Consider the following 57,671-nt stretch of genomic DNA (forward strand, 5'->3'; position numbering starts at 1 on the left):
CGTCGGATGTGTGCATACGAAAAAACAGGGACGGCGCAATAAGCACGAGTCCCTGTTTTTTCGCTATCGTCCGACGATGTTTGCCGTCAGCGGACAGCGGCTGCCCGTCTTGATGAAACTTATTGTCCCGGGCATTCGACACATTCGCCGGCCAGGTCTTTGGTCAGGCGCAGCTTGGCGCTGAGATCACGCAAGGCGGTGCGCACGCCTTCTTCAATAACCGGATGATAGAACGGCATGTCAAGCATCTGCGTAATCGTCATTTTCTGCTGATGGGCCCAGGCTAGCAGATGAGCCAGATGTTCGGCTGCGGGTCCGACCATTTCAGCGCCCAGCAAGCGTCCGCTGCCATGTTCCGCATAAATGCGCAGATGGCCTTTGTTGACGCCCATCACACGGCTGCGTCCCTGATTTGAGAAAGACACCTCGCCAACAGCGTAGCAACCACAACTGTCATACTTATCGGTTATCTCTTTGTACCGCATGCCGATGCTGGCAATTTGCGGATCACTGAAGACCACGCTGATTTGAGAGCGGCGCAGGCCTTCGGTCACGGTGGGGAACGTACCGGCATTCACGCCTGCGATGAATCCCTGGTCAGCGGCTTCATGCAACAGGGGCAGTTGATTGGAGGCATCTCCCGCAATAAAAATATGTGCCACGCTGGTTTGCATCGTGTAGGGATCGGCCTTGGGTACGCCGCGTTGGTCCAGGTCGATATTCACATTTTCCAGGCCAAGATCTTCTACGTTGGGCTTGCGGCCGGTGGCAGCCAGCAGGTAATCCACGGTCACCGTGCCGCTAGTGCCGTTTTCTGAGTAGTCTACTTTCACGCCCTTGCCGCTTGGCAACAGACTGACCTGCGTGTCTGCATCCAGGTGCAGGTCCATTTCCTGGCCAAAAATGTCCAGCGCTTTTTCCAGTACAACGGGATCGGTAATGCCACCGAGCGCATTGTCCTTGCCAAATACATGCACTTTGACGCCAAGCCGGTGTAGCGCCTGTCCGATTTCCAGGCCGATGACGCCAGCGCCAAACACGGCAACGCTGGCCGGGAGGGTTTCCCAGTCGAAGACATTATCGTTGACAATCAGGCGTTCCCCCAGCGACTGCCAGGCAGGTACGACAAATGGACGAGATCCGGTCGCAATCACAATGCGTTTTGCTGTGATTTCCGTATGATCGTCTACTATGACGACGTGTTCGTTTTTAAAGCGGGCCCTGCCCAGAATGCGATGGTCGGCGGGAAAGGCTTGTACATCTTCAAGCACGAAACCGACGAATCGGTCGCGTTCGGAGCGCACACGCGTCATGACCTGGTGACCGTCGATGCGCAGGGCGCCATCCGGATGCACGCCGAACTGCTCGGCTTGGCGCACATGATGCGCGGCTTCGGCGGCGGCGATAAGCAATTTTGAAGGCATGCAACCGACGCGCGCGCAGGTAGTACCAAACTGGTGGTCTTCTACCAGGTATACACTGTCTGTGGATTTGCGGGCGGCGCGAAACGCGCTCATGCCGGCAGTGCCTCCGCCCAGAATGACAGCATCGGCGTTGATTGATTTCATATTCGGTCCCTGATATTGGAGTTTTTGACGCAACCAGATTGGATTCTACCGGTTTGCGGGCGAAAAAAAAGCAGCGGCATCACGAATGTGTGCCCGCTGCCGATACATCGGCTTTGTATTGTCACGCACGCGTGTCAATAACATCGCGCAACGCAATTTCAGTCATGGTCTGCCGCAAATGACCCGGGACAGATAAGACTGCATCGCGAGTCAGGCCGCTGGCCTGACTGTGCGAACTGTCGCCATGACATGGTCAACAGGCTTACTTGCCTGCGAAATGCGCTGTCAGTTCGTCGCTGCCGCCGATATATTCACCACCAATGAAGATTTGTGGTGTGCTGGTTTTGCCGGTAATGGCGCGAATGGCGACCGTGCTGGCATCTTTGCCCAGTACGACTTCTTCGAATGGCAAGTCTTTTTCTTTCAGCAGAGCTTTGGCTTTAGCACAATAGCCGCAACCAGGCTTGCTGAACATGACGATAGATGGCTTATCCTGGTAGTCTTTGTCGATATAGCGAATCATGGTGTCGGCATCAGACACTTCAAACGGATCGCCTTCTTTTTCCGGTTCGATGAACATTTTTTCAACCACGCCGTCCTTGACGAGCATGGAATAGCGCCAAGAGCGTTTGCCAAAGCCCAGGTCGTTTTTGTCGACCAGCATACCCATGCCTTCGGTGAACTCGCAGTTGCCGTCAGGAATAACAGTAATGTTTTCAGCTTCTTGCTGCGATTTCCATTCGTTCATGACGAAGGTGTCGTTCACAGATACGCAGATGATATCGTCGACGCCGCGTTCCTTGAATGATTTGGCCAGTTCATTGTAGCGAGGCAGGTGCGTTGATGAGCATGTCGGCGTAAATGCGCCAGGCAATGAGAACACGACAACCGTTTTGCCTTTGAAAATATCATCAGTAGATACCTTTTTCCATGCATCGCCGGCGCGAACCGGGAATGTTACGGATGGGACGCGTTGACCTTCTTTATTCTGCAACATATTGGATTCCTTATGTTAGTGAAACAAACAGTGAGATGAGCAAGCCGCTGCCGGTTCGGACACCGCTAGGTAATACAGCGTTGTTTCATCAGATGTATCCATTGTACGCAATGGATTGTGATTAGTAAAATTTATTATATTTATATTGGTGATAGTTAAAAACAAATATCGCGAAAAGAGCTCAATAGTAAACGCCTATTGCCTGGCGGGCATCCATTCATTGAAATGGCTCTTCGGGTTCGGTTGCACGCGCCGTCGGGAAGACGTGGACGTTTGGTGCGCGGGTATTATGACGATCTGTCATTCTGGATATAGCGCTGTCTCGTGCCCGAAATTTCCCGCGCAGGCATATACGAGCGATTATGTGAAGGTTGGCTGCGTTCCGGCGCTCTTTAGTATGAGCGGGGCGCCACACCTGACAACAGTGGTGTAAAGAACAACAGCCAGTGGTGATACCAAAAGCTAAACAGTAAAAACTCAAGAACAATCGCTTATAGGCAAGAACCTGTAGAGCGGCTCAGTTCACGCGCATCGGATTGGACCTTGAGCGTAAAAGCATTGTGAAGGGCGTAGGGAGCAATAACGGAATGCAATAGCAGAATGTGACAACCGAATGCGGTTTTCAATCCCATTGCAAACAGGATTTCCAATGCGAACACAGACGCAATTTCTAAAGTCATGACAAGTAAAATGCGTGAAATGCTCTCCATGCACTTTCGAATGCCATTACAAATGTCATTACAGATCTCGTTCGCAGCTGTAATTCGCAAATGTAATAACTAATGCCTTAGTTAAGGCAATAACCAAAGTTTTTCCCCCAACGCCGCTACAAAGGGAACTGCGAAATGTCATTACAAATGAAATCCAGAAATGCGATTACAAATGCAATAAACACGCGCCAAACGCAAAATTATTCAAAACAGCATTTTAATAAATACTGAAAAATGCCGAATAATAACGTAAACTAAGCGAACTTAGCCTATATTTCGCAACAATTATACCATATTTAGTCAAATAAGGAAAGCACGTAGCTCAGTAGGAAAGGGGCGATTAGGCTGAGTACGACGCCGGAAAATATTGCGGTCATCAGAAACGGATTGCCGGCGGTTTTTCGAACAATAGGCAGCGTGGTGTCCATCGCGGTCGCCCCGGCAGCGCCGATACCGGTCATTGGGTAACGAGCCCCGGCAAAAAACAGCACCACGATGGCAAGCAGCTCCCGGAATAAGTCCGTGAGCAGCGCTGTGGCGCCGTAAAACTCCCCGAGTTTTGCCGTAACCATCACGCCCGACAGCGAAAACCAGCCAAAACCGCTGCCAAGCAGCAGCCCATGGCGGATATCGGTGTCGGTAGCCCAGGCGATGAAGGCGCCCGAGAGTAAAGAAACAACCAACACGATCAGGGGTAGCGTAAACATCGCCGCACGGATCGCACTGCGTTGCAAAGGCGTATGCGCCAGATCGGCGCCAATCAGAAAGAGCAGGAGGTATAGAAAAAATTCCGAACTTGGGATGGGCAGCGCGATGGCCCAGCGAGTCATAAGCACCGCCAGGCCAAGGCCGGCCAACAGAAAGCCCAGGGCTATGCCGCATTCGCGGATGACGTGCATGATTCCCAGGTCATGGCCGGTCGCCTGCGAGCGCCTGTTACTGCGAAATAGCGCCAGTAATGCCAGCGCGCAAAATAAGGTAATGCCTACAGAATACAGCGCTGCGGTTTGAAGAATAAGTAGCAATTGGTGCATGACTGACAATTGCTGCCCGAAACGATAACCGATGGCAAACAGCATGATCCAGACGAACGGCGTGATGGCGCGCGACAGGAAGGTGACCGTACGAGAAGGTAGCAGATAGCCAATCGCATAGCCGGCCAGCAGCCAGGCGGCAATCGGAAACAGGGATGTCAGTACAGAGGTCATGAAAACAGCAAGAAAAGACAAGGGAGCGGCACGGTAAGTGCCGCCGGCAGGAGCGGAGGAACTACCTGGGCAGCTTTTCCTTCAGCTTCTGTTTGATTGTCGGCCATTCAGCCTGCGTTACGCTATACATGTGCGTGTCACGAACCGTGCCATCGCGACGCAGGGCATGGCCACGCAGCACACCATCTTTTTTAGCGCCCAGGCGCTCGATGGCGCTCTGCGAGCGCTGATTCAGATTGTCGGTACGCCAGCCGACCACATTGGCCTTGAGTGATTCGAACGCATAAAAAAGCATCAGGTATTTGCAGACCGTATTGACATGGGTGCGCTGCCACGACTGGGCATACCAGGTGTAGCCGATTTCAAGCCGGGCGATATCAGGGACAATGTCGTGATATCGGGTGGTTCCGATAATTTTGCGGGTTTTGGCATCAAGCACCACGAAAGGCAACATGTGTCCTTCCTGCTGGCCCTTGAGCGCCGCTTCTATATACGCGGTTTCCTCGCCGGGTTCAGGCACCGAGGTGAAGGTCAGATTCCATAGTTCGCCGTCTGCCGCTGCGTTACGCAGCCCTTCTGCATGGGCCAGACGCATGGGTTGAAGCACAATGCCGTGCCCTTCGAGCTGAATCGGCGCAAGGGGCTTGGGAAAGGGAGTGATCATGGGAAAATCCAGCAAAGACAGAAGGTCGAAAGATGCCATTATAAAGAATAACCGGCAGTTGTGAATGGTCGTGCCGCGACTGCCCTGGGCAATACCGATCAGACAAAATTCGCGCTAGAGGTGATCCCTAGTGGTCAGACGGTCGACAAATCAGTACTATTTCGGATTCAGGAAGCGTGGGTGCAGGCTGGTCGACACAGACGATCACCCCCGAACGCCTCTCTTGGTAGAAAAATTCAGGAAGTGAAATCATGATGAATATGAAAAATTGGCTGCTCGCCGTCGCGGTAGGCCTGTCTGCTGGCTTTGGCGCAACGGCGCTGGCCAGTGAGTGGAAAGAACTTAAAATTGGCATCGAACCGGGTTACGCGCCGTTCGAATATAAAAACGCCGAAGGCGAAATTGTGGGTTTTGACCCAGACGTCATGGCCCGGGTTTGCGAAAAATTGCAGGCCAAGTGCGTGTGGGTCGAACAGTCTTTCGATAGCCTGATCCCGGCCCTGACCGCACGCAAGATCACGCTGATTCACTCCAGCATGCAGATTACGCCGCAGCGCGAAAAAGTGCTTGCCTTCAGTCGCCCCATTTATGGGATTCCTACCCAGTTGATGGCGCGCAAAGATAGCGGGCTGCTGCCTACTGTCGAATCCCTGAAGGGCAAACGGGTGGGCGCCCTGCAGGGCAGCACCCAGGAAACCTATGCCAAGAAGCAGTGGGGCAGCAATGGCGTGACCATTATCTCGTATCAGGATCAGAACCAGACCTTTGCTGATCTGACGGCAGGGCGCATTGATGCAGCCATTATTGAAAAACCCAACGGGCAGAGCGGATTCCTGAACCGGCCCGAGGGCAGTGATTTTGCGTTCCTGGGCGAACCCATTACAGACGATGCGGCGTTGACGGGTGAAATTGCCATCGGCTTGCGCAAATCCGACAGCAAACTCAAGCAAGCCATTGATGCTGCGTTAAGTGAGTTGCAACAGGACGGCAGTATGGCCAATATTGCCGAAAAATACTTCAAGCCGGGCGAAGTCGACCTGAAAAATGTGAAGCAATAGCATGTTTTTGTATGGATATGGCGCACAGATTCTGCATGGAACCTGGGAGACCATCAAACTGGCACTATTGTCACTGCTGGTCGCGTTCGTGCTGGGCCTGATCGGGGCCAGCGCAAAGCTATTTGGCAATGGTCTGGTGCGTGGCTTGGCCAAGGTCTACACCACGCTGATACGCAGCGTGCCCGATCTGGTGCTGATGCTGCTTATCTTTTTCAGCATCCAGATGGGGCTCAATGAAATTACCGATATGCTGGGCATGGAAGTGATTGAAATTGAGCCCTTCTACGCCGGCGTACTTACCATCGGCTTCATTTATGGCGCTTACTTTGCTGAAACCTTTCGCGGCGCATTCATTGCCGTGCCGCGAGGTCAGTTGGAGGCGGCACGAGCTTACGGCATGCGCAGTACCCAGGTATTTTGGCGTGTGCTGTTTCCGCAAATGATGCGCTTTGCCTTGCCGGGCATAGGTAACAACTGGCAGGTCGTGCTTAAGGCGACGGCCCTGGTGTCTATTATCGGGCTTACCGACCTGGTTCAGGTGACTCAGGGCGCAGGTCGCGCCACCTCGTCTATGTTCCTGTTCATTTGCGTGGCGGGATTCATCTATCTTGTGCTGACCACGGTTTCGAATGTCGCATTATGGCTGCTTGAGCGTAAGTACGCTGTGGGCGTACGGGAGGCGCAGCTGTGATCGAGTCCCTCAATAATTTCCTGGTCATTTTGAATGATTACTGGAAACCGCTGCTATTCTGGGACGGTACGGTGTTTTCCGGGTTGGCCGTCACCCTGTGGGTGCTGGTGCTGGCCCTGGTGTTGGGGCTGGTGCTTGCCATTCCCATGTCGGTTGGCCGGGTTTCGAAAAATCGCTGGATCGCCTGGCCGATCTGGTTTTTCAGTTATGTTTTCCGTGGCACGCCGCTGTATGTGCAGATATTGCTTATCTATAGTGGTGTCATCGGCCTGCAGGTGGTGCGCGAGACGCCGCTGCTGCAATCCTTTTTCATGAGCGGCTACAACTGCCTGGTGCTGGCCCTCGTACTCAACACGCTTGCCTATACCACCGAGATTTTTGCCGGCTACATCAAAAACAGCGCGCACGGCGAACTGGATGCGGCGCGAGCTTTCGGCATGTCCCGGTATAAAATGTACACGCGCGTTATTCTGCCTTCGGCGCTGCGCCGGGCGCTGCCGGCCTATAGCAACGAAGTCATTCTCATGCTGCATGCCACTTCACTGGCGTTTACAGCCACCGTTCCGGATATCCTGAAGGTGGCGCGCGATGCCAACGCCGCCACCTATCTGACGTTTGCCGCTTACGGGACGGCTGCCATTTTGTATATGTGTGTCTCGTTCGTTCTCGTGGCACTGTTCCGCAGGCTGGAAAAAAGAACGCTGGGCTTTCTGGGCCACAGCCAACACTAGGATCGTTATGTATAAACTCGATGTTCAGAACATCTACAAGTCTTACGGACAAAACGAAGTATTGAAAGGCGTATCGCTGCAGGCCAAAGCGGGGGACGTGATCGCCATGATCGGTTCCAGTGGCTCCGGAAAAAGTACCTTCCTGCGCTGCATCAACTTCCTGGAACAACCCAATAGCGGTACGGTATCGCTCAATGGTGAAACGCTCACCGTCAGCAAAGACGCCAAGGGACGCTTGCGTGTGTCGGACGAAAAGCGCTTGCAGCTCTTTCGCACCAAGCTGGCCATGGTGTTTCAGCATTTTAATCTGTGGGCGCATATGACCGCGCTTGAAAACATTATTGAAGCGCCCATGCATGTGCTGGGAGTATCCAAGGCTGACGCCGTTGAGCGCGCGCGTCAGTATCTGAACAAGGTGGGATTGCCCCCGGCCGTGGAAAATCAGTATCCGGCACAGATGTCTGGCGGTCAGCAGCAGCGCGTGGCAATTGCCCGCGCCCTGGCGATGGAGCCCGAAGTCATGCTGTTTGACGAACCCACATCAGCACTGGACCCTGAACTGGTCGGTGAAGTGTTGCGCGTCATGCAAAAGCTGGCCGAAGAAGGACGAACCATGATTGTGGTCACCCATGAAATGGGCTTCGCCCGCAACCTGGCCAGTCATGTCATGTTCCTGCATCAGGGCACGGTCGAAGAAGAAGGGTCTCCTGATGACGTTTTTGGCAATACACGAAGCCCGCGCTTGCAGCAGTTCCTGTCGGGGAATTTGAAATAATGCGAGGGTATCGCACGGCTCGCCGGCGTGGGTTTACGCGTGCGTTGTTGCAGCCGGGACGGTGCGAGCCGGAGAGCCGTCGATGACCGTCCTGACCATTATTGCCCTACTGGCGCTGGGCGCCTTTGGCGGCTTCATGGCTGGCCTGCTTGGCGTGGGCGGCGGTATGGTGTTGGTGCCGTTTCTGACTTTGCTGTTCGGCGCCTCACTGATGTCGCCTGACCTTGCCGTGCACTCAGCCATTGCGACCAGCATGGCCATGATTCTGTTTACCTCAATTTCCAGTATGCGAGCCCACCACCGGCAAGGCGCTGTGCTCTGGTCTGTCGTATTTACGCTGGCGCCGGGCATTGTGCTGGGCGGCCTGCTGGCCGGCGGGGCGGTGTTTGCCTATTTGCATGGCGCGGCGCTGTCTTTGTTCTTTGCCCTGTTCGTGGGCTACTCAGGCATGAACATGTTGCGTAATAAGAAGCCCAAGCCGTCCCGGCAATTGCCTGGCATGGCGGGGCGCACGGCCGCCGGCACGGGGATCGGCTTTATCTCGGGACTGGTGGGTGCCGGCGGCGGATTCCTGTCGGTTCCTTTCATGGTCTGGTGCAATGTGCCTTTGCGTAATGCGGTCGCGACATCCGCCGCGCTGGGCTTTCCCATCGCACTGTCCAATAGCGTCGGGTATATTCTGTCGGGAATCAGGGAAGTTGGCATCGGCGACGGCATGCTGGGCTATGTTTACTGGCCCGGCCTGGTGCTGCTGGTCATCATGAGCGTATTGATGGCCCCCGTAGGAGCGCGCCAGGCACATACCCTGCCTGTGGACAAATTGCGTAAGGTTTTTGCCTGCCTGTTGTTTGCGCTAGCTGCGTACATGCTGTTCAAGGCCATGCAGCAGTTTGGTATTTTTGCACAGTAACAACGTTAATCGCCGGCGGCCTGGCCTTAACGGCGCGGCGGCCGAAAGACCTGCCTGTCTTCATAAAAAGCCGGATCTTCACTGGCGGCATCCCAGCCCGGGATGCCCATGACCGGCAAGGGGCAATGAGGTTTGACCAGCAGGGGTTCCTGCCTCAGGATTTTATCCAGCGCGTTCGCCATGACTTCGTCAATATCACAGGCGTTGACGCCAGCCGGGATGCGTATCACATTGGCTGTGATCGCCTTGTAGGGGGTGACGCATTTTTCCAGCAGGGCGTGGCCGATAATGGCCACTTGCGTTTGCTGCCACAAGTCGCGCTGTTGCACGAAAGCGCGATGCCAGTCACGTTGCTCAATAGACTCCCACAAGGCTTGAGGCGCCTGCAGAAAAACGCCGCCTTCGTCCAGCAACGTGATCGTATCGCGGATCACGCCGCGCCGCTGACCTACGCCCTGGTGAAGAATTTGCTGGCACTGGATCCTGTTGAACAGGGTTTTCACTTTAGGGAATCTGAACCAGCAAAGGCCATTGAAAAAATCATGCAGATTGTCGCGCGTCGGGCAAAGGCCGTTTTGTCCGATAAATGACTCATAGGCCACTCCTGCCGGCAACGAGCACTGATCGGTGAAGCGCACGGGGCATGCCGCCGGCGCCAATGCATTGAGCAACTGCGCCACCGGTATGGACGCGGTGGGGCTTGGCTGCGCGCCAGGCGCATCCGGCAAAGCCGTTTTGGCAAGCGGCCCCAGTTGCGCTTGCCAGCGCGTGCCGCCCGGCAGCCATGCGCGCAACGGCGTCCACCATGGACGCGTGGTATCCAGGCTGCCGAGTACATCGACAATCATGCCAGGCGGCCTTGCATGCTATGACCTGTCATACCGGTTCACTTGAATGTGATGGCCGGCTCGACCTCGCGCCAGGGCATCAACGGGACCACGGATATGCTGTTGAAGGGCGAGCCGTCAATCAGCTTTTCACTCACAACCAGGTAGATCAGGGACTGGTTCTCGACGTCGACCAGGCGCGAGACGTTCAGTCCCTTGAACAGAAAACTCATGCGCTGGGTAAATACGTCTTGCTGTACCTTGCGCACGGGCTGCGTTGCTTTGAGCGGGCCGGTCTGACGGCACGACAAAGAGAACCGGGACGGATTTTCAGCAAAACCCAGCGCACCGGTCACTCCGCCCGTTTTTGCGTAGGACAAGTGACAAGTTACGCCGTCGATTTGTGGATCTTTGAAAGACTGCACGCAGACCTTGTCATTGTTCAGGATGCGCCAGGTGGTGCTGACACAGCCGATATCAACGGCACGGGCATTGGCGGGACCGGCCGTGCAGAGCATTGCGGCGCCGACAAAAAGCGCTCGTAAAAATAGTTTCATGATTTCCAGGGGCAAAGGAGTCTGATCTCGGCAAAGAGTTTACACCCAATCGGAGCCACGCAACAGTTGGATGACCCGGGCTGGCATGGACGCGAAAATCGCCACCGCGCCTGCTGCCAAATGCGACTACAATAGATTCGCAGCTTGCTGCGTCCGAAAGCAACACGAGACAACAGCGCATCGTCTGTCAGGTCCCTCTGTCGACAACCGCTTACGAATCAACCTATGGAAAAACTACGTATTGATAAATGGCTCTGGGCAGCACGTTTTTACAAGACGCGCTCGCTGGCCGCCACCGAAATCGGCAAGGGCCGGGTGCTGGTCAATGACCAGCCGGTCAAGCCTGCTCGCGAAGTGAATATAGGCGATCTGATCGCGGTCAGGCGCGACCAGACCACGACCACGGTCCAGGTGCTGGCGTTGTCTGCGGTCCGGGGCCCCGCGCCAGTTGCCCGAACGCTTTATGAAGAGACCGAAGCGAGCCGGCTGGCCCGCGAAGCTGCGCAGGAGCAGCGGCGTCTGGCAGGCGAACCGGCTCTCAGTATTATGCAAGGCCGTCCTACCAAGCGGGATCGTCGCCAGCTGGAGCAGGTGAAAAAGGGCGGCGAGTGGTGAAACGGCCCCCTTTTGCATGAGAATAAAAACAGATTGTAAGAAGGGTTAAACAGCGGTATCCACATCTATCAATTTATGGTGGATGATTTTACAATCTTGTTCAATCATTTGACACACACGCGCGCCAGCACAGCGCCAGGTCGTACCGCTAGTGCAGGATACGTATCTAAAAAACCGAGGAGTACAGACATGTTGTTCAATAAAACAATAAGCCGGCTTTCGCTGTCGGCAATCTGCATGAGTGTCGCATTGGCGCTGAGTGTTGGCCCTGTCGCGGCGCAACAGCAGCCCGCCAGCACCGTCAACCTGCCCGCGCCGCCTACCATCAAGTATGACTATGACATGGATATCTTCCATCCAGTCAGCGCCAGAAACGGCATGGTGGCATCCGAACAGCGTCTGGCTTCGGAAATCGGCCTGGAAATCCTCAAAAAGGGCGGCAATGCTATTGATGCCGCCGTGGCGGTCGGCTTTGCCCTGGCAGTCGCGCTGCCCAACGCCGGAAACTTGGGCGGAGGCGGCTTTATGTTGGTCAATGACGCCAAGTCGGGCAAAACCATTGCGCTCGATTTTCGGGAAATGGCCCCGGCCAAGGCAGGTCGCGACATGTATCTGGACGACAAAGGCCAGGTCATCAACAATAAATCCCTGTATACCCACTTTGCCGTTGGCGTGCCCGGCACGGTCAAGGGAATGGAACATGCCCTGAAAAAATGGGGCACCATGTCGCTTGCCGATGTGATTCAGCCGGCCATCGCGCTTGCTGAAAACGGCTATGCGGTCAGCCCGACACTGGCAGAAGCCCTGGAGGTGGAAAAAGACAACCTGGGCAAATGGGATTCGACCAAGGCCATTTTCTTCAAGGACGGCGAACCGCTCAAGGCGGGTGATAAACTGGTCATGAAAGACTTGGCTGCCTCCATGAAAATGCTCGCCGAGCAGGGCAGCGACGCCTTTTACAAGGGTGCCATTGCCGATCAGATCGTGCAGGAAATGAGCAAGCACAAGGGCCTGATCAGCAAAGAAGACCTGGCCAATTACAAAGTGATGGAACGCGAGCCGGTTACCGGCGAATACCGGGGCTATAAGATCGTCTCCATGCCGCCTCCCAGTTCTGGCGGCATCCATATCATCCAGATGCTAAACGTGCTGGAACATTTCCCGCTGAATGAGTCGGGCCCCAATAGCGCCAAAACCATTCGCCTGATGGCCGAAACCATGAAGCGCGCTTATGCTGACCGCTCCGAACATCTGGGCGACACCGATTTTGTGAAAGTGCCGCAAAAAGGGCTGACCGCCAAATCCTATGCCGATGAGTTGGCCAAGCTGGTTGCCGAAGAGAAAGTGACGCCAGCCAAGGAGATCAAGCCCGGTGAGCCACAGAAGTACGAAAGCGATCAGACCACGCACTACTCGGTCGTAGACAAGGACGGCAATGCGGTTGCAGTGACTTATACCCTGAACCTGAATTTTGGCAGCGGTATTGTTGCGGGCAATACAGGTATCTTGCTGAACAACGAAATGGATGACTTTTCTTCCAAACCCGGCGTGCCCAACGCTTTTGGTCTGATTGGGGGTGAGGCCAACGCGATCGAGCCCGGCAAGCGGCCGCTGTCGTCCATGACGCCAACCATGGTGCTCAAGGACAACAAGCCATGGTTGGTGACCGGCAGTCCCGGCGGCGCCCGTATTATCACAACCGTATTGCAGACGCTCACCAACAGTATTGATTTCGGCATGAATCCTGCTGTTGCCGCAGCGCTGCCACGTTTTCACCATCAATGGTTGCCAGACGAGCTGCGACTGGAACCGGGATTCAGCCGGGACACCACCGAACTACTTAAAAAACAAGGCTACAAGGTTGTGGTCAAGCCCACAATGGGCCGTACGCAAACCATACAGATTCGCGACAATATGATGTACGGTTACTCAGATCCGCGCAATCCGGATGGGGTGACGCTAGGGTATTGAATGGCGGGTCTTTCCTTCAGCGTACCTGCGCCGGGGCGACATCGCCAGGCACCCACACTTGCCCTGTCATCAGTCGGCGGGCACTGCGACTCATGCTGACACAGTCCAGCTGCCAGCCGTCTGCGGTTTTACGGGTGCTGGCGCCAACCCGCAAGGATCCCGAAGGATGGCCAAACGTGAGCGACTGAACCGGGCCTCCCAGAATGCGCGAAACCACGGTGTCCGCAATCGCGGCTGCGACTGCAATGCCGATGGCGCCGGTGCCTGTCATGGCATGATGCAGCTTGCCCATGGACAAAATGCGAGCGCAAATATCCACGCTGCTTGCCAACACGTGCGCGCCATCTGATGCCGTATAGGATTGAGGCGCAGCAAAAAAGGCGATCTTGGGCGTGGATGGCATGTGCGCGCTGGCTTGTTCGGTCGTTTCTACCATTCCCATGGCCACGGCCGCCTGCGCGCGGATTTGCTCCAGCTTGGCAAGCAGTTGCGTGTTGCTGTTCACGTCTTTCTGCAATTCGGTCGCGTGCAGGCCCAGTACCGAGGCATCAATAAATACCGCCGGGTTGCCGGCGGTAAGCAGCGTGGCCTCGATCAGGCCAACGCCTGGCACGTCCAGGTTATCCAGTACCCTGCCGGTCGGGAAGAGCGAGCCTGTGCCGGCGCCGCCGATAAAGTCCAGCTCTATTTCAGCTGCCGCAAAAGTGACGCCGTCCAGGTGAAAATCACCGGTCTCCTGCACCTGTCCGCTGACCAGAGGCACACGGGATACGATGACCTGCTCGATATTGCGCTGCCAAATCCGGATGGTGGCGTGGCTGCCGCTGCCAGGCGGCACCAGACCCGAGAAAATGGCAAACGGGCCTACCGCCGCACTCAGGTTACCGCAATTGCCGCTCCAGTCAATGAGCGGCTTGTCGACGGCAACCTGGCCGAACAGATAATCGACATCGCAACCGGGACGGGTCGATTTGCGCAGAATTACCACTTTGCTGGTGCTTGAGCTGCCTCCTCCCATACCGTCGATCTGCTGGCTATAGCGATCCGGACTACCCAGGACTCTTAATAGCAGTGCATCGCGCAGTTGTGGTTCCCGCGGAAGATCATCCTCAAGAAAAAATACGCCTTTACTGGTGCCACCGCGCATATAGGTGGCATTGATCGCAATTTGGGGAGCTATGGACATGATACGACGGGCTTCCTGTCAATCTGATAATACGTTTAGTGTGGCCACTGACACGGCAATTGTAAGACGGAACGCCCAAAACCACGACGCGAGGTATGGCAAGGACAAATTTCACCTGTCGATTTGGTATGATGAGCCGGCAAACCTGATGTCGGATATCGTGGAGCACGGCGGGCCCAGTCCCTTATGGCTTTGTCCCGGCAAGGGCAACGCCGTCACGCAAAAGGGAAACGTCATGAGCAAGTCGCTGATCCAGTTATTGAATACCACATATCCATTGATTCAGGCTCCTATGGCCGGCGTCTCTACGCCTGCGCTGGCTGCTGCGGTTTCAGAAGCCGGCGCTCTCGGCTCACTGGGGCTGGCGTCAGCCTCGCTCGATCAGGCGGCAAGCATGATCCGCGAAGTGCAGAGCCTGACGCGCAAACCGGTCAACGTCAATTTCTTCTGTCATCAGCCCACCGTGGCGGATCCTGTCGCCAACCAGGCGTGGCTGGATCATCTGCGCCCGATGTTTGACGAGTTTGGCGCAACGCCGCCATCAGAGCTCAGGGATATTTACCGGCCATTTCCGGGCTACGCACAGATGCTGGAACTGGTGCTGGAAACTCGTCCCGCCGTGGTGAGTTTTCATTTTGGGCTGCCCTCCCAAGAGTATATTGATGCGCTGAAAAATGCGGGTATTGTGTTGATGGCCACCGCGACCACGCCGGCCGAGGCCCGGCAGATTGAGACCGCCGGTATTGATGTGCTGGTTGCCCAGGGTTATGAAGCCGGTGGACATCGTGGCGTATTCGATCCGGAAAACGGTGATGCCCAGTTTGGGACGTTTGCGCTGGTGCATATGCTGGCTAAACAGTCCTCATTGCCCGTAGTGGCTGCCGGTGGCATTATGGACGGCGATGCGATTAAGGCCGCGCTGGCCCTGGGAGCGTCTGGGGTGCAATGCGGTACGGCGTTTGTGTTATGCCCTGAGTCGGCCGCCAATGACGCTTACCGGCAGGCCTTGCAAAGCGAACGCGCTTATGACACCCGTGTTACGATCACGCTCTCGGGCCGCGCAGCGCGGGGCCTGCGCAATCGACTGTATATTGACGAGCCATCCGCTGCGCGTCCGGCAACGCCGGGTTATTCCATGACTTATGACGCGGCCAAGGCGCTCAATGCCGTCGCCAGCGCCAGGGGCAATTATGACTTTGCTGCGCAATGGGCCGGTCAGGCGGCGGCACTGGCCCGGCCGATGTCGGCAGCGCAAATGGTGCAGACGCTGGCCGATGAAGCCGGCTGGTAAGCAATTTATTGGCTAGGCACGTTGCTGGTCTTTGCGCAAAATGATGCCTCGCATCAGAAAAATCACCAGGCCGATCAGAGTCATCAACAGGCCCGCCCACACCGGTGATACCAGCCCAAGGCCCGCAGTGATGGTCAGGCCGCCCAGCCAGGCGCCCAGGGCATTGGCGGCATTGAAAGCGGCATGCGTTAATGCACCCATCAATGTCGGCGCCTGTGGGGCACTGAGCATGATCTGAACCTGCATGGAAGGCACTACCAGCATGGAGCTGAAGGCGATGCCGAACATGCAGATCAGTAGCATCCATGACGAACTGGCGGTCAGGCCCAGCGTCGCCAGCACAATCAACACGCAACAGAAGCCGATAATGATTCCCCGCTGTGGATATTTGTCGGCCAGATGTCCGCCCAGCAGATTGCCGCTGGTCATGCCTGCGCCAAAAGTCATTAATGCCACAGGTATCATTGCTGCAGGCAAACGGGCGACATCGGTCACCATGGGGCCGATATAGGTATAGACGGCAAAAACGCTGCTGGTGCCAATGGCAATGATCAGCAGCAGAAACCAGGCTTTGGGGGTTTTCAGACCGTGCAGTTCCTGGCTGACCGGATTGCCTTTGAGTGCAGCAGATTTGGGCAGCCAGCGCCACAGGCAACCGAATGCCAGCAGGCCGAAGAGGGCGACCAGAAAATAGGTATTGCGCCAACCGAGCGCCTGCCCGGCAAAAGTGGCGGCAGGCGCGCCGATGATATTGGCTACGGTCAGCCCCAGCAAAATCAGCGATACGGCTCTGCCGGTTTTACTTTTGCCAACCAGATGGGCGCCGGCCACCACGCCCGCGCCAAAATAGCAGCCATGGGGCAGCCCCGTCAGAAACCGTGCCACAATGAGCCATTCGATGGATGGCGCCAGTGCAGAGAGTACATTGCCCACGATGAACATGAAAAACAGTAAAAGCAGAAATGGTCGTCTGTGCAGGCGGGCGCCTGCCATGGTTAGTAATGGGGCGCCGGCCACCACGCCGACGGCGTAGGCGGAAATGGCATGGCCTGCTGAAGGTATGCTTACCTGCAGATCGGTGACAATGAGCGGCAATATGCCCATGCTGGCAAATTCGGTGGTGCCGATACAAAAGCTGCCGAAGGACAAGGCGAGCAGGGCCAGAGCCACGTTATGTGGCGTTGCGCCGGAGGTGGGTTGTTGCATGAAATATAGAGTCGTGAGGTGGAATAGGCACGAGGCCGCAATGGCGTTCTAGTCCGTCCGCCAGGACGGATCATCGCTGCCCCAAAGACCGCCGGCTTGAGAAAAGCTCGCATGGCTGTCTACAGTGAAGGCAGGACGCGATTGTATAACGATTCCCGAGGGGCTGGGCTGGCTGAACTGCCACGGCGACACATCGGTAAGAGGCTGGCCTATATCCCTGGCCGGCCCACGGGCCAGCAGCCAGTGAGCGGTGGCCAGCAGATGCGCCTGTACGCGCCAAGTGCCGCCTTGTTCATTGCGCCACTTAAGGGCGCGCAGGATTCCCGCTGCCAGCAGATAACCGGTGGCATGATCCAGCGCCTGCGCCGGTAACGCGCCCGGTACGATGCCATCGTTCGATTCCAGCATACCGATACCGGTAGCGGCCTGCACAATACTGTCGAATCCGCGCCGATCGCCCCACGGGCCCTCGAACGTCCATGCCGAAAGCGTCGCATGGATCAGGTGAGGATAGGTATGGGCCAGCGTGGCGCTGTCCACCCCGAAAGCGCGCAGGGCCTGCGGGCGGTAACCGGTAACAAGGACATCAGCGCTGGCCAGCAGTTCATGCAGTATGTGAAGGGCGCCAGGATCGCGCAGGTCCAGTAGCGCCGAGCGTTTGTCTGCCCCCGTATCCACGTGCTGAACCGGTAACTCAGGCATGGATGGATTGTCAATACGGAGCACATCGCAGCCCAGATAGGCCAGCGTACGCGTAGCAACCGGCCCGGCAATCACGCGGGTCAGGTCCAGAATGCGGGGTCGTCCGTGAGGTGCGTTCGGCGGGATTGGCGCAACTGCTGCGATATTATCAATGGATAGCAGCGGCACCGAGGCGGCTGCTTTGGCCTGTGATGAGCGCTGCCACTGCCGCGCATTGCGAACTTTGACGGCAATCCCCTGGGCTGCGGTCACCGTGTCTTCCACATCAATGGCTCGCCATTGCCTGAGCGTGTCGGCCAGTTGCTCGCGAGGACATTTATCGGGCAAGCCCAGCGCCTCCAGAAGGCGCTGACGGTGGTGCGGATAGTTGCCATGCAGCCTGACCCAGCCGTCCTTTGTTTGAAAAAAGCCCGAATGGTCCTTGAAGACGGCAGCTCGCTCGCCGTCGATGGTTTGCAACTGGTCATTGCGAAAGGCAACCGAGACCTGAGCCGGCTCCACCTTCGCGGTCTGGGCCTGGCGCCACTGAGCTGCGGACAATGCGGCAGCAGCGACTGCGCCGCAAGCCAGTTCATTGACCTGCAGACGCGAGGGCAAATAATTACCCGTCGCCAGTTCGAGATGCGCCTGCACATACTGGGGGGACAGTTGCAAAACGGGCAACAGCGTCCGAAGTACACTATTGGCCAGCGCGGATTCAGTCGGGTGCGTGGCTTCGGTCATGATGACGAGTTTTCCTGTGCATCGGCGTGAAACACCGCAAATTCGTCAACCTCAATCCGGCTGGTGCGAAACTGGTTGGCGGGGTGGCCGGTATCTTCATAGCCAAGTGAAATACCGCAAGCAATGATCTGGTCGTCCGGGATATGCAGGTGACTGCGGATGATCTGTGGATAGTTACTCAGGGCAGCCTGAGGACAGGTGTGCAGTCCGAGTGATCTGGCTGCGATCAAGATGTTCTGGATGAACATGCCGGTGTCCATCCAACTGCCGGTCTCCAAGTCGTTATCCAGCGTAATGAACAAAACAACAGGGGCGTCGAAAAATACGAAATTGCGTCCGTGTTGGCGTTTCATGCCGGCCTTGTCTTCACGCGTAATGCCTAGCGTGTTGTATAGTGACCAGCCTGTTTCACGTCGGCGGGCCAGGTAAGGTTCGCGCCATTTTACCGGGTAGTACTGGTATTCGCGTTGCTCCGGCACACCACTATCGTGGGCATGAAGCAAGTCCTGCGATAACGCGTCGCGGGCGGCGCCCGAGACCACATGGATTTTCCATGGCTGAATATTGCTGCCGCTGGGGGCCCGTGCTGCTGCATGCAGTATGGTACGGATTGCTTCCTTGGAAATAGGATCCGGCAAAAATCCACGTACGCTTTTGCGGGTCAGTATCGCCTGCAAAGTTTCATTTTCGAAAAGGGGGTCTCGGCTGTTCATGGAAACTGGTCTGGTCCTTGGCATGGATTTCAGTTGAAATAAGCAGCCATCGATACTGAAGACGGCAGCTTCACTTTACCATTTTTTTCATCGTTCGCCGTACAAGCTTGTGACATATTGGCCTGGAGCGTAGTCGCTTGGCATATTGGCCTGCGCTATTTCGTCGGTGTGCCCTCTGTCATATTGTCATGGAGCATAATGCAGGGCACCGGCGCGCGCGTGGCGCCTCGTTCGCCAATGCCCAGTCCAAAATCTGACAAGATATTCACGGTTACGCAGGAAGGTCAAAGACCAGCACTTCTGCAGCGCTGCCATTTTCCAGAATCACGGATTTTTCATCTGTGATTTTCAACGCATCACCTGCCTGCAACGGCTGACCATTGACAGTCACGCTGCCTTTGGCCACATGAACATAGCCGGCACGCCCGTCTGCAAGTTCATGGGTCAAGGTCGGATCTGTATCCAGGATGCTAGCGTAGATTCTTGCGTTCTGATGAATCAGTACTGAGCCGTGTTCCGCATCGGGTGAAGCGATCAGCCGCAGACGGCCTTTTTTCTCGGCAGCAGTGAAATGTTTTTCTTCATAGCCTGGTGCGATACCGATTCTGTCCGGTGTGATCCATATTTGCAAAAAATGGACAGGTTCATCGGCAGATTGGTTATATTCGCTATGCATGATGCCGGTGCCTGCGCTCATGCGCTGCACGTCGCCATAGCCGATGGCCGATCCATTGCCCATACTGTCCGAATGGGCGAGTTTGCCCTCCAGTACATAAGAAATAATTTCCATGTCGCGATGGCCGTGCTTGCCGAATCCGCGCCCGGGCTGCACTCGGTCTTCGTTGATGACAAGCAGCGGGCCAAAGCCAGTATGGGCCGGATCATGATAGCCGCCGAACGAGAACGAATGGCGCGAGCTTAGCCATCCATGTTCGGCAATGCCGCGATCTTCACTTTTTCTGAGTGTTAACATTTTATTGATTCCTTCAATATAATCGGAACGCCTTTTGAAGCACATGGGCAATACCGTTACGATGGACTTTCGCTGAATGCTCCACAGCTTCTGTTGCATGACTGATACTTTTATTGTATGGGGTATATTACAGATTCTGTAGACCGAAATTCGGAACGCTTTTTCCTTTACCTGGAACAATCCAATTTCTGTACTGAAATATCCAATTTCCTCAACTTGCAACAATCACTTTTATCGACTTGGAACGATCAAAACTGCCATGGCAATTAACGCAAACGACCTGATTCTTTTTGCCCAGGTCATGGATTCGGGCAGTTTTTCTGCCGCCGCGGAGCGACTTGACCTGCCCAAATCCACTCTGTCGCGCCGCATAAGCGGCCTGGAGACCGAACTGGGCGAGCGGTTGATCACGCGCAGCACGCGCAAGCTCATGATCACTGAGTTTGGCAGCGAAGTGCTAGAGCACGCCAAGCGACTCGTCGATGAAACAGAATGCACAATGGCATTTGCCCGGAACCGCCAGGCGACGCCCCAGGGTACATTGCGTGTGTCATTTCCTCCCGATTTTTTCGAACATGCGCTTGCGGAGTTTCTGCCCCTTTTTTCGGAAAAGCATCCCAATGTACGGCTGGAGCTGGATTTGTCGGCCAGGCGGGTGGATTTGCTGACCGAGCGCTTCGACGCGGCTATCCGGGTGGCTTCGTCTTTACCGGATGACAATACCTTGGTCGCACGTCGTCTGGCCACACTCGTGACATCGCTGCATGCCAGTCCATCCTATATGCAAAAATACGGCGCGCCCACAGAGCCGGCAGATTTGAAAACGCACCGAGGCCTGATGTTGATGAATAGCATGGGCGAAATCCGACGCTGGCGCCTGAGTCGCGGTTCTGACTTCTGGGAGGGCTCGCCTGCGTGCATGTTCAGCTCGAACTCATTGGGCTTACAGCGCACCATGGCGCTCAATGGTATGGGGATCGGCGGCTTGCCGGAACCGATGGCAAGGCCGTTCGTGCAAAATGGCACGCTGGTGCCTGTTCTGCCCGGCTGGAATTTGCCTGAAGCGATTGTGTGGTGCGTTACACCGGGGCGCCGGCTGCTGTCACCCGCTACCCGGGCGTTTATTGAGGTGTTTAGCCAGGTGATGAAGGGAAATGCCGCATATCGGATTGCAGACATTAACGCGGTGCTGGCTGCTCAACCGTAAAATAAACCGCAAAACGTCAACAAAAAAGGCCATATCCACATGGGACCATGGCCTTTTGTCACGCTATGCCAAGTGTGGAGAACTTGGCGTTCCGGACTTAATCACCCAGGTATTCGTCGGCAGGATGTTCTGCCCGATAAGCAGCCAGATCGCGTTGCACATTAGCACGACTGTCAGTGCTTCGTACAAGAATGGCAGGATATGACGTGTCGTTGGTATCGCTCTGCTCAACGATCAGATTTTGCTGCACGGGGCTGACTGCATTTTCAGGGAAGTGATACTGGCTTTCGGAAAAGCCGGAAGCGTGGGCAGCGCCGCCAATGAAAGCAGCACCAAGAACAAGGGAAGCAAATACGTTTTTCATGTTGTTAACTCCATAAATAATTGGGTGAAATCTGCGGGTTGTGTCCATTTTTGACACACTGCGGGTTTCAGTGATTTCATTATGGGCTTATCGAATTGATAGAAAAATACGTATTTCAGAATTATTAATTCCAATAATGGAACAATAGTCAGATTAAATGGTTAATAAATTTTATCTAATTCCATTTTTGGCAAAAACTATCGTTTACCCTTGTGCTGGCAATCTGGCGCTCATAAACGGGCATTTTATAGAATGCTGCGATGCGCTATTGTTTCGTCTTGCGCCGATTTGTCAGTATTTATCGTCCGGCCCTAAGATGCGCACCCCCTGAGCATTTTATGGCGCCTTGATTCTTGCATTGGGGCGGGTTACCTATATTCCCGCCTTTTCGTTATGGTTGCCGGATCTGCTGCTCAAGTAGTGAAGCTGGAACGAAGTACGGGCCTCGTTGAAGCGAGGCCCGTATTTTTTAATGCCAGTTGTGGTTGCTTATGAGCGGCCTGACCTGGCCCGACTGACCGAGAGCATCAATCAGCCCGAAGTGTCCAGACTCAGCGCTTGGGCGCTGGCGAGGCACCAAGAGCAAAGGCGGGCGTTGGCGTGGCCTTGAACTGAAAGTCCACCGGTTTGGGTGCCGCGTCATTCACGGTCCGGTTCGGATCGATCATCAGCGCGGCAATGGCGCCAACCAGAAGCAAACCGCCGGAAATTAGAAACGGCAGGGTATAGTTTCCCGTCGTCTGGATTAGAAAACCGAAAACCACCGGTGAGATGGCCCCAGCGAGCCCAAATCCGGAATTCATCATTCCGCCCGCAGTACCTGCATACTTGCCGGCAATGTCCATAGGCAGGCTCCACAGCACAGGATTGGTCAACTCCAAAAAGAAAAAGCAGGCAGAGATAAGGACAATGGCAATCAGCGGGTCGCTGATAAATATCATCGGCATGATACACACGAAGGCCAGAAACAGGCCCATCGAAAGAACCGATACTCGTGCAAAACGCAGTCGTTTAGTGCGGATAAACAGTTTGTCGGAAATGACGCCGCCAAGCGTATCGCCAATGACACCAGCCAGAAGCGGCAGCGTCGTGAATAGCGCCATCGATTTGAGATCGAATCCTCTGTCGTCCTTCAGGTAAGAAGGTAGCCAGGTCAGAAACACCCACAGCGACCAGCCGTAGCAAAAGTCCACAAAAGTGACCAGCCACATTTTGCTGATCATGTCTTTCCATGGGGTTTTGCCTACAGCCTTGTTTTTGCGGGCCGGCTCGCCTATCTCTTCAAGTTCTGCCGGCGTAATGGTTTTGTGTTGATGAGGTGTATCCGTAAACAACAGCAGGTAGGCCAGAGTCCATAAAAGACTGATGGCGCCAAGTACGATAAACGCCTCGCGCCAACCCGCATAGTAGACGATGGCCAGCACCATCGGCGGCGTAATAGCCCCACCCAGTCGCGAAAAGCTATGAGTAATACCTTGGGCAAAACCACGCGACGATTTGGGCATCCATGATGTCATTGCGCGTGTTGCTGTTGGAAAGGCGCCTCCTTCGCCGACCCCCAGCAGCACCCGCATGAGCACAAGTGATATAAGTCCGCCGATAAAGCCGGTCAGCAATGTGGCCAGGCCCCAGATCAGCGACAGAATGAGCAGGATTTTTTTAGGCCCGAAGCGGTCGGCCAGCCAGCCGCCCAGTATCTGCATGACCAGATACGGATAGGCAAAGGCGGAAAAAATGAAACCGAGCTCGGTGGGCGACAGATTGAATTCTTCCGCGATAAACGGTGCTGCCACGGCAATGTTGACGCGGTCTACGTAAGCAATGAAATACATTGCACAAAGCAGGCCCAGTATCATATGTCTGGTTTTTATATTCCTGATCATGTTGTCTCCTTGATGATTGAATCATGGTTTGGATTTCGGCAATATCTACAGCTCCAGCAATTTCAGGCGTTGCACTTTCCCTGAGGGACCTCTTGGCAACTCGGTAACAAAACGAAACGCGGCAGGCGATTTGTAGCTGCCCAGTTCCTTAAGACAAAATTGATTGATGTCCTGGATCAGCTCATCATCGTTGCGCGCAGGCATGCGCTTGACAATATAAGCGGCAATGTTCTGACCGTAATGCTTGTCGTCTATACCGACGACGGCCGCATCCAGCACGTCAGGATGGGCCAGCAAAATTTCATCGATTTCGCGCGGTGCAATGTTTTCTCCCCCCTTGATAATCAGCTCCTTGACGCGTCCGGTAATAAAATAGAAACCGTCGGCATCCCGATATCCCAGATCTCCGGTGCGCAGCCACCCATCCTCGGTGAAGGCCTTTTGCGTCTGCTCGGTCGATTTGTAATAGCCCAGCATGACGTTATCGCCCTTGACCAGAATTTCTCCTTTCTCTCCTGGCCCGAGATCGTTACCCTGTTTGTCGATGACCCGTGCCTGCACGCCAGACGGACGGCCAATGCTGCCGATCTTGCGCTGTGCCGGATCATAGGGGTTGCTGAATATGGGCGCTGCCGTCTCTGTCATTCCCATGGTCTCGATGATGCCGATGCCGAATCTTTCTTCAAAAGCCTTATGGTGAAAAGGCGCAAGGGCTGCTGAAGCAGAGCGGCAGAAGCGGATCTGGCTGCCATTGACAGTGGAGGGCTTCTCATCGTTGATCAGGTAGCTGATGATGGTGGGAACGGCATTGATCCAGGTGCAGCCGAATTTTTCAACCCGGGGCCAGAACTGGCTGGCCGAAAACTTGCAATCGATAATCACGGCTGCGCCCGAAAGCAGCGGCGTCAATATATTTACCACCAGTGCATTAATGTGATAGAGCGGCAAAACGCAAAGGCAGCGATCCGATTTTTGCAACAGGTGCTCTGCTGCAATGGCACGCGCGCTGGCCAGCAGATTTGCGTGCGTGAGCACCACACCTTTGGGCACGCCTGTCGTGCCCGACGTGTACATGAGCAGGGCGGGCATGCTTGCCAGTACAGGCTCGTTGGTACTGGACGGTACAGGCGACAGCGTCAAGGAGGGCAGGGAGGGCGCCTCGGGCGACGTGGCAATGACTGTCGCCTGTGCGCCACTGGCTGCCATCGCGGCGTTGACCACGGGTGCCAGTTCCGCTGTCGTAAAGACGATTCTTGCATCAGAATGGCCAAGGATGTACGCCAGTTGCTTTTCCTGGCACAGCAGGTTGATCGGATTGACGACATAACCCGCATACATGGTGGCAATAATGATTTTTGCGGTGTTCACGCCATTGGGCATGAATACGGAAACCGTATCGCCACGCTGGATGCCAAGCGCGGCCAGTTGTCTGGCGAAGACTCGGCACTCGGTGGTGATATCGCCATAGGCCATTGCCTGTTCGTTGATGGCATCAATCAGGTATGGGTCGGTGCTGCAGTTTGCTGCATTGTGGTCGAGCAGTTCGGTAATGGTCGTTGTATCAGACATGATGGAATTTCTCCAGATAGTGGGAAAACATCGTCTCAGCCTGTGGTTCTTGAGCGGTTATCGTCTGAACCACGCGTGTGATATTCATATAGTGGCGATAATTCATGTTGTCGGAAAAGCTGTTGCCGCCCCATGTACCGCAACCCATCGACAGCGAAAAAGGCAGGCCGTTGTCAAAATTGCCGCCGGTGGCAAAGCAATGGGCCTGGTTCACGATCACGCGGGATACTGGCAGCGTCAGGCCCAGGTCCTGCGCGCGCTCGGGCCGGGACGTATGCAGCCCGATTGAATGGCCGGCTCCCATGTAGCCGTAAATAGCCTCGGCGATACGCTTTGCGTGCTCAAAGTCATCCGCCTTGTAAACGGTCAGCACGGGCGCCAGCTTCTCGCCGGAAAACGGATGCCCCTGTCCAAAGCCTTCTTCCTGCACCATAAGAAAGCGCGGTTCGGTCCCGTTTTGCGTGTTATCGATATTGGCCGTTTGCATGATCTGCGCGGCATCTTTTCCAGAGAACGTTGCGCTTAGTTTGCCGTCCTTCCACATCAGATCCTGGAGTCGGCACTTACTGTTCGCATCAAGCATGACGCCGCCTTCATCGCTGAGTGCGGCCAGCATGGCGTCGTATACCGACGCTTCGATAATGACGCTGTTCTCTGAAGAGCAGCTTGTGGCGTTATCAAACGTCTTTGATTGGCGGATCAGGCTGGCCGCCGTCTGCAAGTCGGCTGACTCGTCCACGACCACGGTGACATTGCCTGCGCCGACGCCAAACGCCGGTGTGCCGCTAGTATGCGCCATCCGTACGTTGGCCTGCGAGCCGGTTGCCACGACCAGATCTGCCTCCTGCATCAGCGCCGCGGTCGCCGCCTTGCTGATGGGCTCGGGTAGCATCTGCACCAAATCCCGAGGCACGTCGATCAAGTCGAATTCTGCGTGAATGAACTCAAGCAACAGCCTGCTGGTGCCTGCACCCTTGGGTGACGGGGCCACGATAATGGCGTTGCCGCATTTGATTGCATTGATGATTTTGTTGGCGGGCGTAGCACCCGGATTGGTCGAGGGCGTGATAGCGGCAACCACGCCCGCCGGGCGGGCGATTTCGGTAATGCCCTTGTTCGTGTCGCGATGAATAACGCCAATCGACTTGGCGCCTTCCAGATCACGCAGCAATCCTAATGTCTTGCGATGGTTCTTGCGGATTTTATCGGGCACGTTACCCAGCCCGGTGTCGCTGACCGCCTGTTCGGCCAGGCGCCGGTTTCGTTCGGGCTCCATGATCGCCCAGCCCACCGCCAGCACCGCCTCGTCAATGCGCTGCTGGTCGAACGTGGAAAATCGGCGCTGGGCGGTGCGTGCCCGCTCTACCAGTTGCCTGATCGCTTGCGTAACATGTTCCGGACTACTGCTGTGAATGGTATCCATTGTTGCTCCCTGCACTGATGAAATCGAATTTGTAATATTTCAATGAATATAGGTTATGCTCAATGCTCAAAAGTCCCGAAAATTGACATTTCGCATTTGCCGCAGGGCACAATAAATGCTTTTTGTTGATTTTCGGGACAAAAAATTTATAGTGAAGAGGAAAAAGAAGAGGCTGCAGGCCCGGCAACAAGGAGGAAACAAGCAAATGAGCGCAACGGAAAACGCGGCCGCCATCAGGTCGTTTCGTGTGCTGGAAATTTTGGCCATGGCTGGCCGACCCATGCAATTGAGCGAAATCGTGGAGCAGATCAATCTGCCCAAACAGACAGTGCATCGTATTGCCAAGCAGCTTGAAGCGGCCTGGCTGATTGTGCAGGTCTCGGACAGCAAGAAGTATGAGTGTTCCGCAAGGATTCGCAATTTTTCGGTAAAGGTGCTCATGAGCGCGGGCAGCCTGGCTGTTGCCCGACATGCGCTATTGAGCGAGCTGGTCGAGCGGGTGCAACTCAATTGCAATCTGACGGCGATTAGCGGTCATGAAATTATTTACCTGGACCGCGCGCAGCACCCGGCAGCCATCCGGCTGGGCCTCAAGCCCGGCTCTCACGTGCCCATGCATTGCTCGGCCAGCGGGAAACTGTTGCTTAGCCTGCTGCCCAAGCAAAGACGTGATCGGTTGCTGCACACCCTGCCATTGCGTGCTCGAACGGCGCACAGCATTACCGAGCCAGAGCAGCTGCAGGCCGAGCTTACGCGCACCCGCAGGCGACGCTACGGTATTAGTCGCCACGAGCATGTGGAGGGCATGAATGCAATTGCCGTTCCTGTCTCGCTGGGAAAAAACCGGGTTTGCGCAGCCGTTGCGGTGCAGGCATTTGAAGAGGAAAAAACGTTTGAGCAGCTAATGGAATTGATGCCGAATTTGGAGCGTACCGCCGATGAAATTGCGCAGACATTCCTGTAGGGCACGGCATCGTGCGCCGACGCGCGGATTCAAAGGCCACGCAACGGTCCCCAGAACCCACGGCCGCTTGCAACGCAAGCCGTTGTTATAGGATCGCATCATGGAGAACGCCTGCTCCGTCGTCGTCAGAACCTCTGAAGATGGCTTGGAGGTTCTCGCGTTTCGTCATCCCTCTGCCGGGAAACAATTTGTGAAGGGTACGATAGAAGAGGGCGAGACACCGCAAGAGGCCAAGGGTTCAACGTCCGATGGTTGCTTTGGGAACGTATGCAATCGGAGCAGAAGGTATACCGTGGCACTTTTTCGGTTATCACAATTGTTCTTTGCCTGATAATTGGACTCATGCGACCGAAGACGACGACGGACATTTGTTTGCGTTTTTTGGGCATCCGATCCAGCGACCGCTGGGTCGGTTTGCCGAGAACCGGGTTCGGTCAAATGAATGGCACTCCATGCCGCCGACTTTTGTCAATTAACTTATCTATACTTTCGACATTACTCTGAAGCGTCTTCGCTTGGACTTTATTCTTGTATGCGAGAATCCTGCCCGGGAGCGTAATAATCGCCTAAAATTCACACATGCAAATGCAATTTAATTTCATACCATCTCTCGGCACTTACGCGCAAAGACTGTTGTTACCGCATTATCCGTATTAAACGTTCATTGTTATCTAAAGAATCCAGCAGCAAGGAGCAATCATGATTAATAAATTAACAAGCCTCGTTATCGCACTCGTGGGGCTTGCGATGCTTTACATGGGCGGCAAGTTATTGCTGGTGGGCGGTTCGCCATTCTATGCCATTCTGGCTATTGGTCTTTTGGCTACCGCCATTCTCCTGTTCATGAATCGGGTTATCGCGTTGTCTGTCTATGCCGTCATTATGTGGATTGTGATGGGATGGATCGTTTACGAAGTCGGCTTTGACAAATGGCAGTGGATTCCCCGTGGCGATATTATCGGCCTGATCGGGCTCTGGCTCGCATTGCCGTGGGTAGTGCGCCCTTTGTTCAAGAGACAGAACCCGGGCAATGTCCGTTCTTTCCATCCTTTCCTGGGCGGCACAGTCATTTTCGCCATCGCTCTCGTGATCGGTATGATGTTCTACGATCCGTATCCGCAGCAAGGTAATCTGGCGACGAATCGCAATGCCGCTGATGTTGATGTCGCGCAGAATGACTGGACAGCTTATGGCGGCACGAACAATGGCCTGCGGTTTTCCGCACTTAAACAGATAACAAAAGATAATGTCGGCGATTTGGAAGTGGCCTGGACCTATCGAACCGGCGACCTGCGCCAGGACGAGGACGCCACCGAGTACACCTTTGAAGCCACACCGCTGAAGGTGAACAGTACTGTTTATCTGTGTACTGCGCATAATGAAATTCACGCCCTCAATCCGGAAACGGGCGAGGTGAAATGGAAATATGTCCCTGAGAAAAATCGCTCCTATTTGCAGCAGCACCAGACATGCCGGGGCGTGAGCTATTTTGACGGCAATGAGGTTGCCGCCGTTGTCGACGCGCCGCCGGCAGACTCAACGGCCCCAGTCGCGCCCGCGCCGAATCAGGCAGCCGCATGCAGCAAGCGCATCCTGAGCGCGACGGCAGATGCCAAATTGATCGCGCTGGATGCCGATACAGGCAAGCTTTGCGAAGACTTCGGCCAGGGTGGCGTAGTGGACCTGCACGCGAATTTGGGCGAAGTTCGTCCTCATGCATACATGCAGACGTCCGCGCCTCTGGTGGCCGGCGATCTGGTTATTGTCGGCGGCTCGGTCATGGATAACGGTTATGACGAGGGTAATCCTTCGGGCGTCATTCGCGCCTATGACGTGACCGATGGTCGTCTGGTATGGAACTTTGACCCGGCTGACCCGGACAACACGCAACCGATTGCCGAAGGACAGACCTATCCGCAGGACACGCCTGTCGCCTGGGCAACGCTGAGCGCTGATGTGAAAAATGGCCTGGTCTATGTGCCATTTGGCAACGCGTCTCCGGACCTGTTGGGCGACAAGCGTGACCCGAACAGCAATACCGAGAAGTTCCGCGATTCGCTGGTTGCCCTGGACCTGAAAACCGGCGCACTCAAATGGCACTTCCAATCTGCGGCGAACGATTTATGGGACCGTGATCTTCCGTCCCAGCCTTCGCTGTTGGATATCGATTACCAGGGACAAAAAGAGCCCGTGGTCGTCGTGCCCACCAAAGTCGGAAACCTGTTTGTGCTCAACAGGTTGACCGGCGAGGCAGTGTATCCAGTCACACAGACAGATGTCTCGACGCAGGGGCTAACAGGCGAAACCTATGCGCCGACGCAGCCGGTCTCTGCATTGAACTTTATACCCGAGCCGCTGACCGAAAAATCCATGTGGGGCATGACGCCATTCGATCAGATGGCATGTCGCATCGAATTCAACTCATTACGCTATGATGGCAACCCCTGGACGCCACCAACTGAAACAGGCTCCTTGATCTTCCCGGGCAATATCGGCACATTCAACTGGGGGTCGGTTGCCATTGATCCCGAGCGTCAAATCCTGATCGGGGCGCCGGTCCGTCTGGCATACAAATATAATCTCATCAAGCGCACACCCGAGACAGCGGACGAGCGGCTGTTCACCCCGGAGGATAGCCCATACTGGAACGAGAATTTTGAAGGCACGTATGCAACCCAAATCGGGCAGTTTTCTTCCAGCCTGGGCGTTCCATGCATTGCGCCGCCGTGGGGTCGTATGGTCGGTGTTGATCTGACCACCGGAAAAACCGTCTGGATGCGTCGCGTGGGCAATACCAAGAACCTGCAGACCAGCTTTCTGCCCATGCGTTTCCCCATTGGTTTCCCAATGGGCATGGTGGCGCACGGCGGTCCGCTCACGACCGCAGGCGATCTGGTGTTCCATGGGGCAACGGCAGATAATTTCTTCCGAGCGTATGACATCAATACCGGTGAGCTGCTTTGGGAAACAGAACTGCCGGCCGGCGCACAGGCCACGCCTTCCACCTACATGGGGGCCGATAACAAGCAGTACGTGATTATCGCAGCCGGCGGCCACGGTTCGCTAGGCACCCAGCAGGGCGATTCGGTGGTCGCGTTCCGATTGAAAAAATAGCATGTCAGGCACGATTGCTGATTATCGACCCCAACACGCCGTCGCGCCTGATCAACCCATGAAATAGCCCCGCCGCCAGGTGCAGTAACACCGTTGCAAACAATAAATAGGCCAGATAGCGATGGGCTGTGCGCAACATTGCAAAAACGTCTGCGTTTTCTGGTGCAATGGCCGGGACAGTCCAGACACCGATCAGGGTGATGGGCGTGCCGCTGGCCGAAACCATTGCCCAGCCGATGAGCGGCATGGCAAACATGAGCAGGTAAAGCAGCCAATGCGAGGCAAGCGCGGCTCGTTTTTGCCACGCAGGAATATCAGCCGGCAACGGTGGGGTGCCTTTGACCAGGCGCACAATAAGCCGTAAGCACACGAGCAACAAAAGCACGGCACCCAATGGTTTATGAATGGCCAACAGCCAGTTGTGTTGCTCGGAAACCGAGGCGACCATACCTACCCCGATAAACAGCATTGCCAGGATCCCAGCGGCCATCAACCAATGCAGCACTCTGGCGGGCAGACTGAAACTCGTTCCCTGGGTTTGATCAACAGACTGATTCATTTTGAATGCTCCGATGTGGCGGCAGAAGAGGATGGAGAGGGGCGGCTCAGGCCCTCACGGGTTCGCCGGTCGACCGAGACGGCATAAACGGCGGATCGGGCGGGCAGCAAGGGGTCGTCCGAGATTGTCATCCCTTTTGGCAGGACGGTAGGATCAAAGTTGATGTCGCGGCAAGGACCGTGATCCTGGGCCTGGCTTTTTTCGATCACGATCGTGCCTGCCTCCACCTGCCGGCGTGAGTCTGGCCACGGTTTCGTGGCGTCATTGCTCGGATCGCCGGGATCGGCAATCGTCACAATCAATCGCCAGCGCAATGGTCCCGCTGACAACCGCTGATTCAGATCCTTATCCAGATAGTTTTGGTCATGCTCTGGCGAGGCGTCGACCGCGACGGGTTTGCCCACGGGCACCACGCGCCAGCGCACGTTCTGCCTGGCACCTTCACTATTGATAAACACAAATGCATTTAGGCTGTAGTAGGCTTCAGTGGCAAAACTGGCCGATGGGCGTGCTGTCTTGATCCACTCCCGGAAATTGGCTGTTTCAGGATGAGAGGCAAAAAAGGCATTGATTCTGGCTGGGTTCGGTTTGCCGGTTTCTGGATCGGGCGCACCCGCGAGCTGTTGTTCATAAAAGCTTTGCGGTGTCGCAACAGGAAAAACCGGCATGCTATTCATGGCGGTGCGCCACTGCTGACCGTCGGGCATGGTGAAACGCAATGCGAAGCTGCGGATAGGCACACTGGAGTCGGGAGCATAGGGATTGGGTCCTGGCAGTGCCAAACGTCCGACCAGTGGGGTGGTCGAGCCAGGTGAGAACATCGGCGCGCTCGATAGCGCCTGCGCCGCGCCACTGCTTTCAAAGTGCCCCGTCACGCAAATGCCTTTTGCGTGATTGCGACGAAAGCCCGGGTGGGTCTTGTCACCGGGTTCGAATGTATTGGCAATGCGATCGGCAGTCAGGCGTTGCGGGGCGAGCCAACCGCCTGTATAGCCAAAGACGGCGCCAAGGCCAATCACGGCAACGCCGATGACGGTAAATCGTATGAGTTTTTGTCCGGCAGTCAATCCGGGCGGGCGGGTTTCTTTGTGTTCCAGCATCGTACTTCCCTGGCCTGGCGGCCTGTTGCACATGTGGGTATAGACGGCTGCATATATTTTTTATTCCAAAATGGAATAATATCGAACCACAAGCGTCATACGGAAGCCTTGCATTGTTTGCAATCACCTGGGCAGAATATGAACAAGCAACGAATTTTCAATCAAAAGGACAGGGAATATGCTCCCAGCTCAGAGGATTTACCGCTGATGCCGGACATCGAATGCAACGGTGATGTCGCCGATGACATGTCCGATGCGACGCTGCGTGAAATGTTGCCGCGGCTTTACCGCTTTGCGCTGTGGCTGAGCAAAGACCCGAGCACAGCGGACGATCTGGTGCAGGCAAGCATAGAGCGTGCCCTCAGATACCAGCATACGCGCAGGCCAGACGGGGATTTGCGCGCCTGGCTGTTTTCCATTTTGTATCGACAGTTCATTGATAGCAAACGCCACGCCAAACGCTACGCACGTTTGTTGGAATGGTTCCGCAAAGCCGATGATGCGCCGTCGACCGAGCGCCATGTGCAGGCCCGAGCGTCGCTGCATGCTTTCGAACAGTTGCCGGAAGCGCAGCGGATCCTGTTATGGCTGGTCAGCGTGGATGGGCTCAGCTACAAGGCGGTAGCCGATATGTTTGATGTGCCACTGGGCACCATCATGTCCCGTCTGTCAAGGGCGCGAGGCGCGTTGCGCGACGCCTGTGACGGCGAATCCAGAGCTCATCTGAGGATATTGAAATGAATGAAGATATACACATTGACGACATGATGCGCCACGCCTATGTGGATGGGCGATTGAACGCAGAACAGCAAAAAACGATGAACCTATATCTTGCCACTCACCCGCAAGAGGCGCGTAAACTGGACGCCTGGCGCAAGGACGCAGCGCAATTACAGGCGGCATGGCCATCAGCCGATCCCCCATTGAATCCTGCACTGGACCCGGCAGCTATCCGCATGCGCTTAAAACAACGCACAAACATGCGCTGGAAACTGGCGGCCAGCGTTTTCGTCGCTCTTTGTATCGGGGGGCTGTCGGGCTGGCAACTGCGTCCCGTGCCGACGGCTTCGCAATTGAGCCTGGCCGCTCGCCCGCTGCCCATGCAGGATGCCATTGCTGCATACCGTGTCTTTGCGGGCAATCCGGCTTTGCGCGCCGATGCGCTCGCGACAGAGACGGATTTGCAGCAATGGGTGACTACTAATTTTTCAAATGCGCAACGCCTGCCTGATTTGACGGCCAAGGGCTTTTACCCTGTTTCCGCTCGTATGTTAGTAACAGAGGAGGGGCCTGCGGCTGTCGTCATATATAAAAATGACGCCGGACAGCAGACCGGATTCTATATCCGGCCCCCTGGCCCCGGAAACAAGTTGCTTCCCGAAGGGCAAAGACAAGATGGGTCGCTGCTCGCCCGCTACTGGTCAGACCATGGCTACAATTACGCCCTGGTCGGCAACAGTGCGATTGTCATGAATGGTGCGGGCTGATAAAGCGTTGCGGAACTTGGACAAGCGCACGTTTACATGTTCTACATAAAAATAATTTAATTGCTTATCAATAAAACGTAAATTGTGCCTTAGCTTTCCGTGGTTTATATTGGTTTTCCATTTAAGGCAAGATAATGCACAAAATATTGATAAAACTGACGCTCGCCGGGTTGGCCGTTCTGTCCAATTTTGCTGCCGGAGCTGCTGAGTCTGCAGCCGACAGCTACCCGACACACCCCATCAAATTTGTCGTGGGCTATCCACCTGGTGGAGCGAGCGACATTGTGTCACGGTTGGTGGCGGCAGATTTGCAGCGACGTCTGGGTCAGCCTGTTGTCGTGGAAAATCGCCCCGGTGCTGGCGGCAATATTGCCACAGAAGCGGTGCTACGCGAAAAGGCGGACGGCTATACCATCCTATTGGGGACAATTGCACACGCGACCAATATGTCGGTTTATAAAAACCTGAAATATGATACCTTGCGTGACTTCAAGCCCGTTATCGAGTTTTCTGCCGCACCAAGTGTGCTGGTCGTTAATGCCAAATCGCCGATTAAAACAGTGGATGATATTGTCAAAAAGGCTCGAGAAAAACCGAACGAAATGACCTTTGGTTCGACCGGAGTGGGAGGATCACCGCACTTGGCCGGCGAGCTGTTCAGAATGAAAACGAATATCGACATTCGTCATGTTCCCTATAAAGGGGCGGGGCCGGTTCTTAATGATCTGATGGGCGGTTTTATTGACATGTCTTTCATGACCATTCCGGGTGCGATCAGCCAAATTCAGGCTGGCGCTCTGCGTCCCATTGCGATTGCAAGCGACAGGCGTTCTGCTTTGCTGCCCGCTACACCAACTTTGGTTGAATCCGGCGTGAAGGACTTTCTGGTCAGTTCCTGGAACGGTTTGATGGTGCGTAAGGACACGCCACCAGCAGTCGTAGAGAAGCTTAATCGTGAAATTAACGAAATTCTGAAAGAGCCCAAGCTGATCAAGCAGATCGAAATCGAAGGCAGTGCGCCGGTGGGCGGCACATCTGAAGATTTTGAAAAGTTTATTCAATCTGAAATTATGCGCTGGGCAGAAGTTGTAAAGCAGGCGAATGTGACGCTTTGATGCATGACCCGAGCCTGACAATCTGCGTCGGGCCTGGGTATCGCTTTTCTACACGGCATCAAAGCCATAGAGTTCGGCAGGATTGTCTACGAATATGCCTTTTTGTATTGTGCTGTCGGGAATCCATTCACAGAAACGATTCAGAAGTAAACCGTCGTCTGGCATGAGGTCGCCTCTGAAGAGATTAGGGTGCGGCCAATTGGTGCCAAACAATATTCGGTCGGGGCGAGTAGCGACCAGTTTCTCGGCGAATGGGCGCATATCGTTTCCGCTGCCATCTTTCAGTGAGGAGCGACGGTACCAACTGGAAATTTTGACCCAGCAGTCCTCGCGTTCGGTCAACAACTGCAATAATGTCCTGAACCCTGGGCTGTGGAGGTCTTCGTCTCCGCGCACGCTACCCATGTGATCAAAAACCAGTGGTACGGGCAAAGCAAGCAGTTCGTTCTTGAGTGCAGGCAATTCTGCTATGTGCGTCAAATGTATCTGCAGGTGCCAGCCCAGCGGCTTGAGTTTGGGAGCTAGCAATTGCATGGCCTGCATTCCTCCGTACCCTTTCAGGTAGGTTGAGAGCCGCAGCCCCCGGAAGCCATCTTCATGCAGCTGGCCCAATGCTTTTACGTCGATATCTGAAGAGACGCCCGCAACACCGCGGGCCCGGTCCTGGCCCAGGTGCCGTATGACGTCTGTGGTCAGACTGTTGTCAAAGCCGTATACACTGGCGCTCACTTGCACTGTTCGTCGCAGGCCCAGTTGGTTGCATACGTCCAGATAGGCGTCCAGGGTAGCGCAAGCCGGCGTGTAGCTGCGCGGTTCCGCCAGCGGATATCGCTCGGGTTGCATGTAAACATGGCAATGGCAGTCGGTAGCGCCTGCGGGCAGCACCACTGTTGGCCGAGTGGCGTTGGTAAGGGGTGCCAGGCATGTTGGGTAGGTCATGTCGTCCTCTGTTACGGGTGTGCGTTCGTGGTAATGCCGGCCGCGTTTACGATGCCGGTCCATTTGTCTGTTTCGTTTTGCAGAATGTGTTGAAAGTCGTCCTGCGTTCCGGGTCTTGCTTCGGTGCCTAACTGTTGAAGCTGTGTGCGAATGGACTGGTTTTGAAGGATCGTGCGCAAGGCATCATTCACTTGTTTCGTGACGTTCGGTGCAGTGCCAGCAGGAAAGAGAATGCCGGTCGTCGTGCTTGCTTCATAATCCTTCAATCCTGCACTGGCTATGGTAGGCAGTTCGGGCATGAGTTCCGATTTTTCGTTTGTGGTAACAGCCAGTGCGCGAACTTTGCCGGCTTTCACTTGAGGTAATGAGGACGCCATCTGGTCGAAGATTAAGTCAATCTGCCCGCCAATCAGGTCGGTCATGGCCGGGCCACTGCCTTTATAGGGCACATGCAGGAATTTTGTTTTACTCAGATTTTGAAACATTTCCCCTGCCAGATGGTTGGAGGTGCCGGTACCGGCAGAGCCCATCGTGAGTTCTCCAGGTCTGCTATGCGCGTATTTCAGAAACTCAGGCAAGGTTCTGGCAGGCAAATCCTTATTGACAATCAAGAGCATCGGAGCGATTGAAATCGGGCCGGCCGAAACAAAGTCTTTGGCTGGATCCAAGGGCACCTTTGGGTCTAGCGCCCGCATGGCAGCCAGTGAACCCGTAGAGGCAAGCAGGGCAGTGTAGCCGTCGGGCTTGGCTCGCATGACACTTTGCGCGCCCACTAAACCGGCTGCACCCGCTTTGTTTTCGACCACAACAGTGGCCTTCATCTGTTCAGCCAGTCCCTTGGCGATAATGCGGGCCGTGGCATCTATATTGCCACCTGCAGGAAACGGGACGACAAGGCGGATGGGTTGCTGCGGCCAAGAGGCCGCAAAACTACAAGGTGCTGCGATCAGCGAAAGGCCGGTGGCCAGGCCCAGCAGATTTTTTTTCAATTTTAAAGTGGTCATTGTGTTATCTCCTTCCCCCGGGGCATGGCTAGCCCTGTTCGTACTGCTGGCCCAATGCAATCAGTTCGGGCGTGCCGATGAGTTCATTGAGTTGGTTAAAGTCGTTCATTTGATCCCACATGGGCTCGGTGGTGCCGTGGGTTTTGAGGCTGGTAAAGTACGTCTGCAGGCGACTGCTGACAAACCTTGCCGTGCCGCCAGGAAAAATGACAATGCGGTAGCCGTATTTTTCGAGTTCGCTGACGCTTAGAATCGGCGTTTTGCCGCCTTCAACCATATTGGCCAGTAGCGGTACGCGGTCGGCGAAGCGGCGACAAACCGTGTGCATTTGTTCTGGCGAACGTACGGCTTCCACAAAAAGGGCGTCCACGCCGCATTCCAGGTAACGTTCGGCGCGGTCCAGAGCCGCTTCGAAGCCTTCAACCGCCAGTGCATCCGTGCGTGCCAGAATAAGCGTTTCTTCGCTGCGACGTGCATCGAGCGCCGCTTTGAGCTTGCCGCACATTTCAGCCGTTGCAACTAGCGATTTATTGGCCAAGTGGCCGCAACGCTTGGGAAATGACTGGTCTTCTAGCTGGATCATGGCTGCGCCAGCACGTTCAAAGCTGCGTACAGTCCGCTGCGTGTTGAGGGCATTGCCAAAGCCAGTGTCTCCATCCACAATCACAGGCGTCTGAACCCTGTCTGTGATCTGTGCCAGCGCCTCCACAGCTTCATAGGCGGTGGTCAAACCCACATCGGACCGACCGAAGCGGGTGTAGGAGACAGCACCACCTGACAGATAAAGCGCGTCAAAACCTGCCTGTTCGGCAATCAGGGCGGTCAGCGAATCGTAAACGCCCGGGGCAAGGATGGCACGATTTTGCTGGAGTCGTTGTTTCAACGTCGGATGAGTCACGCCGATTTCCTGTTGTTTGAGGTCTGAAGGTTTTGATTGATGTTCAGGGGCATGCCCATGTGGTCGGCCTGGCGTTGTTCGTAGGCCAGAAATTCATCTGAAATACCTTGTCCACGCACGCCGCCCCGTACTGATCCTGCACGCACGTCGCCAAAGTAATCCCGCCATTCTTCAGGTAGCGGCTGGGAGCCGGGAATGGCCAGCCACAAACGCAATAAATGACGTTTGAGATGAAATTCCTCGTAATCTTCAAATTCAGTGCGTGAGTGCAATATCACGTAGTTGTTGAGCAGTTGAAGATCACCAGGTTCCAGCCACATGGAATAGCAAAAGCGCGGATCAGCCAGCAATTGGTCCAGCAAGTCCAGCGCCTGATTTTGCTGTTCGGTCAGGCGTGGTAGCTCAGGGAAGTCTCGCTCTGCCGCGACAGTGTTCTTGCGGTTGGCACGCAACGCGAAATGGGTGGGTTGGCTGCCCAGAATAGGGCATTGATAATATGGCGGCTGATCAGGCGCTTGAGTTCCCTGATAGCTATGGTGGATAGGGGCACGCAGTACCTCAAGCAATTCGGGGCGGCACCGCTCGATTTCCTCGATAACGGCGATCGAACTTGTGATTTTGCTTTCGCCGCCGCTCTTGGCTGTGCGCAGCGTCAACAGGGCAACAACGTCAGCCGAATCGGCGTGAAAATCCAGCTTCGCATTCGTGTTATAGCCGCGGCCGTTTTTTGTCTTATAGCTTGCTCCAACGTCTCGTACTGAAGTCATGACATCACTGGCCCGGTTTTGGGTCCGCGCTACACCGACGTGCAAACCAATGCCCCAGTAGACCAGACGCGCGTCGTCTTCGGACCAATTGTGCACCGGAAATCCCTTAAGCAGGCACACGCCCCAGCGCCCTTGCGTTGCCCCGAAGGCTGATCGCAGGGCTTTTTTCGCCGCCTCATTAAGAGGGAAATCATTTTCGGTCATGTCGAGCATGGGCTTGTTCACGTTCTTTACGTGTGTCAAAGCCTGCTCAAAGCCAGCAATGGCATCGGCATCTAAGTGCTGGACCCAGCTTTGGTCATCGACCATATCCTGGGCTGTCCATGCACGAGGCAATTCGGAATTCATGATGTATTGTCTCCATCGTAAATAAAATCAAGGGGATGTATACAAGAATAAGTCATGGCCTATTAAGATACAATCGAGTTTTCGTTAAGCACTAATTAAAAAAAATTTATGAAGATGGAGACTTTTACTTCGCTGGCTGCGGTGCTGCGTTCCGGGACGCTGGCAGGGGCGGCTCGCATTTTGCACCTCACCCCCAGTGCTGTGAGTATTCAGATGAAGCAGTTGGAGCAGTATATGGGACAACAGCTGTTCGACAGATCCGGGTTGGAGGTCAAGCCTTTGCCGATTGCATTTGAAATGTCTGCAGTGATGCAAAAAGCCCTGGAACAACTGGAACTGCTCAAGCGTGATCGCACTTATGTGGTGGAAGGGCATGTGCGACTTGGTATCATCGAGTCCATGCAACCCTTGCTTTTGCCAGATCTGACTCGCATTATGCGTAGCCGATATCCGGCGTTGCATTTGCAGATTCAGCGTGGAAAGAGTGCTGAGCTAACACACGCGGTGAAGGCCGGAGAGCTGGATGCAGCCGTTGTTGCTCAACCTGAGTCTGGCGGTTCCTCACGCCTGCACTGGCATTTTCTACAGGCTCAGGAGCTGGCGCTGGTGGTGCCACCTGACGAATCAGAGCAGCGCCTGACCAAGCTGTTTCAGCGCTATGATTGGATACGATATGACCGACGTACGATCGCGGGCCGATTGGCCACCCGTTATGTCAATCACCATATTGGTTCGACGGTGCAGCCGGCAAGCGTCGAGTTTGACGGGGTCCGGGCGATTCTTGCAATGGTGAGCGCGGGCCTGGGCGTGTCTGTCGTGCAGTTGACTGAGCCTGGTATTCATTTGAACTATCCCGTGCGCATTCAGAAACTGCGCAATGCGCCTGTCATTCGCTTCGCCTTGGTCATGCGCAAGCCCGACGCCGAAAGCCGGCCGTTCGGGACCCTGCAAAGCGTACTGTCAGAAATATTCGATATTCACGTCGAGAAACGTTATAAAAGCGCGGAAAAGGGAGCGCTGGTTCATCGTATTCCGAATAACGCGAGCGAGTAACTATTTCGGCTGTCCAACGGATAACAAGCTCGGGACAGATTCTATGATTACGCAATTGGCCTGTTGATGTCGCTATTGGGGATGTCATGATTTACGCAGCCTCTGATGTCATTTGTGATATTCCGAACGACAACTGCGATGCCAGGCGTGGTGGCAATCCACCAGATAGCCGCGTTAGCCTGATACCATACTACCCCACTCAGCCAACGGCGGCTGCGCGCCCAGACCCAGGAAGCCAAGACCTGCGGCGATCAGGATCACACCGGTCATGTCCAGCGTCAGGCGCACAATGGTCGATGGCATGCGGTTGCATTCTTCCTAGCTGCTCCGCAATAATCTCCAGTCCTGCTCAATCTGTTGCATCATTGCCTGGGCAAAACTCGATGAGTTACGTTCTTTCAGTGTAACAAGACCAAGAACGCGGCTGACTTTGGGCTGTACGAGCGGCCGGGTGGCCAAGCCGATGTTCAGCGCACCGGCAAGCGAGCCTTCAGGAACAATGGCAATGCCGACGCCATCGGCGACAAATTGCATCATGGAGGTAAATTGCGTTACGGTGATGTTATGTTTCAATTGAAAGCCCGACGTTGTTGCCGTGGCATCAATCAGCCGCCGGGTGCGCGAATCCGCCGGCAGGGATATGAGTTGCTCATTTTTCAAGGCCTCCCAGGGGACCTGCTTGCGCTTTTCCAAAGGATGTTTCCTGGAAAGTACAACGTGGAATGCTTCGGTGCTAAGCGGCTTGACTTCGAACATGGTTGAAATATCGTCCAAATAGGTCAGTCCGAAATCAGCGACACTGGACCTGACGTTTTCGATCACATTGCCGTGCACTCCTTCATAGACATACAAATCAACGCCCGGATAGGCTTTCTTGTAGCGAGCGACGATTTTTGGAAGGACAGTGCAGGCCACGGACATGACAGACGAAATAACGACCTGTCCGCGCTTCTGGTCCGAGCGTTGCCGGATAGCTTGCATATATATCTGCATATCATTGAGCACCCTTTCGGACAGGGCTACGAACTCCTTACCGGCTTCTGTAATCTCAACGCTACGCGTATTGCGATCGAATAGTGTAATTCCCAGTTGTGCTTCGACGCGCTGAATGGTGCGGGTCAGTACCGGTTGCGAAATGTTCAGGGTAATGGCTGCCGCGTTGAAGCTGCCATAGTCTGCAACGGTCTTGACGGCCAGCATTTCTCTGGCGCTCAGATTGGGTTGCTTGGAACGGATCATGGGTAAGCCAATATCGTGAAGGGAATAAGGTGAATATGAATTCGCAACGGTATTTATGTCAAAAAAGCAATTATCTATGATAATAGACTTTAATTGGAAATAATTGAGCCCGTCTATAAAATTGCCTCATCCATATTGAAAAGGAACAAAACGATGAGCGCAACGATGCAAACAACAACGCTAGAGGCGGATGTCGATCTTGTCGAATACTATTACGATGCCGGTTTCAGCGACGGTCTGCCGGTGGTTCCTCCAACCCAGGAAAAAATTGATGCGGTCGTGCAGGCACTCGGCGGCGACCCTGATTTTGTCGAATGCAAGGTTGCTCCGCGCTGGGGAGAGCTCACTCGCGAAGTCCTGGCCATCAATATGGTGATGGCCGGGTGTAAGGCGACGTATGCGCCGGTCGTGCGGGCAGCCATTCTGGCGCTCACCGATTCCGCATTCAATTTGAATGGTGTGCAGGCAACTACGCATGTAGCCTCGCCGCTTATTATTGTCAACGGCCCGATTGCCAGTGAGTTGGGTATGAATGGTGGTGCCAATGCGTTTGGATCCGGAAATCGCGCCAATGCGACGATAGGGCGCGCCGTGCGCCTTATCATGTTGAACGTGGGCGGAGCCTGGCCTGGCGATCTGGACAAGAGCACGCTTGGGCATCCTGGTAAATACACATATTGCGTCTGTGAAAACGAAGCGCAAAGCCCATTTGCTCCATACCATGTGGAGCACGGTTACAAGCCAGAGGAATCCACCGTGTTCGCTATTGCGGCCGAAGCGCCGCACAGCGCTACCAATCATGTGTCAAATGATCCGGAAGGCATTCTGGATACCTTATGTTCTGTCATGAGCACTATTGGTTCGAACACGGCCGTTCTGGGCGGCCACATGGCAGTAGCGCTGGGTCTTGAACATGCCAAAACGATCGCGCAACACGGCTGGACCCGCGCCGAGATTCGCAATTATATTTTCATGAATCATGGGAACCGGTTCATTGACCTGGCCTATGGTCATCGCTACGGCAAAGTCTACAACCGCAATATTCCCAAATGGTACAAGCGCGACGACAATACCCGTATTCCCATTATCCACAGCCCGGACAATATTCATCTGTTTGTGATGGGTGGAGCAGCGGGCCGTTTTTCTGCCGTCATGCCCGGCTGGGGCCATATGAGTACGCCTGTACACCGCCCGATAGATCTGAACGTAACGCCGACTGCGCCTGATTGCGCCAGCGGCACGTGCGCGCTTTAACAGAAATAAATAAGGAGAATGCCATGTTGATGAACGTTCAAAATCTGAAGCCACAAGTCTACGATCCACGCGGCGTGGTTCGATCCGTAGCTATTCCAACCGCTAAACGTATTGGCACGCTTAGTGGACTGCGATTGGGCGTGCTGGATAACTCCAAGTGGAACGCCAACAAATTGTTGCGCGGCGCGATAGAGGTGCTAGGCAAGGAAATTGATTTTAACGAAATTCACTACTACGTGAAGCACAGTTTCTCGAAAGATGCAGCACCCGAGTTGATCGAAAAAATCGTTGAAGAGAACGATATCGTGCTAACAGCGATTGGTGATTGCGGGTCCTGCACATCGGGCTGCTTGCGTGATGCCATTGCGCTCGAACAGCGTGACGTGCCAACGGCTGTCATCGTTACAACGGAATTTGTTAAGGAAACCGTGCTCACCCGGCAGGCGTTGGGTATGACGGAGTTGGAGCCAGTCATTATTTCCCACCCGGTCAGCTCAATCACAATGGAAGAGATAGCGCAGCGGGTAGCGCAAATCTTCACGCAGGCCCAGGCCGTGTGGATGGGAGAGCAGAGCGGCGCAGCGGATGCTTATCTGCAAACTCGATCTACACCCGATTAAAAAATGCATCCCCCGGCATTGCTCTGCGCCGATATGAGCCTGTGCAACAGGTTCAGTTATGTTCCGGCTTGTGCCGCCAGGTGTTTGCTTTCAGGAAGAAAAGCATATGAGTTCTTTGTCCGGAATACAGGTGCTGGATCTGTCACGCGTATTGGCAGGGCCGTGGTGCGCGCAGACGCTGGCAGATTTGGGGGCCGATGTCATCAAAGTGGAGCGGCCTGGAACCGGCGATGATACACGGGGCTGGGGCCCGCCCTGGCTTGAAAAATCGCCGGGTGAGGACAGGGATTCAGCTTATTTCCTGAGCGCAAACCGCAACAAAAAATCGGTCGCCATTGATATATCCAGCAAGGAAGGAGCGGAACTAGTGCGCCAGCTGGCTGCACGTAGCGACGTGCTGGTCGAAAATTTCAAGGTCGGCGACTTGCAACGCTATGGCCTGTCCTATGAAGACCTGAAGCAGGTTAACCCAGCTCTGGTCTATTGCTCCATTACCGGTTTTGGGCAGCAGGGGCTTTATGCGCAGCGGGCAGGCTATGACTTTTTGATTCAAGGTATGGGAGGGCTGATGAGCATTACCGGGACGCCTGACGGCAAACCGGGAGCCGGCCCACAGAAGGTGGGAGTCGCGCTCACAGACATTCTGACTGGCATGTATGCTGCCACCGGCATTCTTGCGGCGGTCATCAAAAGCCGGGCAACCGGCACGGGACAACATATTGACGTTTCACTGCTGGATGTGCAGATCGCGAGCCTGGCGAATCAGGCCATGAATTATCTGGTTGGCGGCCAGGCGCCGCAACGGCTGGGAAATGCGCATCCTAATATCGTGCCGTACCAAGATTTTCGCACGCTGGATGGATACATGATTCTGGCTATCGGTAACGACACGCAATTCAAGCGGTTCTGCCAGGTAGCTGGCCGGCCCGAGTGGGCCGAGGATGCCCGTTACGTTACCAATGCTGCCCGGATCCAGCATCGTACGGCGTTGATTGATGCTATTGCGAACGTCATTGGCGAACAGACTACAGCATACTGGATTGAGGTCATGGAGGCGGCAGGCGTCCCTTGTGGTCCCATCAACACCATTCAGGACGTGTTTGCGGATCCGCATGTCAAACAGCGCCAGGCACAGTTCACAATATCATCGAAAAACAAGGGTGAAATTCCCTCGGTGGCGAATCCTTTAAAACTTTCGGAATCGCCCATCGAATATCGTATGGCGCCCCCCGACCTGGGGCAGGACTCCCACCAGGTTCTTTCTGATGAACTTGGAATGAATCCGGACGAAATTGAAGATCTGGTGCATAGAAAGATCGTGGCATGCGCGGCAGAGGCGTATGACCCTTGAATATGAAAATACAATAAAGGAGAGACATAATGAAAATGATGAAAATTGCCGCGGTATTTCTGTTGTCTGTGTTTGCAGCCACGCCGTATTCAGCAGCGCTGGCTGCTGACATCTATCCCGATAAACCGATTACCGTGGTGGTGCCGTTTCCCCCAGGCGGACCTACGGATATTGTCGCCAGAATTGTGAGCCAGTCACTCTCCAAGCAATTGGGACAGACGATTGTGATTGACAACAAACCTGGTGCCAGCAGCGTGATCGGCGCCGGCCATGTTGCTCGTGCTGCGGCAGATGGCTATACCTTACTGTTTAACTATTCCGGGCATGTGATCAATCCGTATCTGAAAAGCGATCTGCCATTCGATCCCATGAAGGATTTTGTTCCTGTGGCCGGTCTTGCATCCACCCCTCAAATGCTTGTTGTCGCCCCTGGCAATAAGGCTGGTTCTGTAGAGGAGCTGGTTGCTCAAGCGAAAGAAGCCGGAAAAAAACTGACTTTCGCTTCGTCCAGCATTGGTGCCCCCAGTCATTTGGCCGGAGAGTTGTTTAACCAGTTGACTTCATTGCACATTCTGCATGTTCCTTACCGGGGTAGTGCACCTGCGCTGACTGATCTTATCGGGGGGCAAGTGGACATGATGTTCGACAGTGCGCCGTCGTCCCTTAATTTTGTACGCTCGCACAAGCTCAAGGCGTTGGGTGTAACCTCAAAACATCGATCCGAAGTCACACCGGAGATACCCACGATGGAAGAGTCCGGTCTGGAAGGCTTTGACATTACCACATGGTATGGCGTTTGGGCACCAGCCAATACGCCGCCGGACATCGTGGCGCAAATCAATCAGGCAATCAACAAGACGCTGGCAGATCCGGATGTTCGCACCAAGCTCTTGCAGGCGGGTGCCGATCCAATGAGTGGTACACAGCATGCCTTCGCTGCTTTTTGCAAAACCGAATTCGACCGCTACGGGGCTATCGTGAAAGCAGCCCGGATCTCGCCACAGTCCTGACAGGTGTCTTTTCTTGAAATATAGACACTTTCTCTCGCTCGTACGGCTGCGGCTGCTGGCACATTGACATCGCTGTCATGCGTGCCTGTGCTGGATTTCGAGTCGCGCTTTCATGTGTTCAATGCCCGCCATCTTGCGTGCTCGGATTTGAGATAGTCGACATACATGTTTCCTGTTCGATAATCAGGCGTTCCTCCAAGAGACATGAAATCGTGCTTGATCGCTGGAGATTCAAGAGTTTCAACGATTGCGCGAATCAGCCAATGTTGAATATCATCCTTCAACCCAGTAGGCGCCACCAGACAATATCCGCCGTCTGCAAAAACATCAGGAAGACCGCATTCTTCACAAGTGGGGGTGTTCGGCAACCACGAGGGTCGCTCATAGCCGGCAACCATCAAGGGGCGCACAACGTCGTTTCTGATGGCAGACATCGCGCCAGCAGCTTCAGCGAAAACGATATCCACCCGCTGTTTCATTAAATCAGTCATGGCGGGCATCAAACCGTCATAATTACGTGCGTTCAGAAGAAGATCGGTTTTTTTCTGAAACAAATCTGCCAATACACTTAAACTGCCCTGACCGACATGCGCAATTTGGTACCTCCCAGGACGCATCCGTGCCTGGGCGATTAGATCCGTCATTCGCCATGCAGCGACATGGGATCCGACCAACAATATGTTTGGTACGTTGACCAGCCCATGCAAATAAGTGACATCGTGAAAAACGTCGAACAGATCGTCTCCGTTCCCAAGACAAGAGAAAACTGTAGCGCCTGTTCCGGCCAGACCGATAGTCAGCCCATCCGGTGCGGATCTGGTAATCTTGTGCACGCCCAACAGGCCACCCAATCCAACTGCGTTGTCCACTGACACGCGTCTCTCTATTTTTTCGCTGAATACCTGGGCAAAATAGCGCGCATACCGATCCGCAGGTCCGTTGGGCGGAAAGGGCACGATCAATGTAATGCCGCTGTCGCTAGATGTTTTGGGGTGCCGTCGTGTCAATGCGCCTTTCATTAAGCGGGCAGCTTCAGATAAGGTTGCGGCTTGACGCGTCACAATGGAAACACCACGATCCAGTTGCGGGGTAATTTTTATACAGCAGACCCGTGGATTTGGCGCCGCATCACCGCAGCTTGTAGGCAATACCGCTATGCCAAAGCGCTCGGATGCCAGAGACATGGCCATGGCAGGTTGTGCAACTTCCTGTGCAACTGCAGGATTAATCCCGTAACGACTGAGAAAACTGTCCAGGTTCGCTCTCCCACTGTAACTATCCCCTAAAATAATACAGCTGAAGCGTAGAATTTTTCTTACACTAAGAAAAAAGGATTTTTACGATGAGCAAACGGATGACAGAAAGCCAAATTGTGGCGATGTTGAAAGAAGCGGAAGCTGGGATACCGATTAAAGAGCTGTGCCGCAAGCATCATGTAGGTAACTCCACATTTTATAAATGGCGAGCCAAATATGGCGGCATGGAGCTCTCCGACGTAAAACGACTCAAAGAGCTCGAGGAGGAGAATCGTCGCTTAAAGCAGATGTATGCTGATTTAAGTTTGAAGTCTCAGTTGCAGGAAGAAATCATAAAAAAGCTGTAGTGCCTGTTGCGACGCGTAAAGACTGGGCAAAAGCGCTACAGGCACAGCATGACATCAGCGTTGTTTTAAGCTGCATGATTACGGGGATGAGTCGCACCGCGTTTTACTATCAGCCTAAACGTTGTGATGATAGCGAGGTAATTACAGTGCTAAACACGCTGGTTTGAAAGACATCAACGTTGGGGGTTCCCCAAGTGTTTTAAGCGCATACGCGCTTTAGGTTACCGCTGGAATCATAAGCGTGTACAGCGTGTTTATAATGCATTGCGACTCAACATAAAGACAAAGCGCAAGCAACGCGTGCCTGCTCGCCAACCCGAACCACTCGTCGTACCTAAAAGTACGGGTCAGTGTTGGTCGATGGATTTTATGTCGGACCGCTTAGAAAATAACGTGCGATTTCGTACATTTAATGTGATTGACGATTGCAATCGCGAGTTGCTAGGAATCGATATTGGCACGGGCTTGCCGTCTGCTCGTGTCACCCGTTACCTAGATGGGCTGGCCTCTTGGCACGGCTACCCACGTAGAGTTCGTGTCGATAATGGCCCCGAGTTCACCTCCGCGGAGTTCGTTCAGTGGGCACATCAACATGGCGTTTATATTGATTATACGCAGCCCGGTTGCCCCTATCAAAACGCCTATATTGAGCGCTTCAATCGTACGTACCGCCAAGAGGTATTAGATTTATATCTTTTTACGTCGTTGAAGCAAGTTCAACACATCACGGAACACTGGACAACGATTTACAACACCGAAAGACCGCACGATTCACTCAATGACATGACACCCATTGACTATAAATTAACATTATAAATTCTATGTGTGTGGTGTATTAAAGATGGGGTATTTACACCACCGCTGTTGCAGCTCAGAAGGATAAGAGTCTCATATTTAAGTAAACCGACGGGGATCTCGGAGCGTCGCGAAAAAGGGTGGTCGACACAGCAAAAAACAGAATAATCGTCGTGTAGAAGCAACTCGGAATGAAGGTCTGAAGGGATGGAATCGTCTGCGCAAATACCAAGTTCCGCCGAACCAGAATGGACAGCATCAATCACCGAGGTGTGGGTGAGATCTCTTAGCTGTAGCCTGATATCAGGATAGGCTTGTTGGGCGAAAGCAAGACGACCTGCAAGGTCTCTTCCTGTGACTGTCGAGCCGCAGGCCACCGTGAGTGTCCCCCTGGCAACCGAACCTTTCTGTTTCGCACGCTCAATCACCAAGTCCAGGTTAAAAAGGGCTTCGCGCAAGGGGCCGATCAGTTCGCGGCCATCTGCGCTAAGCGACACTTGCCGACTAGTGCGCTCAATCAATGAAATGCCCAGGTTCTCGTCAAGCGCCTTGATTGCCTGACTTACCGCCGATTGCGTCAATCCTACCGCGTGAGCGGTCGCGCTGAAGCTTTCTGTTTCTGCTATCGATAACAGGATTCGAAGCTGCTTGAGGGTAACGGGGCTGTTAATAAACATATCCATAAGAATAATTAATATATTGGAAAGCTAAATTAATTTATCTTGCATTGCAAGTGCCATTACATTGTCGTTACCCCGATGAATAGGGCGTTCGCACTCTTTCTGTAAGACTATACCAGCATATCAGGAACGGCATTGTCCATCGCCTCTTTGCGGAAAGTTGCATTGCTCGCCTTGAAATTGGACGAGAAAGAATATTTCTTATAAATCACTACCGGTGCTGGGAAGGAAGAGGCGCAACGTACTTTTATGGATGGAAATGGCTTGAAAACAGGAAACAGGCGTATGGGAAACGAGGTAAACAGCAAAGTCGACATTGACGGCCGGTCACTCTCCGTTGAGAGCGTGCTAAGGGTCGCACGCCAGGGCGCTACAGTTGGAGTGCCACCGCTTGCGTGGGAACAGATCAGAAGCGGGCGAGAAGTCGTTGAACGCCTTGTTTCAAGAGGAGATCTGGTGTATGGCGTAACGAGCAGCGTTGGCGCCAAAACGGGCGTCCTTTTGGATCCTGAACATTACACTGAATTTAATTGGCGGCTTCTGGAGACGCACAACTTTGGTCATGGACCGACAGCTTCGCCAGAGGTGGTGCGCTCCATGCTTGTCATATTGCTCAACAGTATGGCTAGCGGACGATTGGGTGTTCGACCGATTTTGGCGGAAAAGATAGTGGACGCGCTCAATAGTGATCGCCATTTTACCGTTCACTTATGGGGCTCTACCGGTGAAAGCGATATGTCGCCGGTCGTTGATATTGTTCTGGATCTCTATGATGATGTGCAATTGGCTGCCGGGGAGGCGATCGCGTTAATCAACTCCAGTGCCTTGTCGATCGGATCTGCAGCACTGGCCATTTACGATATCGAGCAGCTGCTTCATAACGGATGTGTCGTCGCTGCGTTGAGTATGGAAGGATTCGCGGCCAACCCGTCTATTCTGTCGGATGCTGCCGTGAGGTCCCGTCCATTTGAGGGGCTGGCTCTGGCGACCCGACTCATTAAAAACGAACTGGAAGGCAGCTATCTTTACAAAGAGCACGGACCCAGGCACTTACAGGACCCCCTCTGTTTCAGGTCGCTTCCAATCACTTATGGCAACGCTTTCGATGTGCTCGATTTTGCGAAAAAGCAGATTGGCATCGAACTTAATGCGAGCCAGAATAATCCTGTTGTTTCCATCGAAGACGACGCGATGGTGTCGGTAGCGAATTTTGACATGCTTTCGCTTTCGATGGCACTTGATGCGCTTCGGCTTGCTCTGGCACCTGTGGTTACTGGCTCCACGGAGCGACTGGCAAAGCTTGTCGACTCGTACTGGTCCGGCCTGAGTATCGGGCTTATCAATGCGGACGAGCTGGGTCTGCCTGGATTCAATGGCTTGGCACAGGTGCATAAATCATTGACCTCCGAAGCCCGGCTTCTGGCCGCACCGAGCGTTAATGAACTGGCCAGTTCAAGTCATTCCAATGGGAATCTGGATCGCGTCAGCATGGCGAGCTTGTCCGCTCGGCGCTCCATGGAAATGGCCACATTGTCAAAATCTATTTTGGCGTTTGAACTGCAGGTGGCGGCCCAAGCGGTGGAAATGAGGGAAGTGCAGACTATGTTGGGAGCCAATACAACCAAGGTATTCAGGTTTGTTCGAAGTCTTCTCCCCTTTGCCGGCGGTAGTCAGAGAGTGCCACATCCGGCTCCACTTATGGATGCATTAGAGAAGATCGACTACGACCTGCATCGAATCTTATGCCCTTTACGGGCAACAGAATATAGAGAAGCAATATAGCCGGCATGAAGATTCAAATCACAAATGAAAGAATGCGCTGCACCGGAGATCCCGGCGGCCAATAACAAGGAGGAATGTAATGGATATCAAAAGAAGAAGGGCGCTGGTCGGCGCAATCAAAGGATTAGGCGCCCTGGCGGTTCTGACGCCCGGCCTTGCAATGGCAAACTATCCTGAGCGACCAATTCAACTGATTGTTCCATTTCCGCCAGGGGGCCCCTCGGATAACTACGCGCGGATCCTTGCCTCTGCACTACAGCAGGAATTGGGGCAAACCGTTATCGTTGTCAACAAGCCCGGCGTTTCGGGTGCATTGGGCATTCAGTACGTTGCAAGATCAAAGCCCGATGGCTATACCTTCGGGCTGGCCGGCATGGGCGCAACCGTTTTTCTTCCCCTGCTAACCTCGAAAGTCCTATTCGATACCGACAAAGATTTGACGTTCATTGGGGACGTGGTGGCAACGCCTAATGTGTTCATTATAGGAAACCATGTGAAAGTGAACGATATTGCCGATCTGATCGCCAAAGCGAAAGAGAAGCCCGGTGCATTTTCATATGCGTCTACTGGCGTTGGTAGTACCTCACATGTACTGACCTCCCTTTTCGAGCAATCGGCGCACGTCAAGCTGCTGCACGTGCCTTATAAAGGCGCAGCGCCTGCGCTGCAGGAGCTGATGAGTGGCCTGGTCGATATTTTTATTGGTGACGCGGCAGGAATTCTTCCAATGGTTAAAGCCGGCAAGGCACGGGCGTTGTTTACAGTAGACAAAGATCGGATGGAATGGCTTCCTGACCTTCCTAGCGCACCTGAGGTCGGTCTGCCCGACGTATATTTGAGTGGCGAATACGGGCTTGTTGGTCCGGCGGGTTTAAGCGATGGTGTGCAAAAGAGTATGCATAGCGCCCTTGCCAAGGCGCTTTCGAGCCAAACTGTGAGCGAGAAATTCGGCCAGCAATTTGGAAAACCGGTGATGGGGAGCGGCGCTGACTACAAGAATATGCTTGATGCTGAGAGTAAGCGTTGGACGAAGGTAGTCAAGTCTGCCAATATCACATTGGATTGAGCCGGGCCAGGTTATATCGTCAAGGAGATGGTAATGGAAGTGTTAAGTTTGGCATCTGAGGTCATTGATCTGGAAAGACTGCAGACGCTCAGAAGAAAAATTCATATGAACCCGGAACTTAAGTACGAAGAGGTCAGTACCGCCAGGCTCATTGTCGAGCACCTTGACGCCTTGAATATTCAATATGAAGATAGAATTGGTGAGACTGGCATTGTTGCGACGATTCATGGATTTAACCGCGATCGCGCTAACCCGGGGCGCACGATCGGACTGCGCGCGGACATGGACGCGTTGCCAATGCAAGAAACTAATCGCTTTGAACATGCCAGCAAAGTGGCCGGTAAAATGCACGCCTGTGGGCACGATGGCCACGTCTGCATGTTGCTTGGCGCGGCCGAATTATTGATTTCCAATAATATTTTTGATGGAACGGTCCATCTGATTTTTCAGCCTGCTGAGGAAGGCGGGGCAGGCGCAAAGGCCATGATGGAAGCGGGCTTATTTGACAAATATCCCTGCGACGCTATTTTTGCGCTCCATAACTGGCCAGATCTTCCTTATGGCCAGATGGCGGTCAGGCCTGGGCCGATCATGGGTGCTTCTGTCCGTTTTGAAATTATTATTAGCGGAAAGGGAGGGCATGGCGCCTTACCGCACGAGGCCATTGATCCTATACCTATCGCGTGCGCTATTGTCTGCCAGCTGCAGACGCTTATATCCAGAAGTAAAAATCCGCAAGATGTGGCCGTGCTGACTGTGGGTAAAATCGAATCTGGCATCATGGAAAATATTATTCCAGATGAGGCAAAAATTTTCGGAACATGTCGTACGCTAACGACCAAAACACAGGCTGTATTAGTAGAGGGTCTGCATCGCGTTTCGACCGGCGTTGCACAGGCTCATGCTGCCCAGGCGGAGATTAAGATCAAATATGGATATCCTGCTACGAATAATGATGAAGTTGAAGCCAAGTTCATGTTCGAGGCAATGAAAGACATGGTGGGACCGCAGGCGGCACATTTCGAGCTGCCTGCGGCCCTGACGGCCGAAGATTTTGCCTATATGCTGGAAAGTGTGCCCGGCGCTTACGGATGGATTGGTAATAACGTGCCGGGTCAGGAGAAAAGCCCACTGCACAGCTCGAATTATGATTTTTGCGATAATAATTTATTATTGGGCGCAGCCTTCTGGCAGCATCTGGTCAAAAAACGCTTTGAAGCCGAAAGTTGATTCGCATCATCATGCGAGTCAAATCGATTTCGGCGGAGCAGGATAGCAAATGATAAGCCAATAGTTAACAGGCGCTTAGGTTCATCTATCTGGCCTTGACAGCGAAATTATGCCTTAGCAACAACAGTATCAATAGCGACCGATTTGAAATGGCGATTTTCCCCTGTCGCTAGTCATCCAGCGTTGCTTTGAAAGCTTGCTTCATACAATCTACAAACATATCCGTATCGATGTCCCGTAGCGCGATCTGAGGCTTGAGCATATAGCTTTTGAACGACCTGTACCATTACACCTTGGCCGCGTTGGGAAGCAACATGGAATGTCTGGTTTGAACCGGATGGAAACAATATATGCGTCGTGCCGCGAAAGTGCCGCAAAAATCGCCAAAATTGGTATGGGTTTCGGCGATAGGGTGCTGGCGCTGTGCATCAACCACAGTTGGCATTTTTTCTGTATCTGTTGCCTGACTGTCATTGAGTCGATGTATACAAAATTTCTTTGATGAATTTTTCCACGGCGCGCGAGGCTGCTGTTAATGGATGTTGTCTGGATGTCGCGATCCAGGTGGTTTGCTGCACGCTCGGGCTGCACAAGTGTCGGGCAGTTAACTGATTATTGCTGATAGCTTTGACGTAGGTGCCTGCCGGGGACAGAGTGACAAGGCCGGACGCCAGCATGGCTTCCTGGATCAGCGACGAGGTACCGGCTTCCAAGGCAATATTGAGCGAGATTTCGTGATCGGCCGCAGCGCCAAGGATGTGGTCTGTAAGACTATTGGGACGGGCTGGCATGGCGATTGGAATTCCCTGCAGAACATTAAAGGGGATATCCTTCTGCCGAAATAAGGGATGATCGGGTGTGCCAATGACTGACACCTGTCCACGCATAAGCGGGTCGGCGTAAACCGGTCGGGCGCCGCCGTAGCGGTTGAACACACCGATATCAACGCGCCCCGAACTCAACCATTCCTCGACCTGCCCGCTGTAGGCTTCCAGCATCCGCAGTCGGATGCCCGGATGCGTGGATTGCAGACGGCGTACCAGGCTGGATGCCAAATGGCGCGAGACCAACGGAATGACGCCAACCGTGACGTCTCCGGTTAGTTGGGCACGGGTATCAGACACCAGAGCATCGAAAGCTTCCAGTTCGGCTATCAGGGATTGAACGCGCGGCATGATACGTTGCCCGAAATCGGTCAAGGCCACGCCACGACCGTGGCGATGAAAGAGTTTTTGACCTAAACGGCTCTCCAGACCGGCCACCCGTCTGCTCAATTGGGATTGCGAGACACCCATCGAAATGGCGGCACGCAAGAAACTGCTATGACTGGCTACCCGGATAGCGGCTTTTAAACCTGCAACTGCGATGGAAGAGTCGACGGTATCGGTCATTTCAGGTCGTTTTTCCTGTTTGTTTTGGGCTGTGGGCAGAATTGCATAAATCACATATCTGATATCCCGAAACTACGCATTCATCATATATCAGAGGCTCTAGAATCGTCTACAGATTATAACTTTCAGGGAACAAGAATTTTGACTTCTGACAACGCTCACGGCCCGCTGCATGGTTTACGTATTCTTGATTTGTCGACGGTTATAGCAGGGCCTTATGCATCGACGTTGCTGGCAGACTTAGGAGCCGAAGTCATTAAAGTGGAATTGCCCGGCCTAGGTGATGGCTTGCGCGCCTTGGCGCCGCACAAGAATGGCGTTCCCCTTTGGTGGAAAGTGACCAATCGCAACAAGCGCGGCATAACGCTCGATCTTCGCAAGGCGGGGGCGAAAACCGTGCTGGAACGGCTTTTGCCAGAATTCGACGTGATCGTCGAGAACTTTCGGCCTGATACCCTGGACCACTGGGGTATTACCAAGGAATGGATGCATGGTATTAACCGACGTCTGATCATCTTGCGTGTAACAGGCTTTGGGCAGACAGGTCCTTATCGCAATCGTCCCGGTTTTGCGCGCGTCTTTGAATCAATGAGCGGCTTTACTCGCATGTGCGGCGAAGTGGGAGGCAGCCCATTGCATCTGGGTTATCCCGTCTCGGATGCGGTCGGTGGCCTGTTCGGTGCGATCGGCATCCTGGCTGAACTCAGTCGCTTGCGCGCGCACCCGGAGAGCAGCGGTCAGGAAATTGATGTGTCTGTTACCGAAGCCATGTTACGGACTCTGGATTTTCTGGCCATCGAATATGACCAGTTGGGAGCAACACGCGTCGGTTCGGGCAATTTGAGTCAGTACGCAGCTCCGGGCAACATCTATCGCACTCAGGATGGTAAATGGGCGTCCATTGCGGCATCCACCCAAAGCATTTACGAAAGGCTATGCCATGCCCTGGATTTACCGGCTTTGTTGGAGGATCCCCGTTTCGTGGACAATCCCACGCGTGTAATTCATCGAGAGGTGTTGGATGGCGTGCTATCCGAGCGTATCGCCAGCCTGACACTTCAGGAGCTGCAGCAACGGCTGGATCGTGCACATGTCGGTTTTTCACCCATTTACGATGCATCGGATGTCATGGCTGACCCGCATTTTCAAGCACGGGAAGCCATCGTTACTGTGGACGACGACCAACTGGGGCCCGTACGTATGCAATGTGTTGTGCCGCGCTTTTCCGAAACGCCAGGGAGGGTCCACAGCACGGGGCCTGGCATCGGTCAGGATAACGAGGCCGTTTATGCCTCGTTAGGCTTTAATGATCAGGAAATTGAAGAAATGCGCCATCAGGGCGTGATATAGACGGCAGCAGAACGAGATCAGGTCTACAACAAGTGAAGGAGACTTTTGATGAAAAAGCTGATTTTTTTCCTGGTGATGGCGATGATCGCTTCAATCGCCCAGGCGCAAAGCGATAAGGTAAATAAGATTATTGTTGGGTTTCCTCCCGGGCAGGCGACAGACCAGGTTGCACGCCTGCTTGCGCAGGAACTGTCAAGCGAACTGCAGGAAAACTTCATTGTGGAAAATCGACCGGGCCAAGGCGGCAGCGTGGCCCTGGCGGCACTCAAGCGCAGCGAGCCGGATGGTCGTACCATGGTTTTGGCAGCGCTGGCTTCGCTGGTAGTCAATCCTCATCTTTATAAAAATGTGGGATATGCGACGCTCAGTGATTTCGAGCCTGTAGCGTTGGTGGCAGATCTTCCCATGCTGTTGGTCGTCAATCCCAAGGTGCCCGCGCGTTCCTATCAGGAACTGGTCAGCTATGTCAAAGACCACCCGGGTAAATTGAATTATGCGTCATCGGGTAATGGAACGTTGTCGCATTTGGGAATGGAAGAGCTCAAGCAGCATACAGCGATGAAAATAGCACATATACCCTATTCAGGCAGTGCTCGCTCGATGGCAGACGTGGTTGGTGGCGGGGTTCAGGCCGCCATCGATACCGTAGCTGTCACTCAGACACAGATACGCGCTGGCAACTTACGGCTTCTGGCGACGACTTATTCTGAAAGATTACCGGCCTTTCCGGATGTGCCGACCATCGCCGAGCTGGGAGTAAAGGACTTTAGGCTTAGCGCGTGGCTTGGACTGATGATGCCTAAGGGAGTGTCCCCGGATCGCGTGGCCAGGCTGAATAAAGCTGCAATGAAGGTAATCCAGTCAGAAGTGGTACGTAGCAAGTACGCCGCGTTAGGCGCCGTCCCGCGCACTATGCCAACGCCCGAGTTTCGTCGATTCATGGCAGCCGAGTACGAACGTTGGGGAAATGGCGTGCATCAGGCAGCTTTAACGGTTGACTAATATTTAGCAGCGTGGCGACAGGGTTAAAACTGCACGCGCGGCGGGCGGCACAAAATTAAATCGTATTATCACAGGAGCGAAAATGTTTAACGCATTGGTAATAGAGAAGGATGAAAAGGGGTATAGAGCCGTTCAGACCCGACTGGACACTGCACAACTGCCCGAAGGGGACGTTCTGATCGACGTTCAGCACTCTACTTTAAATTACAAGGACGCCCTGGCCATCACCGGTAAGGGACCGGTTGTTCGTCAATTTCCCATGATTCCGGGCATAGATTTGTCCGGCACTGTACGGGAAAGCCGGCATCCCGATTTCAAGACAGGCGATGCCGTCATTATGAATGGATGGGGCATGGGCGAGACGCATTGGGGTGGGATGGCGCAGAAGGCGAAAGTGCAAGGCGAGTGGCTGATACGGCGGCCGGATGCTATTACATCCGAGCAGGCGATGGCTATCGGCACAGCCGGCTACACCGCCATGCTTTGTGTTATGGCGCTGCAAAAGCATGGCCTTGAGGCCGGCGATGGCGACATCCTGGTTACGGGCGCCGCAGGTGGCGTCGGCAGTGTGGCGGTGGCGTTGCTGAGCACACTTGGCTACCGTGTCATGGCCTCTACCGGTCGGCCCGACGAGGGGGACTACCTGAAGTGTCTGGGCGCAGCGGATATTATTGACCGCAATACACTGAGCGCGCCCGGCAAACCGCTGGCCAAGGAGCGCTGGGCGGGCGCTGTCGATAGTGTGGGCAGCCATACGCTGGTCAATGTATGCGCGGGAACGCGATATGGCGGTATTGTCGCCGCTTGCGGCTTGGCGCAAGGAATGGATTTTCCGGCTACGGTAGCACCGTTCATTTTACGTGGCATTACCCTGGCGGGCATTGACAGTGTGTATTGTCCCCGTAAACATCGCCAGGCTGCCTGGGATTCGCTTGCTCGCGATCTCGATCCGGCCAAACTGGCGGTGATCGGCCAGAAAATCATATCGCTGGAGCAGACGCTTGCATCGGCCAGTGAATTACTGGAGGGAAAAGTGCGCGGCCGGGTGGTGGTGGATGTGAATCGCTGAACCGCAGAATCATCTTCTGCCGTATCGAGTGCTAAAGCTGATGCTGCGTGCCAGGAGGACCTCGCACACATCATCTCGTCAATACCCAGGTGCTTGCCAAGCAATGGCGGAATTGGTTTTTAAAAATTTTGACTACTGGTTTTCGAACAAACGGCCAACCGCCCCCGTATTGACGCCCGAGGTGACAGCCGAGATGTTTTCTCAGGATTGGCATTTGCAGGGACAGATTGCGCTAGTGCTCCGAGGGCGTGGTCTATCGGATGAAAGCATGAATCGGCTTACGCTGACACGAGACTGGCGCGGCCAGAAGTTTCCAGGAGACGCGAAGCTATTGACTGCGCCAGCCGTTGATGGCAGGG

The 57,671-nt window shown here is 54.3% G+C and carries 51 protein-coding genes and 1 pseudogene; 26 read left to right on the forward strand and 26 right to left on the reverse strand.

The genetic code is table 11. The annotated features are described in order from the left end of the window. Window positions 1-119: 119 nt before the first annotated feature. The 4 genes from CAP48_RS03940 to CAP48_RS03960 all read right to left on the reverse strand — a co-directional run bounded on the left by CAP48_RS03940 (window position 120) and on the right by CAP48_RS03960 (window position 5,147). Window positions 120-1,568, reverse strand: a complete 1,449-nt coding sequence (locus CAP48_RS03940) for a dihydrolipoyl dehydrogenase (protein WP_100694744.1) — start codon at window positions 1,566-1,568, stop codon at window positions 120-122. Between the two features lie 262 nt (window positions 1,569-1,830). Next, complete coding sequence (locus CAP48_RS03945; protein ID WP_100694745.1) at window positions 1,831-2,565, reverse strand: glutathione peroxidase; 735 nt, start codon at window positions 2,563-2,565, stop codon at window positions 1,831-1,833. A 1,006-nt stretch (window positions 2,566-3,571) separates the two neighbouring features. After that, window positions 3,572-4,483 carry a lysine exporter LysO family protein gene (locus CAP48_RS03955; RefSeq protein WP_100694747.1) on the reverse strand — a complete coding sequence of 304 codons (912 nt, stop codon included), beginning with the start codon at window positions 4,481-4,483 and terminating at the stop codon, window positions 3,572-3,574. A gap of 61 nt (window positions 4,484-4,544) precedes the next feature. Further along, window positions 4,545-5,147, reverse strand: coding sequence for a GNAT family N-acetyltransferase (locus tag CAP48_RS03960; RefSeq protein ID WP_100696578.1), 603 nt, complete (start codon window positions 5,145-5,147; stop codon window positions 4,545-4,547). Window positions 5,148-5,398: 251 nt separating this feature from the next. Here CAP48_RS03960 and CAP48_RS03965 point away from each other — a divergent pair, with 251 nt between their 5' ends. The 5 genes from CAP48_RS03965 (at window position 5,399) to CAP48_RS03985 (ending at window position 9,312) form a co-directional block, all read left to right on the forward strand. After that, window positions 5,399-6,205, forward strand: coding sequence for a transporter substrate-binding domain-containing protein (locus CAP48_RS03965; RefSeq protein ID WP_153045649.1), 807 nt, complete (start codon window positions 5,399-5,401; stop codon window positions 6,203-6,205). Between the two features lies 1 nt (window position 6,206). Then, entirely contained in the window at window positions 6,207-6,896 is a 690-nt protein-coding gene (locus CAP48_RS03970) for an ABC transporter permease (protein WP_100694748.1), read from the forward strand. Further along, on the forward strand, window positions 6,896-7,627 hold the full coding sequence (hisM, locus tag CAP48_RS03975) for a histidine ABC transporter permease HisM (protein ID WP_100696582.1): 732 nt from the start codon (window positions 6,896-6,898) through the stop codon (window positions 7,625-7,627). The genes CAP48_RS03970 and hisM overlap by 1 nt, the downstream gene beginning before the upstream one ends. 7 nt (window positions 7,628-7,634) lie before the next feature. After that, window positions 7,635-8,402, forward strand: a complete 768-nt coding sequence (locus CAP48_RS03980) for an ABC transporter ATP-binding protein (RefSeq protein ID WP_100694749.1) — start codon at window positions 7,635-7,637, stop codon at window positions 8,400-8,402. Between the two features lie 82 nt (window positions 8,403-8,484). Beyond that, window positions 8,485-9,312: a sulfite exporter TauE/SafE family protein gene (locus tag CAP48_RS03985; protein ID WP_100694750.1), complete on the forward strand. Its 828-nt coding sequence runs from the start codon at window positions 8,485-8,487 to the stop codon at window positions 9,310-9,312. A 26-nt stretch (window positions 9,313-9,338) separates the two neighbouring features. Here the strand turns inward: CAP48_RS03985 and CAP48_RS03990 are convergent, their stop codons facing one another. Together CAP48_RS03990 and CAP48_RS03995 are read right to left on the reverse strand one after the other, a co-directional pair. After that, window positions 9,339-10,160 carry a DUF3025 domain-containing protein gene (locus CAP48_RS03990; RefSeq protein WP_100694751.1) on the reverse strand — a complete coding sequence of 274 codons (822 nt, stop codon included), beginning with the start codon at window positions 10,158-10,160 and terminating at the stop codon, window positions 9,339-9,341. 38 nt (window positions 10,161-10,198) lie between these two features. Beyond that, complete coding sequence (locus CAP48_RS03995) at window positions 10,199-10,696, reverse strand: CreA family protein (RefSeq protein WP_100694752.1); 498 nt, start codon at window positions 10,694-10,696, stop codon at window positions 10,199-10,201. A 225-nt stretch (window positions 10,697-10,921) separates the two neighbouring features. Here CAP48_RS03995 and CAP48_RS04000 point away from each other — a divergent pair, with 225 nt between their 5' ends. Together CAP48_RS04000 and ggt are read left to right on the forward strand one after the other, a co-directional pair. Next, window positions 10,922-11,311, forward strand: coding sequence for an RNA-binding S4 domain-containing protein (locus tag CAP48_RS04000; protein ID WP_100694753.1), 390 nt, complete (start codon window positions 10,922-10,924; stop codon window positions 11,309-11,311). 189 nt (window positions 11,312-11,500) lie between these two features. After that, the gene (gene ggt, locus CAP48_RS04005; protein ID WP_100694754.1) at window positions 11,501-13,282 is read left to right on the forward strand and encodes a gamma-glutamyltransferase; all 1,782 of its coding nucleotides are present in this window, start codon (window positions 11,501-11,503) and stop codon (window positions 13,280-13,282) included. Between the two features lie 16 nt (window positions 13,283-13,298). Here ggt and prpF read toward each other — a convergent pair whose 3' ends face one another. Next, entirely contained in the window at window positions 13,299-14,468 is a 1,170-nt protein-coding gene (prpF, locus tag CAP48_RS04010; RefSeq protein ID WP_100694755.1) for a 2-methylaconitate cis-trans isomerase PrpF, read from the reverse strand. A 148-nt stretch (window positions 14,469-14,616) separates the two neighbouring features. On the opposite strand from prpF, the gene CAP48_RS04015 reads away from it, so the two are divergent. Next, window positions 14,617-15,759 (forward strand): NAD(P)H-dependent flavin oxidoreductase, encoded by a 1,143-nt coding sequence (locus tag CAP48_RS04015; RefSeq protein ID WP_369806322.1) that lies wholly within the window; start codon window positions 14,617-14,619, stop codon window positions 15,757-15,759. A 12-nt stretch (window positions 15,760-15,771) separates the two neighbouring features. On the opposite strand, the gene CAP48_RS04020 is transcribed toward CAP48_RS04015, so the two are convergent. From CAP48_RS04020 to CAP48_RS04035, 4 genes are all read right to left on the reverse strand, one after another. Further along, window positions 15,772-16,965: an MFS transporter gene (locus tag CAP48_RS04020; RefSeq protein ID WP_100694756.1), complete on the reverse strand. Its 1,194-nt coding sequence runs from the start codon at window positions 16,963-16,965 to the stop codon at window positions 15,772-15,774. A gap of 48 nt (window positions 16,966-17,013) precedes the next feature. Continuing rightward, entirely contained in the window at window positions 17,014-18,390 is a 1,377-nt protein-coding gene (locus CAP48_RS04025) for a CoA transferase (RefSeq protein ID WP_100694757.1), read from the reverse strand. Next, on the reverse strand, window positions 18,387-19,103 hold the full coding sequence (locus tag CAP48_RS04030; protein ID WP_100694758.1) for a nitroreductase: 717 nt from the start codon (window positions 19,101-19,103) through the stop codon (window positions 18,387-18,389). Before CAP48_RS04030 ends, CAP48_RS04025 begins: the two co-directional genes overlap by 4 nt. A 271-nt stretch (window positions 19,104-19,374) precedes the next feature. Beyond that, window positions 19,375-20,076 (reverse strand): pirin family protein, encoded by a 702-nt coding sequence (locus tag CAP48_RS04035; protein ID WP_100696586.1) that lies wholly within the window; start codon window positions 20,074-20,076, stop codon window positions 19,375-19,377. 259 nt (window positions 20,077-20,335) lie between these two features. Here CAP48_RS04035 and CAP48_RS04040 point away from each other — a divergent pair, with 259 nt between their 5' ends. Then, entirely contained in the window at window positions 20,336-21,283 is a 948-nt protein-coding gene (locus CAP48_RS04040) for a LysR family transcriptional regulator (RefSeq protein ID WP_100694759.1), read from the forward strand. Between the two features lie 97 nt (window positions 21,284-21,380). Here the strand turns inward: CAP48_RS04040 and CAP48_RS04045 are convergent, their stop codons facing one another. The 4 genes from CAP48_RS04045 to CAP48_RS04060 form a co-directional block, all read right to left on the reverse strand. Beyond that, the gene (locus CAP48_RS04045) at window positions 21,381-21,647 is read right to left on the reverse strand and encodes a hypothetical protein (RefSeq protein WP_100694760.1); all 267 of its coding nucleotides are present in this window, start codon (window positions 21,645-21,647) and stop codon (window positions 21,381-21,383) included. A gap of 551 nt (window positions 21,648-22,198) precedes the next feature. Continuing rightward, entirely contained in the window at window positions 22,199-23,530 is a 1,332-nt protein-coding gene (locus CAP48_RS04050) for an MFS transporter (RefSeq protein ID WP_100694761.1), read from the reverse strand. A 45-nt stretch (window positions 23,531-23,575) separates the two neighbouring features. After that, window positions 23,576-25,099 (reverse strand): AMP-binding protein, encoded by a 1,524-nt coding sequence (locus tag CAP48_RS04055; protein ID WP_100694762.1) that lies wholly within the window; start codon window positions 25,097-25,099, stop codon window positions 23,576-23,578. After that, the gene (locus CAP48_RS04060) at window positions 25,092-26,537 is read right to left on the reverse strand and encodes an aldehyde dehydrogenase family protein (RefSeq protein WP_255411696.1); all 1,446 of its coding nucleotides are present in this window, start codon (window positions 26,535-26,537) and stop codon (window positions 25,092-25,094) included. Before CAP48_RS04060 ends, CAP48_RS04055 begins: the two co-directional genes overlap by 8 nt. Window positions 26,538-26,727: 190 nt before the next feature. Between CAP48_RS04060 and CAP48_RS04065 the strand changes: the two genes are divergently transcribed. Both CAP48_RS04065 and CAP48_RS04075 read left to right on the forward strand, forming a co-directional pair. Then, complete coding sequence (locus CAP48_RS04065; RefSeq protein WP_100694764.1) at window positions 26,728-27,486, forward strand: IclR family transcriptional regulator; 759 nt, start codon at window positions 26,728-26,730, stop codon at window positions 27,484-27,486. A 699-nt stretch (window positions 27,487-28,185) separates the two neighbouring features. Next, complete coding sequence (locus tag CAP48_RS04075) at window positions 28,186-30,600, forward strand: membrane-bound PQQ-dependent dehydrogenase, glucose/quinate/shikimate family (protein WP_100694766.1); 2,415 nt, start codon at window positions 28,186-28,188, stop codon at window positions 30,598-30,600. Between the two features lie 4 nt (window positions 30,601-30,604). Here CAP48_RS04075 and CAP48_RS04080 read toward each other — a convergent pair whose 3' ends face one another. Together CAP48_RS04080 and CAP48_RS04085 are read right to left on the reverse strand one after the other, a co-directional pair. Next, on the reverse strand, window positions 30,605-31,159 hold the full coding sequence (locus CAP48_RS04080; RefSeq protein ID WP_100694767.1) for a cytochrome b: 555 nt from the start codon (window positions 31,157-31,159) through the stop codon (window positions 30,605-30,607). Beyond that, complete coding sequence (locus tag CAP48_RS04085; protein WP_192871311.1) at window positions 31,156-32,256, reverse strand: catalase family peroxidase; 1,101 nt, start codon at window positions 32,254-32,256, stop codon at window positions 31,156-31,158. Before CAP48_RS04085 ends, CAP48_RS04080 begins: the two co-directional genes overlap by 4 nt. A 249-nt stretch (window positions 32,257-32,505) precedes the next feature. Between CAP48_RS04085 and CAP48_RS04090 the strand changes: the two genes are divergently transcribed. The 3 genes from CAP48_RS04090 (at window position 32,506) to CAP48_RS04100 (ending at window position 34,861) form a co-directional block, all read left to right on the forward strand. Continuing rightward, window positions 32,506-33,000 (forward strand): sigma-70 family RNA polymerase sigma factor, encoded by a 495-nt coding sequence (locus CAP48_RS04090; RefSeq protein WP_100696588.1) that lies wholly within the window; start codon window positions 32,506-32,508, stop codon window positions 32,998-33,000. After that, complete coding sequence (locus CAP48_RS04095; RefSeq protein ID WP_100694769.1) at window positions 32,997-33,746, forward strand: anti-sigma factor; 750 nt, start codon at window positions 32,997-32,999, stop codon at window positions 33,744-33,746. The genes CAP48_RS04090 and CAP48_RS04095 overlap by 4 nt, the downstream gene beginning before the upstream one ends. A gap of 134 nt (window positions 33,747-33,880) precedes the next feature. Beyond that, window positions 33,881-34,861, forward strand: a complete 981-nt coding sequence (locus tag CAP48_RS04100; protein WP_100694770.1) for a tripartite tricarboxylate transporter substrate binding protein — start codon at window positions 33,881-33,883, stop codon at window positions 34,859-34,861. Between the two features lie 48 nt (window positions 34,862-34,909). Here the strand turns inward: CAP48_RS04100 and CAP48_RS04105 are convergent, their stop codons facing one another. From CAP48_RS04105 to CAP48_RS04120, 4 genes are read right to left on the reverse strand one after another with little or no spacing between them, the layout of a single operon-like run. Further along, window positions 34,910-35,800, reverse strand: a complete 891-nt coding sequence (locus CAP48_RS04105; RefSeq protein WP_161495196.1) for an amidohydrolase family protein — start codon at window positions 35,798-35,800, stop codon at window positions 34,910-34,912. An 11-nt stretch (window positions 35,801-35,811) separates the two neighbouring features. Beyond that, entirely contained in the window at window positions 35,812-36,804 is a 993-nt protein-coding gene (locus CAP48_RS04110) for a tripartite tricarboxylate transporter substrate binding protein (protein ID WP_100694772.1), read from the reverse strand. 28 nt (window positions 36,805-36,832) lie between these two features. Continuing rightward, window positions 36,833-37,702 (reverse strand): oxaloacetate decarboxylase, encoded by an 870-nt coding sequence (locus CAP48_RS04115; protein WP_100694773.1) that lies wholly within the window; start codon window positions 37,700-37,702, stop codon window positions 36,833-36,835. Continuing rightward, a complete protein-coding gene (locus CAP48_RS04120) occupies window positions 37,699-38,817 on the reverse strand; it encodes a TauD/TfdA family dioxygenase (RefSeq protein ID WP_100694774.1) in 1,119 nt (372 codons plus the stop codon). Before CAP48_RS04120 ends, CAP48_RS04115 begins: the two co-directional genes overlap by 4 nt. Window positions 38,818-38,925: 108 nt before the next feature. Between CAP48_RS04120 and CAP48_RS04125 the strand changes: the two genes are divergently transcribed. Further along, window positions 38,926-39,870: a LysR family transcriptional regulator gene (locus tag CAP48_RS04125; RefSeq protein ID WP_100694775.1), complete on the forward strand. Its 945-nt coding sequence runs from the start codon at window positions 38,926-38,928 to the stop codon at window positions 39,868-39,870. A 174-nt stretch (window positions 39,871-40,044) separates the two neighbouring features. On the opposite strand, the gene CAP48_RS20535 is transcribed toward CAP48_RS04125, so the two are convergent. Together CAP48_RS20535 and CAP48_RS04135 are read right to left on the reverse strand one after the other, a co-directional pair. Then, window positions 40,045-40,173 (reverse strand): hypothetical protein, encoded by a 129-nt coding sequence (locus CAP48_RS20535; protein WP_255411697.1) that lies wholly within the window; start codon window positions 40,171-40,173, stop codon window positions 40,045-40,047. A gap of 15 nt (window positions 40,174-40,188) precedes the next feature. Continuing rightward, window positions 40,189-41,109: a LysR family transcriptional regulator gene (locus CAP48_RS04135; RefSeq protein ID WP_100694776.1), complete on the reverse strand. Its 921-nt coding sequence runs from the start codon at window positions 41,107-41,109 to the stop codon at window positions 40,189-40,191. 153 nt (window positions 41,110-41,262) lie between these two features. Between CAP48_RS04135 and CAP48_RS04140 the strand changes: the two genes are divergently transcribed. From CAP48_RS04140 to CAP48_RS04155, 4 genes are all read left to right on the forward strand, one after another. Next, complete coding sequence (locus CAP48_RS04140; RefSeq protein ID WP_100694777.1) at window positions 41,263-42,363, forward strand: hypothetical protein; 1,101 nt, start codon at window positions 41,263-41,265, stop codon at window positions 42,361-42,363. 23 nt (window positions 42,364-42,386) lie between these two features. Beyond that, complete coding sequence (locus CAP48_RS04145) at window positions 42,387-42,983, forward strand: UGSC family (seleno)protein (protein WP_100694778.1); 597 nt, start codon at window positions 42,387-42,389, stop codon at window positions 42,981-42,983. 106 nt (window positions 42,984-43,089) lie between these two features. Beyond that, window positions 43,090-44,334 carry a CaiB/BaiF CoA-transferase family protein gene (locus CAP48_RS04150; RefSeq protein WP_100694779.1) on the forward strand — a complete coding sequence of 415 codons (1,245 nt, stop codon included), beginning with the start codon at window positions 43,090-43,092 and terminating at the stop codon, window positions 44,332-44,334. 29 nt (window positions 44,335-44,363) lie between these two features. Beyond that, window positions 44,364-45,344 carry a tripartite tricarboxylate transporter substrate binding protein gene (locus CAP48_RS04155; protein ID WP_242444325.1) on the forward strand — a complete coding sequence of 327 codons (981 nt, stop codon included), beginning with the start codon at window positions 44,364-44,366 and terminating at the stop codon, window positions 45,342-45,344. A 110-nt stretch (window positions 45,345-45,454) separates the two neighbouring features. Here the strand turns inward: CAP48_RS04155 and CAP48_RS04160 are convergent, their stop codons facing one another. Then, complete coding sequence (locus CAP48_RS04160; RefSeq protein ID WP_255411705.1) at window positions 45,455-46,654, reverse strand: tripartite tricarboxylate transporter substrate-binding protein; 1,200 nt, start codon at window positions 46,652-46,654, stop codon at window positions 45,455-45,457. Window positions 46,655-46,686: 32 nt separating this feature from the next. Between CAP48_RS04160 and CAP48_RS04165 the strand changes: the two are divergent. Further along, window positions 46,687-47,763 (forward strand): annotated as a pseudogene (locus CAP48_RS04165) (IS3 family transposase). On the opposite strand, the gene CAP48_RS04170 reads toward CAP48_RS04165, so the two are convergent. Then, the gene (locus CAP48_RS04170; protein ID WP_100694781.1) at window positions 47,745-48,425 is read right to left on the reverse strand and encodes a LysR family transcriptional regulator; all 681 of its coding nucleotides are present in this window, start codon (window positions 48,423-48,425) and stop codon (window positions 47,745-47,747) included. The pseudogene CAP48_RS04165 and the gene CAP48_RS04170 sit on opposite strands and share 19 nt — an antisense overlap. Window positions 48,426-48,707: 282 nt before the next feature. Here CAP48_RS04170 and CAP48_RS04175 point away from each other — a divergent pair, with 282 nt between their 5' ends. The 3 genes from CAP48_RS04175 to CAP48_RS04185 all read left to right on the forward strand — a co-directional run bounded on the left by CAP48_RS04175 (window position 48,708) and on the right by CAP48_RS04185 (window position 52,500). Then, window positions 48,708-50,204: an aromatic amino acid ammonia-lyase gene (locus tag CAP48_RS04175; protein ID WP_161495197.1), complete on the forward strand. Its 1,497-nt coding sequence runs from the start codon at window positions 48,708-48,710 to the stop codon at window positions 50,202-50,204. Window positions 50,205-50,283: 79 nt separating this feature from the next. Continuing rightward, window positions 50,284-51,270: a tripartite tricarboxylate transporter substrate binding protein gene (locus tag CAP48_RS04180; protein ID WP_100694783.1), complete on the forward strand. Its 987-nt coding sequence runs from the start codon at window positions 50,284-50,286 to the stop codon at window positions 51,268-51,270. A 33-nt stretch (window positions 51,271-51,303) separates the two neighbouring features. Next, on the forward strand, window positions 51,304-52,500 hold the full coding sequence (locus CAP48_RS04185; RefSeq protein WP_100694784.1) for an amidohydrolase: 1,197 nt from the start codon (window positions 51,304-51,306) through the stop codon (window positions 52,498-52,500). A 470-nt stretch (window positions 52,501-52,970) separates the two neighbouring features. Here the strand turns inward: CAP48_RS04185 and CAP48_RS04190 are convergent, their stop codons facing one another. Beyond that, window positions 52,971-53,891 (reverse strand): LysR family transcriptional regulator, encoded by a 921-nt coding sequence (locus CAP48_RS04190; protein WP_153045651.1) that lies wholly within the window; start codon window positions 53,889-53,891, stop codon window positions 52,971-52,973. Between the two features lie 141 nt (window positions 53,892-54,032). Here CAP48_RS04190 and CAP48_RS04195 point away from each other — a divergent pair, with 141 nt between their 5' ends. The 3 genes from CAP48_RS04195 to CAP48_RS04205 all read left to right on the forward strand — a co-directional run bounded on the left by CAP48_RS04195 (window position 54,033) and on the right by CAP48_RS04205 (window position 57,312). Further along, a complete protein-coding gene (locus CAP48_RS04195) occupies window positions 54,033-55,241 on the forward strand; it encodes a CaiB/BaiF CoA-transferase family protein (RefSeq protein ID WP_100694786.1) in 1,209 nt (402 codons plus the stop codon). A gap of 48 nt (window positions 55,242-55,289) precedes the next feature. Continuing rightward, window positions 55,290-56,243 (forward strand): tripartite tricarboxylate transporter substrate binding protein, encoded by a 954-nt coding sequence (locus CAP48_RS04200; protein WP_100694787.1) that lies wholly within the window; start codon window positions 55,290-55,292, stop codon window positions 56,241-56,243. An 82-nt stretch (window positions 56,244-56,325) separates the two neighbouring features. Further along, window positions 56,326-57,312, forward strand: a complete 987-nt coding sequence (locus tag CAP48_RS04205; RefSeq protein WP_100694788.1) for an MDR family oxidoreductase — start codon at window positions 56,326-56,328, stop codon at window positions 57,310-57,312. Window positions 57,313-57,671: the final 359 nt, after the last annotated feature.

The sequence above is a fragment of the Advenella sp. S44 genome (genome assembly GCF_002810445.1).
Lineage (GTDB): Bacteria > Pseudomonadota > Gammaproteobacteria > Burkholderiales > Burkholderiaceae_B > Advenella.

Coding starts and splice junctions, on each gene's coding strand:
- CAP48_RS03940 (WP_100694744.1), bottom strand. CDS start 1,568: ATGAAATCAATCAACGCCGATGCTGTCATTCTGGGCGGAGGCACTGCC.
- CAP48_RS03945 (WP_100694745.1), bottom strand. CDS start 2,565: ATGTTGCAGAATAAAGAAGGTCAACGCGTCCCATCCGTAACATTCCCG.
- CAP48_RS03955 (WP_100694747.1), bottom strand. CDS start 4,483: ATGACCTCTGTACTGACATCCCTGTTTCCGATTGCCGCCTGGCTGCTG.
- CAP48_RS03960 (WP_100696578.1), bottom strand. CDS start 5,147: ATGATCACTCCCTTTCCCAAGCCCCTTGCGCCGATTCAGCTCGAAGGG.
- CAP48_RS03965 (WP_153045649.1), top strand. CDS start 5,399: ATGATGAATATGAAAAATTGGCTGCTCGCCGTCGCGGTAGGCCTGTCT.
- CAP48_RS03970 (WP_100694748.1), top strand. CDS start 6,207: ATGTTTTTGTATGGATATGGCGCACAGATTCTGCATGGAACCTGGGAG.
- CAP48_RS03980 (WP_100694749.1), top strand. CDS start 7,635: ATGTATAAACTCGATGTTCAGAACATCTACAAGTCTTACGGACAAAAC.
- CAP48_RS03985 (WP_100694750.1), top strand. CDS start 8,485: ATGACCGTCCTGACCATTATTGCCCTACTGGCGCTGGGCGCCTTTGGC.
- CAP48_RS03990 (WP_100694751.1), bottom strand. CDS start 10,160: ATGATTGTCGATGTACTCGGCAGCCTGGATACCACGCGTCCATGGTGG.
- CAP48_RS03995 (WP_100694752.1), bottom strand. CDS start 10,696: ATGAAACTATTTTTACGAGCGCTTTTTGTCGGCGCCGCAATGCTCTGC.
- CAP48_RS04000 (WP_100694753.1), top strand. CDS start 10,922: ATGGAAAAACTACGTATTGATAAATGGCTCTGGGCAGCACGTTTTTAC.
- ggt (WP_100694754.1), top strand. CDS start 11,501: ATGTTGTTCAATAAAACAATAAGCCGGCTTTCGCTGTCGGCAATCTGC.
- prpF (WP_100694755.1), bottom strand. CDS start 14,468: ATGTCCATAGCTCCCCAAATTGCGATCAATGCCACCTATATGCGCGGT.
- CAP48_RS04015 (WP_369806322.1), top strand. CDS start 14,617: ATGTCGGATATCGTGGAGCACGGCGGGCCCAGTCCCTTATGGCTTTGT.
- CAP48_RS04020 (WP_100694756.1), bottom strand. CDS start 16,965: ATGCAACAACCCACCTCCGGCGCAACGCCACATAACGTGGCTCTGGCC.
- CAP48_RS04025 (WP_100694757.1), bottom strand. CDS start 18,390: ATGACCGAAGCCACGCACCCGACTGAATCCGCGCTGGCCAATAGTGTA.
- CAP48_RS04030 (WP_100694758.1), bottom strand. CDS start 19,103: ATGAACAGCCGAGACCCCCTTTTCGAAAATGAAACTTTGCAGGCGATA.
- CAP48_RS04035 (WP_100696586.1), bottom strand. CDS start 20,076: ATGTTAACACTCAGAAAAAGTGAAGATCGCGGCATTGCCGAACATGGA.
- CAP48_RS04040 (WP_100694759.1), top strand. CDS start 20,336: ATGGCAATTAACGCAAACGACCTGATTCTTTTTGCCCAGGTCATGGAT.
- CAP48_RS04045 (WP_100694760.1), bottom strand. CDS start 21,647: ATGAAAAACGTATTTGCTTCCCTTGTTCTTGGTGCTGCTTTCATTGGC.
- CAP48_RS04050 (WP_100694761.1), bottom strand. CDS start 23,530: ATGATCAGGAATATAAAAACCAGACATATGATACTGGGCCTGCTTTGT.
- CAP48_RS04055 (WP_100694762.1), bottom strand. CDS start 25,099: ATGTCTGATACAACGACCATTACCGAACTGCTCGACCACAATGCAGCA.
- CAP48_RS04065 (WP_100694764.1), top strand. CDS start 26,728: ATGAGCGCAACGGAAAACGCGGCCGCCATCAGGTCGTTTCGTGTGCTG.
- CAP48_RS04075 (WP_100694766.1), top strand. CDS start 28,186: ATGATTAATAAATTAACAAGCCTCGTTATCGCACTCGTGGGGCTTGCG.
- CAP48_RS04080 (WP_100694767.1), bottom strand. CDS start 31,159: ATGAATCAGTCTGTTGATCAAACCCAGGGAACGAGTTTCAGTCTGCCC.
- CAP48_RS04090 (WP_100696588.1), top strand. CDS start 32,506: ATGTCCGATGCGACGCTGCGTGAAATGTTGCCGCGGCTTTACCGCTTT.
- CAP48_RS04095 (WP_100694769.1), top strand. CDS start 32,997: ATGAATGAAGATATACACATTGACGACATGATGCGCCACGCCTATGTG.
- CAP48_RS04100 (WP_100694770.1), top strand. CDS start 33,881: ATGCACAAAATATTGATAAAACTGACGCTCGCCGGGTTGGCCGTTCTG.
- CAP48_RS04105 (WP_161495196.1), bottom strand. CDS start 35,800: ATGACCTACCCAACATGCCTGGCACCCCTTACCAACGCCACTCGGCCA.
- CAP48_RS04110 (WP_100694772.1), bottom strand. CDS start 36,804: ATGACCACTTTAAAATTGAAAAAAAATCTGCTGGGCCTGGCCACCGGC.
- CAP48_RS04120 (WP_100694774.1), bottom strand. CDS start 38,817: ATGAATTCCGAATTGCCTCGTGCATGGACAGCCCAGGATATGGTCGAT.
- CAP48_RS04125 (WP_100694775.1), top strand. CDS start 38,926: ATGAAGATGGAGACTTTTACTTCGCTGGCTGCGGTGCTGCGTTCCGGG.
- CAP48_RS20535 (WP_255411697.1), bottom strand. CDS start 40,173: ATGCCATCGACCATTGTGCGCCTGACGCTGGACATGACCGGTGTGATC.
- CAP48_RS04135 (WP_100694776.1), bottom strand. CDS start 41,109: ATGATCCGTTCCAAGCAACCCAATCTGAGCGCCAGAGAAATGCTGGCC.
- CAP48_RS04140 (WP_100694777.1), top strand. CDS start 41,263: ATGAGCGCAACGATGCAAACAACAACGCTAGAGGCGGATGTCGATCTT.
- CAP48_RS04145 (WP_100694778.1), top strand. CDS start 42,387: ATGTTGATGAACGTTCAAAATCTGAAGCCACAAGTCTACGATCCACGC.
- CAP48_RS04150 (WP_100694779.1), top strand. CDS start 43,090: ATGAGTTCTTTGTCCGGAATACAGGTGCTGGATCTGTCACGCGTATTG.
- CAP48_RS04155 (WP_242444325.1), top strand. CDS start 44,364: ATGAAAATGATGAAAATTGCCGCGGTATTTCTGTTGTCTGTGTTTGCA.
- CAP48_RS04170 (WP_100694781.1), bottom strand. CDS start 48,425: ATGGATATGTTTATTAACAGCCCCGTTACCCTCAAGCAGCTTCGAATC.
- CAP48_RS04175 (WP_161495197.1), top strand. CDS start 48,708: ATGGGAAACGAGGTAAACAGCAAAGTCGACATTGACGGCCGGTCACTC.
- CAP48_RS04180 (WP_100694783.1), top strand. CDS start 50,284: ATGGATATCAAAAGAAGAAGGGCGCTGGTCGGCGCAATCAAAGGATTA.
- CAP48_RS04185 (WP_100694784.1), top strand. CDS start 51,304: ATGGAAGTGTTAAGTTTGGCATCTGAGGTCATTGATCTGGAAAGACTG.
- CAP48_RS04190 (WP_153045651.1), bottom strand. CDS start 53,891: ATGACCGATACCGTCGACTCTTCCATCGCAGTTGCAGGTTTAAAAGCC.
- CAP48_RS04200 (WP_100694787.1), top strand. CDS start 55,290: ATGAAAAAGCTGATTTTTTTCCTGGTGATGGCGATGATCGCTTCAATC.
- CAP48_RS04205 (WP_100694788.1), top strand. CDS start 56,326: ATGTTTAACGCATTGGTAATAGAGAAGGATGAAAAGGGGTATAGAGCC.